This is a genomic window from Acinetobacter sp. YH12072 (assembly GCF_013419565.1).
GTDB lineage: Bacteria > Pseudomonadota > Gammaproteobacteria > Pseudomonadales > Moraxellaceae > Acinetobacter.
Genome location: NZ_VOZV01000016.1, coordinates 1 through 57,671, shown reverse-complemented (window position 1 = coordinate 57,671; position 57,671 = coordinate 1). Strand labels below are relative to the sequence as shown.

At 41.4% G+C, this 57,671-nt stretch carries 54 protein-coding genes, 1 rRNA gene, 1 pseudogene and 1 riboswitch; of the genes and pseudogenes, 28 read left to right on the top strand and 28 right to left on the bottom strand.

Annotation, left to right across the window (positions count from 1 at the left end):
• The first annotated feature begins 3 nt into the window (after positions 1-3).
• The 3 genes from sstT to FTU19_RS08630 are packed head-to-tail and all read left to right on the top strand — an operon-like array spanning position 4 to position 2,469.
• Positions 4-1,200, top strand: a complete 1,197-nt coding sequence (gene sstT / locus FTU19_RS08640) for a serine/threonine transporter SstT (RefSeq protein ID WP_004785593.1) — start codon at positions 4-6, stop codon at positions 1,198-1,200.
• 42 nt (positions 1,201-1,242) lie between these two features.
• Positions 1,243-1,917 carry a YoaK family protein gene (locus tag FTU19_RS08635; protein ID WP_104426089.1) on the top strand — a complete coding sequence of 225 codons (675 nt, stop codon included), beginning with the start codon at positions 1,243-1,245 and terminating at the stop codon, positions 1,915-1,917.
• A 15-nt stretch (positions 1,918-1,932) separates the two neighbouring features.
• The gene (locus FTU19_RS08630) at positions 1,933-2,469 is read left to right on the top strand and encodes a DUF2058 domain-containing protein (RefSeq protein ID WP_104426088.1); all 537 of its coding nucleotides are present in this window, start codon (positions 1,933-1,935) and stop codon (positions 2,467-2,469) included.
• Positions 2,470-2,665: 196 nt separating this feature from the next.
• On the opposite strand, the pseudogene FTU19_RS16420 reads toward FTU19_RS08630, so the two are convergent.
• A pseudogene (locus FTU19_RS16420) lies at positions 2,666-2,994 on the bottom strand (hypothetical protein).
• 407 nt (positions 2,995-3,401) lie between these two features.
• On the opposite strand from FTU19_RS16420, the gene FTU19_RS08625 reads away from it, so the two are divergent.
• The 5 genes from FTU19_RS08625 (at position 3,402) to FTU19_RS08605 (ending at position 10,051) form a co-directional block, all read left to right on the top strand.
• The gene (locus FTU19_RS08625; protein ID WP_125278616.1) at positions 3,402-4,661 is read left to right on the top strand and encodes a mechanosensitive ion channel family protein; all 1,260 of its coding nucleotides are present in this window, start codon (positions 3,402-3,404) and stop codon (positions 4,659-4,661) included.
• Positions 4,662-4,906: 245 nt separating this feature from the next.
• Complete coding sequence (locus tag FTU19_RS08620; RefSeq protein WP_179992608.1) at positions 4,907-6,763, top strand: ABC transporter ATP-binding protein; 1,857 nt, start codon at positions 4,907-4,909, stop codon at positions 6,761-6,763.
• Positions 6,764-7,137: 374 nt separating this feature from the next.
• Complete coding sequence (locus tag FTU19_RS08615) at positions 7,138-8,166, top strand: AraC family transcriptional regulator (protein WP_180130799.1); 1,029 nt, start codon at positions 7,138-7,140, stop codon at positions 8,164-8,166.
• Between the two features lie 82 nt (positions 8,167-8,248).
• Entirely contained in the window at positions 8,249-8,623 is a 375-nt protein-coding gene (gcvH, locus tag FTU19_RS08610; protein ID WP_104426083.1) for a glycine cleavage system protein GcvH, read from the top strand.
• A 252-nt stretch (positions 8,624-8,875) separates the two neighbouring features.
• A complete protein-coding gene (locus tag FTU19_RS08605) occupies positions 8,876-10,051 on the top strand; it encodes an MFS transporter (protein ID WP_180130796.1) in 1,176 nt (391 codons plus the stop codon).
• 75 nt (positions 10,052-10,126) lie between these two features.
• On the opposite strand, the gene FTU19_RS08600 is transcribed toward FTU19_RS08605, so the two are convergent.
• The 5 genes from FTU19_RS08600 to FTU19_RS08580 form a co-directional block, all read right to left on the bottom strand.
• The gene (locus FTU19_RS08600) at positions 10,127-11,323 is read right to left on the bottom strand and encodes a PilT/PilU family type 4a pilus ATPase (protein ID WP_180130793.1); all 1,197 of its coding nucleotides are present in this window, start codon (positions 11,321-11,323) and stop codon (positions 10,127-10,129) included.
• Positions 11,324-11,726: 403 nt separating this feature from the next.
• Positions 11,727-12,905, bottom strand: coding sequence for a PilT/PilU family type 4a pilus ATPase (locus FTU19_RS08595; RefSeq protein ID WP_180130790.1), 1,179 nt, complete (start codon positions 12,903-12,905; stop codon positions 11,727-11,729).
• Positions 12,906-13,160: 255 nt separating this feature from the next.
• Positions 13,161-14,210 carry a 3-deoxy-7-phosphoheptulonate synthase gene (locus tag FTU19_RS08590; protein ID WP_180002052.1) on the bottom strand — a complete coding sequence of 350 codons (1,050 nt, stop codon included), beginning with the start codon at positions 14,208-14,210 and terminating at the stop codon, positions 13,161-13,163.
• Between the two features lie 538 nt (positions 14,211-14,748).
• Entirely contained in the window at positions 14,749-15,273 is a 525-nt protein-coding gene (locus FTU19_RS08585) for a hypothetical protein (protein ID WP_159122907.1), read from the bottom strand.
• 230 nt (positions 15,274-15,503) lie between these two features.
• Positions 15,504-16,616, bottom strand: coding sequence for an S-(hydroxymethyl)glutathione dehydrogenase/class III alcohol dehydrogenase (locus tag FTU19_RS08580; protein WP_166138145.1), 1,113 nt, complete (start codon positions 16,614-16,616; stop codon positions 15,504-15,506).
• Between the two features lie 120 nt (positions 16,617-16,736).
• On the opposite strand from FTU19_RS08580, the gene FTU19_RS08575 reads away from it, so the two are divergent.
• The 3 genes from FTU19_RS08575 to FTU19_RS08565 all read left to right on the top strand — a co-directional run bounded on the left by FTU19_RS08575 (position 16,737) and on the right by FTU19_RS08565 (position 19,655).
• Positions 16,737-18,290, top strand: a complete 1,554-nt coding sequence (locus tag FTU19_RS08575) for a phospholipase D family protein (RefSeq protein WP_180130787.1) — start codon at positions 16,737-16,739, stop codon at positions 18,288-18,290.
• A 263-nt stretch (positions 18,291-18,553) separates the two neighbouring features.
• Positions 18,554-18,991, top strand: coding sequence for a hypothetical protein (locus tag FTU19_RS08570; RefSeq protein ID WP_180130784.1), 438 nt, complete (start codon positions 18,554-18,556; stop codon positions 18,989-18,991).
• Between the two features lie 172 nt (positions 18,992-19,163).
• The gene (locus tag FTU19_RS08565; protein ID WP_180053221.1) at positions 19,164-19,655 is read left to right on the top strand and encodes a pyridoxamine 5'-phosphate oxidase family protein; all 492 of its coding nucleotides are present in this window, start codon (positions 19,164-19,166) and stop codon (positions 19,653-19,655) included.
• Positions 19,656-19,715: 60 nt separating this feature from the next.
• Here the strand turns inward: FTU19_RS08565 and FTU19_RS08560 are convergent, their stop codons facing one another.
• The 7 genes from FTU19_RS08560 to FTU19_RS08530 form a co-directional block, all read right to left on the bottom strand.
• Positions 19,716-20,300, bottom strand: coding sequence for a uracil-DNA glycosylase family protein (locus FTU19_RS08560; RefSeq protein ID WP_034704166.1), 585 nt, complete (start codon positions 20,298-20,300; stop codon positions 19,716-19,718).
• A gap of 32 nt (positions 20,301-20,332) precedes the next feature.
• Positions 20,333-21,043: an SGNH/GDSL hydrolase family protein gene (locus tag FTU19_RS08555; protein WP_159122902.1), complete on the bottom strand. Its 711-nt coding sequence runs from the start codon at positions 21,041-21,043 to the stop codon at positions 20,333-20,335.
• A gap of 158 nt (positions 21,044-21,201) precedes the next feature.
• A complete protein-coding gene (locus tag FTU19_RS08550) occupies positions 21,202-22,260 on the bottom strand; it encodes a fatty acid desaturase (RefSeq protein ID WP_179993227.1) in 1,059 nt (352 codons plus the stop codon).
• Positions 22,261-22,671: 411 nt separating this feature from the next.
• Positions 22,672-23,415 (bottom strand): SDR family oxidoreductase, encoded by a 744-nt coding sequence (locus FTU19_RS08545; RefSeq protein ID WP_004785546.1) that lies wholly within the window; start codon positions 23,413-23,415, stop codon positions 22,672-22,674.
• 50 nt (positions 23,416-23,465) lie between these two features.
• Entirely contained in the window at positions 23,466-24,164 is a 699-nt protein-coding gene (locus tag FTU19_RS08540) for a histidine phosphatase family protein (protein WP_034702771.1), read from the bottom strand.
• Positions 24,161-25,282, bottom strand: coding sequence for a phosphotransferase family protein (locus FTU19_RS08535; RefSeq protein WP_180130782.1), 1,122 nt, complete (start codon positions 25,280-25,282; stop codon positions 24,161-24,163). The genes FTU19_RS08540 and FTU19_RS08535 overlap by 4 nt, the downstream gene beginning before the upstream one ends.
• 54 nt (positions 25,283-25,336) lie before the next feature.
• The gene (locus tag FTU19_RS08530; RefSeq protein WP_159122898.1) at positions 25,337-26,578 is read right to left on the bottom strand and encodes an acyl-CoA dehydrogenase family protein; all 1,242 of its coding nucleotides are present in this window, start codon (positions 26,576-26,578) and stop codon (positions 25,337-25,339) included.
• 94 nt (positions 26,579-26,672) lie between these two features.
• Between FTU19_RS08530 and FTU19_RS08525 the strand changes: the two genes are divergently transcribed.
• Together FTU19_RS08525 and FTU19_RS08520 are read left to right on the top strand one after the other, a co-directional pair.
• Positions 26,673-27,590 carry a LysR family transcriptional regulator gene (locus FTU19_RS08525; protein WP_180011020.1) on the top strand — a complete coding sequence of 306 codons (918 nt, stop codon included), beginning with the start codon at positions 26,673-26,675 and terminating at the stop codon, positions 27,588-27,590.
• Positions 27,591-27,751: 161 nt separating this feature from the next.
• Entirely contained in the window at positions 27,752-28,369 is a 618-nt protein-coding gene (locus tag FTU19_RS08520; RefSeq protein ID WP_159122897.1) for a thermonuclease family protein, read from the top strand.
• 78 nt (positions 28,370-28,447) lie between these two features.
• On the opposite strand, the gene FTU19_RS08515 is transcribed toward FTU19_RS08520, so the two are convergent.
• The 3 genes from FTU19_RS08515 to FTU19_RS08505 are packed head-to-tail and all read right to left on the bottom strand — an operon-like array spanning position 28,448 to position 31,011.
• Entirely contained in the window at positions 28,448-28,555 is a 108-nt protein-coding gene (locus tag FTU19_RS08515) for a DUF2474 domain-containing protein (protein ID WP_104426067.1), read from the bottom strand.
• A 9-nt stretch (positions 28,556-28,564) separates the two neighbouring features.
• A complete protein-coding gene (cydB, locus tag FTU19_RS08510) occupies positions 28,565-29,569 on the bottom strand; it encodes a cytochrome d ubiquinol oxidase subunit II (RefSeq protein WP_034702762.1) in 1,005 nt (334 codons plus the stop codon).
• Positions 29,566-31,011 carry a cytochrome ubiquinol oxidase subunit I gene (locus FTU19_RS08505; protein WP_180130779.1) on the bottom strand — a complete coding sequence of 482 codons (1,446 nt, stop codon included), beginning with the start codon at positions 31,009-31,011 and terminating at the stop codon, positions 29,566-29,568. Before FTU19_RS08505 ends, cydB begins: the two co-directional genes overlap by 4 nt.
• A gap of 260 nt (positions 31,012-31,271) precedes the next feature.
• Here FTU19_RS08505 and FTU19_RS08500 point away from each other — a divergent pair, with 260 nt between their 5' ends.
• The 3 genes from FTU19_RS08500 (at position 31,272) to FTU19_RS08490 (ending at position 33,269) form a co-directional block, all read left to right on the top strand.
• Complete coding sequence (locus tag FTU19_RS08500) at positions 31,272-31,715, top strand: MarR family winged helix-turn-helix transcriptional regulator (protein WP_180130775.1); 444 nt, start codon at positions 31,272-31,274, stop codon at positions 31,713-31,715.
• Entirely contained in the window at positions 31,712-32,911 is a 1,200-nt protein-coding gene (locus FTU19_RS08495) for an MFS transporter (RefSeq protein ID WP_180130772.1), read from the top strand. The genes FTU19_RS08500 and FTU19_RS08495 overlap by 4 nt, the downstream gene beginning before the upstream one ends.
• Before the next feature lie 151 nt (positions 32,912-33,062).
• Positions 33,063-33,269 (top strand): helix-turn-helix transcriptional regulator, encoded by a 207-nt coding sequence (locus FTU19_RS08490; protein WP_180014751.1) that lies wholly within the window; start codon positions 33,063-33,065, stop codon positions 33,267-33,269.
• 369 nt (positions 33,270-33,638) lie between these two features.
• Here the strand turns inward: FTU19_RS08490 and FTU19_RS08485 are convergent, their stop codons facing one another.
• Positions 33,639-34,619: a GlxA family transcriptional regulator gene (locus tag FTU19_RS08485; RefSeq protein WP_180130771.1), complete on the bottom strand. Its 981-nt coding sequence runs from the start codon at positions 34,617-34,619 to the stop codon at positions 33,639-33,641.
• A gap of 78 nt (positions 34,620-34,697) precedes the next feature.
• On the opposite strand from FTU19_RS08485, the gene FTU19_RS08480 reads away from it, so the two are divergent.
• Positions 34,698-36,521 carry an acyl-CoA dehydrogenase gene (locus FTU19_RS08480; RefSeq protein ID WP_180130808.1) on the top strand — a complete coding sequence of 608 codons (1,824 nt, stop codon included), beginning with the start codon at positions 34,698-34,700 and terminating at the stop codon, positions 36,519-36,521.
• 56 nt (positions 36,522-36,577) lie between these two features.
• On the opposite strand, the gene FTU19_RS08475 is transcribed toward FTU19_RS08480, so the two are convergent.
• On the bottom strand, positions 36,578-37,792 hold the full coding sequence (locus FTU19_RS08475; protein ID WP_180130768.1) for an alkane 1-monooxygenase: 1,215 nt from the start codon (positions 37,790-37,792) through the stop codon (positions 36,578-36,580).
• A 188-nt stretch (positions 37,793-37,980) separates the two neighbouring features.
• On the opposite strand from FTU19_RS08475, the gene FTU19_RS08470 reads away from it, so the two are divergent.
• Positions 37,981-38,931, top strand: coding sequence for an AraC family transcriptional regulator (locus FTU19_RS08470; protein ID WP_180130764.1), 951 nt, complete (start codon positions 37,981-37,983; stop codon positions 38,929-38,931).
• On the opposite strand, the gene lpxB is transcribed toward FTU19_RS08470, so the two are convergent.
• A complete protein-coding gene (gene lpxB, locus FTU19_RS08465) occupies positions 38,920-40,092 on the bottom strand; it encodes a lipid-A-disaccharide synthase (RefSeq protein ID WP_159122887.1) in 1,173 nt (390 codons plus the stop codon). The genes FTU19_RS08470 and lpxB overlap by 12 nt on opposite strands.
• 408 nt (positions 40,093-40,500) lie before the next feature.
• Here lpxB and FTU19_RS08460 point away from each other — a divergent pair, with 408 nt between their 5' ends.
• The 3 genes from FTU19_RS08460 (at position 40,501) to FTU19_RS08450 (ending at position 43,199) form a co-directional block, all read left to right on the top strand.
• The gene (locus FTU19_RS08460) at positions 40,501-41,391 is read left to right on the top strand and encodes a sulfite exporter TauE/SafE family protein (protein WP_125278642.1); all 891 of its coding nucleotides are present in this window, start codon (positions 40,501-40,503) and stop codon (positions 41,389-41,391) included.
• Between the two features lie 127 nt (positions 41,392-41,518).
• Positions 41,519-42,610, top strand: coding sequence for a 3-deoxy-7-phosphoheptulonate synthase (locus FTU19_RS08455; protein ID WP_125278643.1), 1,092 nt, complete (start codon positions 41,519-41,521; stop codon positions 42,608-42,610).
• A gap of 64 nt (positions 42,611-42,674) precedes the next feature.
• Positions 42,675-43,199: a protein tyrosine phosphatase family protein gene (locus tag FTU19_RS08450; protein ID WP_125278644.1), complete on the top strand. Its 525-nt coding sequence runs from the start codon at positions 42,675-42,677 to the stop codon at positions 43,197-43,199.
• 2 nt (positions 43,200-43,201) lie between these two features.
• Here FTU19_RS08450 and ispF read toward each other — a convergent pair whose 3' ends face one another.
• Positions 43,202-43,690 (bottom strand): 2-C-methyl-D-erythritol 2,4-cyclodiphosphate synthase, encoded by a 489-nt coding sequence (gene ispF, locus FTU19_RS08445; RefSeq protein ID WP_034171374.1) that lies wholly within the window; start codon positions 43,688-43,690, stop codon positions 43,202-43,204.
• A gap of 99 nt (positions 43,691-43,789) precedes the next feature.
• On the opposite strand from ispF, the gene FTU19_RS08440 reads away from it, so the two are divergent.
• Positions 43,790-44,443 carry a hypothetical protein gene (locus FTU19_RS08440; RefSeq protein WP_166138190.1) on the top strand — a complete coding sequence of 218 codons (654 nt, stop codon included), beginning with the start codon at positions 43,790-43,792 and terminating at the stop codon, positions 44,441-44,443.
• A gap of 193 nt (positions 44,444-44,636) precedes the next feature.
• Here FTU19_RS08440 and FTU19_RS08435 read toward each other — a convergent pair whose 3' ends face one another.
• From FTU19_RS08435 to FTU19_RS08405, 7 genes are all read right to left on the bottom strand, one after another.
• Positions 44,637-45,881: a D-amino acid dehydrogenase gene (locus tag FTU19_RS08435; protein ID WP_179993234.1), complete on the bottom strand. Its 1,245-nt coding sequence runs from the start codon at positions 45,879-45,881 to the stop codon at positions 44,637-44,639.
• A 134-nt stretch (positions 45,882-46,015) separates the two neighbouring features.
• Positions 46,016-46,103, bottom strand: a riboswitch (glycine riboswitch).
• Between the two features lie 291 nt (positions 46,104-46,394).
• The gene (locus tag FTU19_RS08430) at positions 46,395-47,303 is read right to left on the bottom strand and encodes an AEC family transporter (RefSeq protein ID WP_179993235.1); all 909 of its coding nucleotides are present in this window, start codon (positions 47,301-47,303) and stop codon (positions 46,395-46,397) included.
• 160 nt (positions 47,304-47,463) lie between these two features.
• Entirely contained in the window at positions 47,464-47,898 is a 435-nt protein-coding gene (locus FTU19_RS08425; RefSeq protein ID WP_159122881.1) for an Imm44 family immunity protein, read from the bottom strand.
• Between the two features lie 52 nt (positions 47,899-47,950).
• Entirely contained in the window at positions 47,951-48,481 is a 531-nt protein-coding gene (locus FTU19_RS08420; protein WP_180130762.1) for a GNAT family N-acetyltransferase, read from the bottom strand.
• A gap of 64 nt (positions 48,482-48,545) precedes the next feature.
• Entirely contained in the window at positions 48,546-49,640 is a 1,095-nt protein-coding gene (gene aroC, locus FTU19_RS08415; protein ID WP_180130738.1) for a chorismate synthase, read from the bottom strand.
• Positions 49,641-49,652: 12 nt separating this feature from the next.
• Entirely contained in the window at positions 49,653-50,663 is a 1,011-nt protein-coding gene (gene prmB, locus FTU19_RS08410; protein ID WP_104426049.1) for a 50S ribosomal protein L3 N(5)-glutamine methyltransferase, read from the bottom strand.
• A 197-nt stretch (positions 50,664-50,860) separates the two neighbouring features.
• Positions 50,861-51,247 carry a DUF1311 domain-containing protein gene (locus FTU19_RS08405; RefSeq protein WP_180070680.1) on the bottom strand — a complete coding sequence of 129 codons (387 nt, stop codon included), beginning with the start codon at positions 51,245-51,247 and terminating at the stop codon, positions 50,861-50,863.
• A gap of 201 nt (positions 51,248-51,448) precedes the next feature.
• On the opposite strand from FTU19_RS08405, the gene FTU19_RS08400 reads away from it, so the two are divergent.
• The 6 genes from FTU19_RS08400 (at position 51,449) to FTU19_RS08375 (ending at position 57,435) form a co-directional block, all read left to right on the top strand.
• Positions 51,449-51,757 (top strand): hypothetical protein, encoded by a 309-nt coding sequence (locus tag FTU19_RS08400; RefSeq protein WP_004785493.1) that lies wholly within the window; start codon positions 51,449-51,451, stop codon positions 51,755-51,757.
• A 156-nt stretch (positions 51,758-51,913) separates the two neighbouring features.
• Complete coding sequence (locus tag FTU19_RS08395; protein WP_005235905.1) at positions 51,914-53,287, top strand: AarF/ABC1/UbiB kinase family protein; 1,374 nt, start codon at positions 51,914-51,916, stop codon at positions 53,285-53,287.
• Between the two features lie 252 nt (positions 53,288-53,539).
• Positions 53,540-54,826, top strand: a complete 1,287-nt coding sequence (locus FTU19_RS08390) for an acyl-CoA dehydrogenase family protein (protein ID WP_180130805.1) — start codon at positions 53,540-53,542, stop codon at positions 54,824-54,826.
• A 23-nt stretch (positions 54,827-54,849) separates the two neighbouring features.
• Positions 54,850-56,049, top strand: a complete 1,200-nt coding sequence (locus FTU19_RS08385) for an acyl-CoA dehydrogenase family protein (RefSeq protein WP_180130736.1) — start codon at positions 54,850-54,852, stop codon at positions 56,047-56,049.
• 105 nt (positions 56,050-56,154) lie between these two features.
• Positions 56,155-56,643 carry a GNAT family N-acetyltransferase gene (locus FTU19_RS08380; RefSeq protein WP_166138223.1) on the top strand — a complete coding sequence of 163 codons (489 nt, stop codon included), beginning with the start codon at positions 56,155-56,157 and terminating at the stop codon, positions 56,641-56,643.
• A gap of 213 nt (positions 56,644-56,856) precedes the next feature.
• Complete coding sequence (locus tag FTU19_RS08375) at positions 56,857-57,435, top strand: lytic transglycosylase domain-containing protein (protein ID WP_166138226.1); 579 nt, start codon at positions 56,857-56,859, stop codon at positions 57,433-57,435.
• Positions 57,436-57,585: 150 nt separating this feature from the next.
• On the opposite strand, the gene rrf is transcribed toward FTU19_RS08375, so the two are convergent.
• Positions 57,586-57,671 (bottom strand): 5S ribosomal RNA (rrf, locus tag FTU19_RS08370); the annotation flags it as partial.

The following is a 57,671-nucleotide window of genomic DNA, read 5'->3' as shown; positions in this document are numbered from 1 at the left end:
CTTATGTTTTCTGCCCTATCGCGTCTGAGTTTAGTCTCCCGAATCATCATCGCCATTATTCTAGGCGTTGGTGTGGCTCTGTTATTTCCTGAAGCTGCACCTTCCTTAAGCCTGTTGGGTGATCTGTTTATTAAGGCACTAAAATCCGTCGCGCCAGTTCTGGTTTTCATTCTGGTTCTTGCATCAATTGCAAATTTCCAGGTTGGCCAGACCAATTCAACGATAAGACCTATTATGCTGATGTATGCTGTCGGCATGTTCCTGGCAGCATTAAGCGCTGTGATCGCCAGTATTTTATTTCCAAGCACATTGTTCCTGGATATTGCAGCGCAAGGTGATTTACAGCCGCCAGGCAGCCTAGGTGAAATTCTCAAAAATCTGGTGCTGAGCTTTGTAGCGAACCCGGTGGTTGCCATTGCTGAAGCGAATTTTATTGGAATTCTGGCATGGTCAATTGCGTTAGGAATTGCCTTCCGTCATGCATCACACACAACTAAAACCTGTTTAAATGACGCTGCCAATGCAATCAATTATGTAATTCGTCTGGTGATCAGCTTTGCGCCAGTGGGTATTTTTGGTCTGGTTGCCGTGACTTTTGCTGAAGCGGGCCTAGATACCTTGACCAGCTATGCGCATTTATTAGCTGTTCTGCTGGGTACCATGGTATTTGTAGCCTTGGTGATTAACCCGTTAATGGTCGGTTTCATTACCCGTCGTAATCCGTATCCACTGGTCTTTACCTGCTTACGTGAAAGTGGCATTACCGCGTTCTTTACCCGCAGTTCTGCTGCCAATATTCCGGTAAACCTGGACTTGGCAAAACGCTTAGGTGTGAAAGAGACTACTTCAAGCGTAGCAATTCCTTTAGGTGCAGCAATTAACATGGCCGGTGCATCAGTGACGATTACCGTGTTGTCTTTAGCTGCAGTAAATACTTTAGGTGTTAATGTTGACTTCACTACTATGCTAATTCTTTCTATCGTAGCGACTGTGTCTGCGTGTGGTGCTTCAGGTGTGGCTGGTGGTTCACTATTGCTAATTCCCGTGGCTTGTGGCCTGTTCGGGATTTCTTCAGATATCGCAATGCAAGTGGTGGCAATTGGTATGGTGATCAGTGTATTGCAGGACTCTACCGAGACTGCACTCAACTCATCTACCGATGTTTTATTTACAACAGCAGTAGACCGCGCTACAGATTGATTTTATATTGAAGAATCAAGATGTTTTGCTAATGATATTGCCATGCCATTACAGCGTTTACCATCGTGGGTTCAATTGGGTGCATTCTTCCTTGCGGTAAATGCCGGAATGATTAATGTATTAGGACTGGTGACCGTGTTGCATCAGTCCGTTTCACATATGACCGGTAACGTCAGTATGCTGGCGATGGCACTGCTGGACTGGCAGCCACGCCAGATTTTGTATCTGATTCTGGTTACCCTCTGTTATGTGATTGGCTCGATGTATAGCGGGCTGATTTTAGGAAATAGTCACTTTCGCTTGGGACGCCTGTATGGTTATCCTTTAAGCCTGGTGGCTTTTTTTATATTCATTTGCTGGCTATTATTGCCCTATTTCCCGCGTTATGCCTTGTTATGGGCATGTGTCGCGATGGGCGTACAAAATGCCATGGTCAGCCACTATAAAGGTGCCATTATCCGGACCACGCATCTGTCAGGTGTACTGACCGATTTAGGTCTGGCTATGGGCTATCGCCTGCGTGGTCTGGTAGTAGAATCCCGTAAAGTGATCCTGCATATGCTGATTCTGGCTGGCTTTTTGGTGGGCGGCATACTTGCCAGCTGGATTTATCCTTATTTAAAATTAAATGCATTCCTGGTCCCTACAGTGTTAAGCCTGCTGCTTAGCCTGACCTATTGGGTGATCTATTTACGTTATCGACATCAACACGACTAATTTCTGGAAATTCTCATGGTTAAAAATGCATTACAGGCACAATTGTTAAAGGCAGGCTTGGTCGATAATAAAAAAGCCAAAAAACTGTCTAAACAGGCTGTACATGAAAAACGCACAGGTGACAGTAAAGAAGCCGAAATCAAGGCCAAGATTGAGCAGGACAAACAGGAAAAGCTGGCTAAAGACCAAGCCATTGAACAGGCGAAAAAAGCCCAGTTGCAGGAAAAAGAACTCAAAGCTGCCATCATGCAGATGATTAACCAGCATAAAATCCGCGATACGGATGGTGAGATCAGTTATCAGTTTATTGATGATAGCAAGATCAAGAAAGTTTATATCAACCAGCAGATTTATAATGCACTGGTCGCTGGCAGTCTGGTGATTGCACGTGAAAATGAGAGTTATGCCTTCCTGCCTAAAGCTCTGGCAGATCGTATAAATTCAAAAATGGAAGGCTTTATCATCGTGAATAATTCAGAGAAAAATGAAGAAACTACTGATGAAGAAGATCCATATGCAGCTTATGTGATTCCTGATGATTTAATGTGGTAAACACATTTTCCTTAAAAGAAAAGCATAAATAAAAAAACCGGCATACTTTCCGGTTTTTTTAATCTGTTTCATTAAGTCTATGTCAGCTTGTCTTTTGCATATTCTTGTATTAATAGATAGCAAATTTCACTCAATTCAAATCCTATTTGGAAACTTCAGATTTCATATAACGAGCCTTAAATGAAAGCGCTAATAACTAAAATTTAGTCTGTAAATATGCAATAAATCCCTCAATTTTCTTAATCACGTATAAGCAGATATGCAAAGGACTCACGTTATTTTGCTGAACTTTTTCTACCCTATACTTTGCTCTTTCTAAGAGTGCTATTACATAATGTATAGAGCTTTTAAGAATTTTTTTCGGATCTTTCTTTGAATACAAGTAACAATCAATTTTTTCAAAAGATTCATCATTAACCACTATCTCTAATATAGTGTTATTAATTTCATGGCTTATTGATTGCTCAATATGTTCCAGTTCATAGGAATGTAAGCTTGTGCTATAACTATTTGAAGATTTTTCATTTTTAATGATTAAGATTATATGATTTTAATCCTAGCACTATCCCCTAAAAAAAGTAAGTATATAAAATGTAAAATAAACATTAAGTTATGTTGAACTAACATAATAAACGCTATACCAAATTCTTTAATTCACTCTGACCTTTTTTAATTTTTTAAAGTTTAAAAAGAAGCATAGGAATACCAAGTTAGGCTGTTCTATCGATTTTTCACATTTCCTAGCCATTAACCAATCAATTTTCATTGATCTATTTAATCTGAATTAACCTGAAGGAAAAAATAAATGCCTGAATAGTGATTAAGTTCGCCTCCTCTAAGAAAGATATGTTTTAAAAGGTTATCCAAGATTAAAAAATTGCGTTTAAACCTATAAACTCTAACAAATTTTTTGAGTTAAAGAGAAAGATCAGTTGGAACAGTTTAATTTTATTCAGAATATTCGAGATTGGGCCGATCAGTACCCATGGCTGGAAATGTTATCTTCACTGAGTATTGTGATTTTACTGGCCATCCTTGCCAATGTGTTTGCCAAACAGATTGTCGTACGCGGTATTCGTCAACTGATTTCCAAAATGCCCTTTGCCAATAATCAGATTTTTGCTGAACATAGTGTGATTCGCCGGATTTCCAATATTGTTCCGGCAATCGTGATCATGAACGGGATTACCACTGTCCCGCATTTATCCGATAAGGTGCAAACCTTTGTGCAAATGGGTGCTCAGGCGTTTATTTTCCTGACCATTGCTCTGGCACTCGGTGAGTTACTGAATATCTTTAACCTGATTTATCAGCGTAATCCCAAGTCACGCAACAAGCCGATTAAAGGTTATTTACAGCTGGTCAAGCTGATCATCTTCATTGTTTGTGGCTTGATGATTTTAGGCACTTTCCTGAAAAAAGATGTATTCACCTTGCTCGCTGGCTTTGGTGCGATGGCCGCTGTCCTGATGCTGGTCTTTCAAAATACGATTCTGTCACTGGTGGCTTCGGTTCAGATTTCATCTTATGACATGGTACGTATTGGTGACTGGATTGAAATGCCGACCCTAAATGCCGATGGTGATGTCATTGATATGTCATTACATACAGTGACTGTGCAGAACTTTGACAAGACTGTGACCACGATTCCGACCAATAAACTGGTGACTGATACCTTTAAAAACTGGCGCGGCATGCAGGAAGCGGGTGCCCGCCGGATCAAACGTTCAATTCATATTGATCAAACCAGCGTACATTTCATGACAGCTGAAGAACAGAACAAGCTGAAAAATTTTATCCTGCTGGATCAATATCTGAATACCAAATCAGAAGAACTAGAGAAGTTTAACCAGCAGCTCCAGCACCATTCACAATACAACCAGCGCCGTCTGACCAATTTAGGCACGTTCCGCGCTTATCTGGAATTTTATCTGCAACAGCATCCTGGTATTGCTAAAGATTTCTCATTGATGGTACGTCAATTACAACCGACTAGCGAAGGCTTGCCACTGGAAATTTATGCTTTCACCAATACGACGGTTTGGGCAGAGTATGAAAATATCCAGTCAGATATCATGGACCATATTCTGGCGATTATTCCGGAATTTGGATTGAAGGTGTATCAAGCTCCTTCTGGGAGTGATTTTAAGGAATCTTTTAACGCGAGTTCTTCATCTCCGATTATCACTTAAACTAACCTCTTAACTTAAGCCCGAAATAATCTCTTATTTCGGGCTTTTTATTCAGTATTTAAAATGAATTCAATCTCTTATTTTTGGTCTTCATATTATTTGGTATAAATCTGGCATGAGTTTTTGCTCTGCAACCTAAAGTTTGATTTAGTTAAACATTTGTGGCAATTTCACTCAAATTCAGACTTCAAAAAGCAGAATCCTTTATAATTTCCGCAAAGAAAATACATGATAAGAGTACGTTAATGTTTCGATGGCTTGAACGGCTGGTAGACCCCTATCCCACCAAAAACCTGAATCAACCTTTACCCACCAGGTTTTTCCCCTTTGTCTGGCAAGCAGCTTATGGGGTACGCCGTTATTTGCTGATTCTAGTATTGTGTACCGCAGGTGCAGCCAGTTTTGAGGCCTTACTGTATTCAAAAATTGGTGATCTGGTGAACTGGTTGAGTCAAAGTCAGCCAGAGACTTTTTTAGATCAACATGCCAGCAACCTGACCTTATTGAGTATTATCTTGCTGGCCAATATCCTGTTTGCCAGTGCCCAGTCCCTGATCAAGCATCAGATTTTATACAGTAATTTCCCGATGCGTCTGCGTTGGCGCTTCCATAATTTATTGCTCAAACAGAGTTTGGACTTCTTCCATAATGATTTTGCCGGACGTTTATCGGCCAAAGTCATGCAAACGGCGCTGGCGATCCGGGAATTCTGGGTCATTTTGGGCGATATGTTGGCTTATGTGCTGATTTATTTCGTCACAATTAATATTGTTTTGGGTGCCATTTCACCCTTACTTATCTTGCCGCTTATGGTCTGGCTATTCTTGTTTATTTGTGCTGCTTGCTATTTCATTCCAAGATTAAGCAAAATTTCATCCTTACAAGCGGATGCGCGTGCAGTCATGACCGGACGTGTGACTGATGCCTATACCAATATTCAGACCGTAAAATTGTTTGCGCATGCGGGTCGTGAAAGCCAGTATGCCAAATCCTCTATGCAGGAATTTATGGTTACGGTGTATAAGCAAATGCGTCTGGGCGCTCAATACGAAATCAGCATTCTGATGCTGAGTGTTGTGCTATATGCAGGTGTGCTGGGTACTGCAATCTGGCTCTGGATGCAAGGTCAAGCGCAGCTCGGGATTATTGCAGCCACTACAGCGATGGTATTAAAGCTGAATAGTATTGCCGAGTTCATGATGTGGCAGACCTCTGCCCTGTTTGAAAATGTCGGTACCATTCAGGACGGGATGAAAACTCTAGGTCGTCGGATCAATATTCAAGACAAAGAAGATGCGAAAGAACTGGAGCTAAAACACGGTGAGATTAAATTCGATAATGTCACTTTTGCCTATAATGAAAAACCGGTCATTGACCAGTTTAATCTGACCATTCGCCCAGGTGAAAAAATCGGGATCGTGGGGCGTTCTGGAGCTGGTAAATCGACCCTGATTCAATTGCTATTGCATTTCTATCATCTGAATCAGGGCCGTATTCTGATTGATGATCAGGATATTGCCGATGTCACTCAGGACAGTTTGCGTAAAAATATTGCGCTGGTCACTCAGGATACGTCTTTGCTGCATCGTACCGTAGCTGAAAATATCAAATACGGTCGTCCGGATGCAACTGATGAAGAGATGTTTGAAGCTGTACGCAAGGCCAAAGCAGAAGAATTTATTCCGAATCTGACTGATTTGCGTGGCCGTAGAGGCTATGACGCCTATGTAGGTGAACGTGGCGTGAAGCTTTCTGGTGGACAGCGCCAACGTATTGCCATTTCCCGGGTATTCTTGAAAGATGCGCCGATTCTGATTCTGGATGAAGCCACCAGTGCTCTGGATTCTGAGGTTGAAGCGGCTATTCAGAATAGTCTGGATGATTTGATGCAAGGTAAAACGGTTATTGCCATTGCGCATCGTCTTTCTACCATTGCGCAGATGGATCGTCTGATTGTGATGGATCAAGGTAAAATTGCCGAGCAAGGTACGCATGATGAACTGGTGGCCTTAAACGGAATCTATGCGCAGCTATGGCAGCGTCAAACCGGCGGGTTCTTGGTACAGCAACATGCCAAAACTGATAACTTACACGAAGCATAATCGCTCTATTCAGTAGTAGCTAAGCTCTACAACAGAAACCGAAGCATTCTATTTGAGTCACTTGAATAGCCATGCTTCGGTTTGCTTTTATGGGAATATCAACTATTCCACAAGCATTTTTAAATTCCAGATTATTCAAAAAACAGCCCTATTCTGAATTAATAGAAATCTGTAGGCTTAAAATTAAATCCCTAAAATATCTCTGGTTTACATTGATTTCCAACTTTAAGTTGAGCTACTCTGCTTTAAGTTGATTAAAATCTGCTTGTGGAAATTGCCACAGCTTTGTCCAACAATTTTTATCAAGAAAATGGCTTTTTCATGCCAATATGAAGTGAAAATAAAAAAATTTGAATGAGTGCAACGGATCGCGCATGAAAACAATAGCTCCACGCCAAGACCAAGGTATTCCAGGTGTATACGGTCTCTTGCTTCTCGATGTCATTTCCCGCTGGGGGTATAATAATGAGTCGCTTTTTAAGCCTTTTGGCCTGACCAGTGAACAGTTGGCAGATCCTGATTACCGTATTCCGACCCCTGTGGCCAATGAACTGGTCAAGCATGCCCTGAAGCTCACTGGTGAACCGACACTGGGTTATCACTTAGGTACCCAGATGCGGATTTCGATTCATGGCTTTATCGGTTATGCCATCATGACGGCGAATAATATTACCGAAGCTCTGGTGCTAGCGAACCGATTCATTCAGTTACGTTTACCCTTCCTGCAGCTATTTTTCTCGACCTTTGGCGCTAAGGCAACCGTACAGTTGCAAACTGATATTCAGCTGGAACCGCTTCGCACCGAAATTTCAATTGCCCTGATGATTGGCCTGATCAGTATGGCCAAAGCCATTACCGGGGTTAACGATGCAACCGGTGAAATCGACTTTGATTTCAAAAAACCGGAAGGTTTTGAGCGCTTCATGGCGAAATTTCCTATGCATCAGTTCCGTTTTGAACAGCCGCATTTAATTTTAAGTTTTGATAAAAGCTACCTGATGAACAAGCTGGTACATGCTGATCCAATTGCCAGCCAGATTGCGATTAACCAATGTGAAGCCGAATTATCTGCTTTAGGTGAACGGCATCGGATTGCCATGCGGGTGCGGGATATTCTGACTCATTCCGAACAGCATTATCTGAGTATTGAAAGCGTAGCTGAACGCCTGCATATGTCAGATCGAACCTTAAAGCGTCAGTTGGCCGCTGAAGGTACTTCTTTTTCGACGCTGGTGGATGAAGTGCGCTACCGGCATGCCACTTCCTTATTATCCCGTACAGACTTTACTCTGGAGCAGATCGCTGATGAACTTGGCTATAGTGATGTGGCGAATTTTAGTCGGGCGTTTAAGCGCTGGAGTGGTCGTAGCCCGAGCAACTGGCGTAAAGATCCTTATTTATAAGCACGGATAAACCTTTTGTTTTGACCAAAAAGAATGTATAAAACATATCAAAAATGATCTTAAGATTTTTAGGGAGTTATCAATGAATCATCCTTCAGAACTAAAGTACGCAAGTACACATGAATGGGTACGCATTGAGGGTGATCTTGTTGTGACCGGTATTTCCGACCATGCACAGGATGCATTAGGTGATCTGGTTTATGTAGAAGCACCAGATCTTGACTCACATATTACTGCTGGCGAACAGGCTGGCGTGGTTGAATCAGTGAAAACCGCTTCTGATATTCATGCACCTGTCTCTGGTACAGTCGTTGAAATCAATGCTGCGCTTGAAGATGATCCCGACTTCATTAATGATGACCCGTATGGCAAAGGCTGGATCTATAAAATCAAACCGGACAATATGGCAGATGTAGAAAAGCTATTGTCTAATACAGAATATGAAGCTGGCCTATAAGCTACTTTGATTTAGTATGGAAAAATAAGAATCAGCCTGCGGGCTGATTTTTTTACGCATTGAAAACTTCGTATTTAAAGCTCACCATCAAATACAATGTATTTATATCGGAATTTTATTGTATTTTTCACACATTTTTCTTAAAGTCTTTGCTGTACCTGCTATCACTCGCATCAGATAGCTCAGGCTGCTTTATAAAAATAATATTCATGCTCATCGCAGCATTTCCCTATAGATCAATTTAGGAAAATTATGAAATCCAATCTATTGCCTTTATGGACCAAGCCTTTTGTGCTGTGTCTGGCCAATAACCTGTTTTTATTTATTTTCTATTTTGCACAAACCACGATTTTACCGATTTATATCCTGAAAGAATTAGGTGGAAACTTAGCCCAAGCTGGTCTGGCCATGACCTTGTTCATGATTTCAGCGATTGCTGTACGACCATTTAGCGGCCTGATTATTGAGAAATTGGGTATCCGTAAAACCCTGATTGTTTCTGGAATCTTTTTCAGTCTATTTTCCCTAGCCTACCTGCTTGCCGATCAGTTGACGACCTTATTTATCATCCGTTTTTTGCATGGGATCTGGTTTAGTATTTTGACTACCGTCTGTGTTCCTGTGGTGAATCAGTTTATTCCAGAGCAGCGTAAAGGCGAAGGCATGGGCTATTACGTTATGTCAGTCAATCTGGGTATTGTTCTAGGACCATTGATTGGCTTAAGTCTGATTGAATACTGGTCTTATTTTCAGATCACAACGCTGCTTATTGCATTAGTTTTTATCGGATTTGCTTTCTGCTTAATGATTCCGGTCAAAGAGCCTGAGCACATCATTCAAACTATTCCTGAGAAAAAAGGACTGGTGTTGTCTGATGTTGTAGAAAAGAAAGCATTGCCTGTTGCTGTTCTGGCAGCTCTGATTTCTTTCTCTTATGCCAGCATCATGTCTTTTATTGCACCTTTTGCTGCCAGTAAAAATCTGATGGCTTATGCCAGTTTATTCTTTGTCGTATTCGCCATTTCCATGATGAGTTTACGTCCGATTACCGGAAAAATTTACGATCGCAAAGGTCCACAATATGTGATTTATCCTGCGCTACTCATCTTTAGCTTAGGACTCTTTTTACTCAGTCAGATTCAGACTTTGTGGGGATTCTTACTGGCTGCGGTATTGATTGGTATCGGTTTTGGCAGCGCACAACCTTGCATTCAAACACTGGCCATTCAACGTGCACCGAAACACCGGATTGGTTATGCTACTTCGACCTTTTATACCTTCTATGATGTAGGAATTGCGGTCGGTTCGCTACTGATTGGGGCGCTTATTGCGACTTATAGTTATCAGTTCGCCTTTATTCTCTGTAGTTTACTCACCTTATGCAGTATTGTTTACTTTAAACTGGTCGTTCAAGTTAAGACTGCCTAATACAAGTTAATATCTAAATATAATAAAAAAACAGGCAGATGAACTGCCTGTTTTAATTCTGACACGAAGATGTATTTATTCAGATGCTGAAGTATTTTCCTGTTCTTTTTCTTCAGCTTTCGGTTCTTGCATCATCGTGAATTGTGTTGCTTCTCCAGCAGCAGGATTATCCTGGCGGTTGCTTTTCAGCTTGATCTGTAAACGTAATTCATTAGTCGAATCAGCATTACGCAATGCTTCCTCATAAGAAATCGCACCCTCGTTATACAGGTCAAATAAGGCCTGATCGAAAGTCTGCATGCCCAGTTCACGAGATTTGCCCATAATGGCTTTCAGCTCATGAAACTCACCTTTTAGAATCAGATCAGAAATCAAAGGTGTATTTAACATGATTTCAATTGCAGCCCGACGCCCTTTTCCATCCTGAGTACGAATCAGACGCTGGGAAATAATCGCCTTCATATTCGAAGATAAATCCATTAATAACTGATTACGGCGTTCTTCCGGGAAGAAGTTAATAATCCGATCCAAAGTCTGGTTAGCATTATTGGAATGCAGTGTGCCCAGACATAAATGTCCGGTTTCAGCAAAGGCAATTGCGTGTTCCATGGTTTCGGTATCCCGAATCTCACCGATCAGAATCACATCAGGAGCCTGACGTAAGGTATTTTTCAGCGCATTGTGCCAGGAATGACAATCGACCCCAACTTCACGGTGAGTAATCATAGATTTCTTGTGCTTATGCACATATTCCACCGGGTCTTCCACGGTAATGATATGTCCTGCCGAATTTTCATTGCGGTAGTCGATCATCGCTGCCAGAGAGGTCGATTTACCTGAACCCGTTCCTCCCACAACCAGTACCAGACCGCGTTTTTCCATAATCACGTGTTTCAATGATTCTGGTAATTTCAGTTTCTGAAAATTTGGAATTTCTGCCGTAATGGTCCGGATCACCATCCCGACCTGAAGCTGTTGTACGAAAACATTTACCCGGAAGCGCGATACGCCCGGCACGGTAATCGCGAAGTTACATTCCAGTTCAGCTTCAAACTCTTGACGCTGCTTGTCATTCATCAAGCTATAAGCGAACAGTTTGGTTTTTTCAGCAGTTAAGGTCTGTTGTCCAAAGGGCTTCATTAAGCCCTGATGTTTGATACTCGGTGGAAAATCTGCGGTAATAAATAAGTCTGAGCCCCCATATTCTACTACTTTGGTCAGCATGTGATGCATGAATTTTTTTGCTTCGTCCAACAGTTCTACCGTGAACATTCTCTTCCCCTGGAAATACACACTTACATGAATTTTAAATGCTTGATTCATGCCAATATCATTTGATTTTTATTGTGCAGCGTTTTTTTAAAGCCTCAAATAGATTTAATTTATAAAGAAAATATTTTTTAAAATTTATGTGATGTAGTTCAATTAAATATCAATTAAGTAGACATATATTACCTTTTAAAACCTATTTCATTTTAAAAGAATATTACAATGAAAAAGATCATATTCAGGATAAATGCAAGACGGTGAAACTGAATTCACCAGGCAAGTAAGGATAAAATTAAAAAATTAGATAGGTGGCCTAAAACTGCCTTGCTTAAAAGCCACCATTAAAGAAGATTTATGACTCAGTTCTATTGAACTGAATAGTAGTCTGTTTATTAAAAAGCCAAGATTAATCAGGAGAAAGTGCACGCGATCTGGACTGTTCCAGAAGTGAAATCTGTGCATTTTCTGCCTGTAAAACAGGATTAATACGACTGCTCTTCAGCTTGATTTGCAAACGTAATTCATTGCTGGAGTCTGCATTACGCAAGGCTTCTTCATAAGAAATAATGCCTTGGTTATATAAATCAAATAATGCCTGATCAAAGGTTTGCATGCCCAGTTCCCGCGAACGAGCCATAATCGTTTTAAGTTCATGGAATTCACCTTTACGAATCAGGTCAGAAACTAAAGGAGTATTTTGCAGAATTTCTACCGCAGCCCGACGACCTTTACCATCTTCAGTGCGAATTAGCCGCTGAGAAATCACGGCTTTGATATTAGCTGATAAATCTAGCAGTAACTGATTACGGCGTTCTTCTGGAAAGAAGTTAATAATCCGGTCCAGTGCCTGATAGGCATTATTAGAATGGAGTGTTGCAAGACATAAATGGCCAGATTCAGCAAAGGCAATTGCATGCTCCATACTGTCTGTATCCCTGATTTCGCCAATCACGATAACGTCAGGTGCCTGCCGCATGGTATTAATCAGTGCATTGTGCCAGGAAACGCAATCTACACCAATTTCACGTTGGGTGATCATCGAGTTTTTATGCTGATAGACATATTCCACCGGGTCTTCGATCGTAATAATATGCCCTTCAGTATGCGTATTACGATAATCAATCATGGCTGCCAATGTAGTCGATTTCCCGACACCCGTTGCACCAACTACCAGCACCAAACCACGTTTCTGCATGATGACCTGTTGCAATGAAGCTGGTAAGCCTAACTGCTCAAAGCTTGGAATATCTGTCGTAATGATTCGAATCACCATGCCTACATTGTGCTGTTGCTGAAAGACATTAACCCGGAAGCGCGACACGCCCGGGATGCTAATACTAAAATTGCATTCCATCACCGATTCAAATTCCTGAATCTGTCGCTCATTCATCAAGGCATAAGCAAACAAACGGGTCTTATCGGCTGTGAGTTTCTGCTGACCAAATGGTTTCATCAACCCCTGCTGTTTGATACTGGGCGGGAAATCAGCTGTAATAAAAAGGTCGGAACTACCATATTCCACGACTTTGGTCAGCATATGGTGCATAAATTTACGTGCTTCATCGAGTAATTCAGTTGTATACATAGCAAGCTTCCCGGGATCATTACTCATCCGCTGTTTAAAAACAGTATCAGGCTGACCTCTAATAAATTATTGTTATTGTTTATTTTTTTAAATTAATTATTTTTTATGAATTTTTTAAAATCGTTTTAATACTCATTGTTTTAATTTTCAAAATATCGAATTGTTGCTTTCAGCATTTAGAAAAATACTTCTGAACAACCATATCCGATCATAATATCTTTCCTCAACGAATTGAGGAAAGATAAGATCGTGAGTTTAAGCGCTACGCTTTAAACTTTCGCATCGCAGTGAATCAGCCATATTTAACAATAATTGCTCGGTTTTTGTCCAGCCCAGACATCCATCAGTCACTGACTGGCCGTAAACCATATCTTCAGAGATTTTCTGATTGCCATCAACCAAATGACTTTCGAGCATTACACCCCGCACATTGCTGTGCAAACGTTCAGCGACGATCTGCTCCAGCACTTCAGGTTGTAGCATTGGGTTTTTTGAACTATTGCCATGACTGCAATCAATAACCAGGGCCGGCAAATCGGTTGAGTGTTTCGCTTTAATTTTTTCAATTTCAGACAACTGGTAGTTCGGACCACTATTTGAACCACGCAGGATCAAATGTGCTTTTGGATTCCCTTTTGAGCTCAGGATACACGGCAGACCCGATTGGCTCATGCCCATGAACTGATGTGGATTGGAAGCTGACTGAATAGCATCAAGAGCAATTTGAATCGAACCATCTGTCCCATTTTTGAAACCGATGCTGTACGGCATATGGCTGGAAATTTCACGGTGAATTTGTGATTCACTGGTACGCGCGCCAATCGCACCCCAGGCCAATAGATCATCGAAATACGCTGTCGCCATTGGACTTAAGATCTCTGAGGCAATCGGCAGGCCCATGCCAATCAGTTTTAGGTACAGTGCACGAGATTTTTCCAGACCCAATTGAATATTGGATGAGCCATCGAGTTCTGGGTCATACAGGAAGCCTTTCCAGCCTACAGTAGTACGTGGTTTTTCAATATAAGCCCGCATAACCAGGAAAATTTGATCAGAAACCTGTTCCTGAAGCTGTTTTAATTTTTCTGCATATTCCAGTGCGGAAGCTTCATCATGAATGGAACATGGTCCGGTAATCACCATTAAACGGTGATCTTTACCCTCTAAAATATTTTGAATAATTTGACGCTGTTCAGCGATTTGTGCAGCCAATTGCGGAGACAGTGGCAATTGCTGCTTAAGCTGCTGTGGTAAAGCTAAAATGGTTTCTGTTTGATGTTGTTGTGATGTATGTGCAATATTCATGACTTTAAATCCTGGGACTGGCAATCAGTCCAAACTTTTATTTGAGCGTTATGGGTCTAATCGAAGATGTCGAAAGCGTCATTAGCTGGCTAAAGTAAGACCAATAAAAGTTGCTAAAGTATGAATAGTTAAAGTTTGTCATGGCTGTCTCCAAAAAATTGTTAAATCACATGCATAAAAAAACCTGATCAGGGTTGCCGATCAGGTATTAACTGGTGGGCAACCTTTTCATTGCCCAAACGCATTCAGGCAATTATCTAAACTGCCAGAAATAAAAATAAGCGTTTGAAATGATAGGTTGCTTTAACATGTTTATGTCTTTCATAAAAATGTGAATCTGAAATTAAAATACGCGCTCTATCCAGTTTTGACAAGTAGTAAATATAAAAAAATATTTATCAGTATTTATACTTTTACTTATTGCCCTAGAATTCTAACCTTTCAGATATTAATAATGGACAAAGTCGTGACGGTCAGCAGACTTTGCCCATTTCCTTAAAACCAAGAGCATATTAGATCTTGGTTTTGGCATTTGCAATTAACGGGTTACGCGATTCCATGCATCACGTACTGCAAATTTTGCCTGTTCCCAGTTCAGACGTGACTGGCCTTTTGCCTGTTCCCATTTTACTTTCAGATCGCTTTCTACATCTTCAAAACGGGTATTGGCATCATATGCTCCACGGTTTTCATAACCGACACGATAGGCCGCATCATAGTCACGATCGTAATCTAAATCGCTATACGTGGTACGGGCATCTGAATAATAAGGGGTTTCAACGGCATTATCTCGCCAGAATGCTGCTTCTTCAGTCGGGTTCACAGCTTCGCCTACGCCTTTACCTGCGAGACCACCGACCACTGCCCCAACAACACCGCCTACTGCTGCACCGACCGGACCGCCTGCTGCACCGACCGCTGCACCTGCAGCTGCGCCACCGGCGGCACCTACGCCTGTGCCAATAGGATGTGCACCTGGCTCGCCGCTAATTGGATCGGCATTTAAATCATCACGGACATCTTTAGGAGAATTTTTAATACGATCAAATCTATCATTCGACATAGAGCTTATCCTTATTCTTTAAAATGATTCTTAAACATGGTTTTAATCGCGTCTCTCAATACGCTTCTATTCACTATAAGCATCTGGCATGTAATGACCTTAGAAGCCTTGTGTTTTTTAGGTAAAGCTCTGTGGTGCTTTGATAGGCAAATGTATCTGATATATTTTAATTATTAAAATAAAAGGCCGGTGTTTACCGGCCTTTATGAAGTTTAAATCGCTAAATCATTTTAATCAAAATGAATCACGCTACGGATCGATTTGCCTTCATGCATCAGATCAAAGGCTTCATTGATCTGTTCTAATGGCATCGTATGTGTCACAAATGGTTCTAACTGAATTTCACCTTTCATGGCCTGTTCAACCATGCCCGGTAATTGAGAACGACCTTTAACACCACCAAATGCCGTACCCATCCATTTACGGCCTGTGACTAGCTGGAATGGACGAGTTGAGATTTCTTTACCTGCACCTGCTACGCCAATAATCACAGACTGACCCCAGCCACGGTGTGCACATTCTAGTGCTGAACGCATTACGTCGACATTACCAATACATTCAAAAGAGTGGTCTACGCCCCAACCGGTCATTTCCACAATCACTTGCTGAATTGGCTTGTCATAGTCTTTTGGATTCACAAAATCAGTAGCGCCAAACTGTTTAGCCAGTTCGAATTTATCTGGATTGGTATCCACGGCAATAATACGGCCGGCTTTGGCCTGACGAGCGCCTTGTACAACTGCAAGACCAATACCGCCTAAACCAAATACAGCGACGCTATCGCCTTCCTGTACTTTAGCAGTGTTATGTACTGCACCAATACCGGTAGTCACGCCACAGCCCAATAAACACACTTGCTCATGGTTAGCTTCAGGGTTAATTTTCGCCAGAGAAACTTCTGCAACGACTGTATATTCAGAGAACGTTGAACAGCCCATATAATGATAAATCGGTTGGCCATTATAAGAAAAACGGGTAGTTCCATCTGGCATTACACCTTTACCCTGAGTCGCACGAACCGCTACACACAGGTTGGTCTTACCCGATTTACAGAACAGACATTCACCACATTCTGCCGTGTAAAGTGGAATCACATGATCACCCGGTTTCAGACTCGTCACGCCTTCACCTACCTCAACGACCACACCCGCGCCTTCATGGCCTAAAATTGCTGGAAATACGCCTTCCGGATCATCACCAGACAAGGTAAATGCATCGGTATGACATACGCCAGTATGGCTAATTTTTACCAGTACTTCACCTGCTTTTGGTGGAGCAACATCTACTTCCACAATTTCTAATGGCTGACCTGGGCCAAATGCAACCGCTGCACGTGATTTCATGTAAAACGATCCTTTTATTACTGATTTACAGATGGTTAACAGTAACCTCTTTCTATTCGGAGATTCAACCATTAACATCACAAGTTGAGGAATAAAACCCCTATAACTAATGGAACATCAATGACTAAGCCCTCGTCAATTACATGTTTAAGTATTTTTGTTTTTAGCCTGACTATTTCTGGCTGTGAATTAGCTCCCAATACAGCAAAAGAAGAAGCTATTACTCCAGTACAATCGACCCACTGGATCAGAGAGGAACAACTGCCACAGATTCAGGAAGGGAAAACGGCTTATCTGCCTTTATATGACGGTTTTATGAGTATGGCAGCACGGTTATATCTGATTAATCAAGCCAAATACCATCTCGACCTGCAATATTACATCTGGAAAGATGACTATATTGGCAACATGATCCTCTCTCAATTATTAAAAGCCGCAGACCGTGGCGTGAAGGTTCGGGTTCAGATTGATGACCAGAACGGAACTCAACTGGATGATAAGCTGCTGGCCTTAGCCCAGCATCCCAATTTCGAAGTCCGACTATTTAATCCTTATAAATTCCGTCAATTGCGTGCCCTAGATTACGGATTTCGTATGAAATATGTTAATCCGCGCATGCATAACAAACTGATTATTGCGGATGGTACGGCAGCGGTCACGGGTGGTCGGAATATCAGTAGTGAATATTTTGATGCTAGTGAGGATTTTCAGTTTAGCGATGTCGATATTTTCTTTGCCGGGAAACCAGCCCACGATGCGAATCAGACCTTTATCAAATTCTGGAACGATGATCTGAGCTATGATATCCGACAAGTTCTAAATGATTCGGGTAATCCACAACTTTTAAAACGACTAAGAACTGAATTTAAAGAAGATGAAGTCGATAAAAATGAATTGAAACGCCGAGTCGGTATTGCTGAACAGCAGATTGATGAGCAGTTGAGAAAGCGCCCAATCAAATGGGGAAATGCCTATTTTGTTGCCGATGCCCCTTCCAAGGTCCGTCGTAGCGCCCAGAATGGCGATTATATTTATACCCATATGCTGGAACTTATGGGTGAACCCAAAGATCATCTGGAACTGGTTTCTTCTTATTTCATTCCTACTCAGGAAGGTGCGGATTATTTAAGTAAACGTGCCCAACAGGGTGTCAAAATCAGAATTTTAACCAATTCGTTCCAGGCAAATGATGTCGCTTTGGTTCATGCCTATTATCAGCAATACCGTAAACAGCTGCTCAAGAATGGGATCGAGCTCTGGGAATTCAAACCTTATATTGAACGACCAAAACGGACCTGGTATGAAATTATGACCGGTAATATTATTCCGGCCAAAAATAAGAACAGCTCCAGTCTACATGCCAAATTCTTTGATCTGGATGGCATGGTATTTATCGGTTCCTTTAACTTTGATCCACGCTCTGCCTATTTAAACACTGAAGTCGGTCTGGTGATTGAATCCGATCAGCTCCAAGATGAAATTACCAACTCCTTAAACCAGTATTTACCCAGAATGGCTTATCAACTGAAGTTAGATAAAGAGGGTGAGATCATTTGGCTGGAACACCCAAAAAATGGTTCAGTGATTCAGCATAATCATGACCCTGAAACGACACAGTTCCAGCGTTATATGATGAATCTGGCAACAAAATTCCCGGGAGAATGGTTAATGTAATGACAGATACATTGCAATCAAATTACATTTAATGTGATTTTTCCTTAATTGATAGTTGGCTTTGGATATTTTAAATCTTTATTGGTGATAAGCTGAACAATATAAAATTGACTAAATCTCTAAATCGGGTTTTTATACTTATATTTTTCAGCTTATTTCTTATATATTAATCAGATCAATACCTACAAAGGTTTTACCTATTCCGTTGATTGCTCTAAAATTACACTTTTCCAGTATTTTGCGAATTTTCGCTTTCCACTCCCATGCAATTTTTTGATTTAAGTCGTCAGTTTAAACTCAGTGATATTCTCACCCCTGTTAAGACCTTGCAGGATCTGTCTCAACAAGAATGGTTTTTAGCCAAAATACGGGTTGAACATGACTGCCTGTCTGATTCGGACTTGGTCGAAGGTCAGGTCCTACTTAAATCTAATCAGAATATCCAGGTCGAACTGGAATGGCTGATTCAGGATACCGGTTATGAATTACAGGTGCTATTCAAAGGTGTTGAAACCGAAGCTTCTGAAGAAACACTGGTGATGGTTAAAGGCGCGCAACTGGTCGATGAACAACAGCAACTGATTTCTGCACAAGCTTTAAGTTTATGGATTGACGGGACATTACTCCCGATGTTGCCGAATATCCGCAAAGAAATTAAAGCGCGCTTAAACCTGTGGGATTATGTGGAATATGATGGTTAATTCATTTTTCCATTTCTAAAATTTGAAAGAGCCATATCGGCTCTTTTTCGTTTACAGGGAATTTACCTAATATATTTAATTGGTTAAATTGCCCTTGCCTGAATATTTTTATGGCAATGCCTATTTTAGACATACAGATTAAGCTTGATTAAAATAATAAAGAGAAAACATCATGATTTCCCCTTCTGAATGGCAAAATATCCGTCAAGTTGTTGCAGATGCGCAGCGTGCAGCAATGCATTGTTCGATCGCAACCGTCAATCCCCAAGGCTTTCCTAGTATTACTCCGATCGGAACTGTCTTTCTGGATCAGCAGTCTAGTACAGGTTTCTTTTTTGATACTTACTCCACCACCTTCTCCGAAAATTTACAGCATCAGCCACTTGCCTGCATTCAGGCTGTGAATAGCAGCAAACTGTTCTGGTTAAGTTCCATGTTCAAGGGAAAATTTAAGCATTATCCCGGTGTACGTTTATATGCAGAGATTGGCTCTTTACGTCCTGCAACAGCGGAAGAGATTGAGAAAGTTGAATCTCGTATCTCTACATTAAAATGGAGTAAAGGTAGCAAACTGATCTGGTCCAGCTTTCATCATGTTCGGGATATTAAAGTTAAGGATTCTCGCTGGGTCGAATATCCCAATATGCAGGTAGAAAATACTTAAATACTTTCTAAAAATAAGCTTATTTCATAAATATACTTAATATTTATATTTATTCATAACTCAAATTAGACCGACATGCTCGAACATCATCCGGTAACTATCTGCTTTCTTATCCAGAGCCAAAGGATAAGCCCGGGATGAAGATGGCATCCGGTATAGATACAGGTCACGGCCAAGAAAATGTGCCTGTGTTGGCTCACCTATACCGGGTTTCAACGTACCTTCAGGCATAGAGAGCATCAAAGTATCTGTGGCCTTGTCGCCTGTAGTCATGATGTGGTTGCAGTCCGGCATTTTCCCTAATAGATCCTGCAAATTGGTTGGCACTACAATTTCTAGAAATTTATCGGAAGCATTTCCCTTCAGGCGTCGGATCTGATAAGCACTGTCAAAAATCGCAATCCCCGTTTCAGTTAGAAACTCACGGATTAGATGTTCCTGAAATTTTTTATTAGGTAAGTCCAAAAAGTAATCTTTATTTTTAAAGAAAATTAATCCAAATATCCGCCACATATCATTTTGGTAATTCGGATAATAAAAATTCATTTTCCAGCGCGTTGCGGGTGGCGGAAAACTGCCCAACATCAATAATTTGGCATTCGGCGGTAAAAATGGCGGTAATGGATGGGTTTCAATATCCGACATAAACTGTTCCAGATTCAGGTATTTCAGTTATTTTAGAATGCCTGACGGATCTTGCTAGCGACTTCTTGTCCCCAAAGTGTATAAACTTCCTTACTTGGATGAAAACCATCTTTGGCCATTTGTAAATTCATGGCACGATATTTTTCAATATCGTATTCAATCCATTGCATGTTGATCTGCTTGTTCACAAATTTTTCCAGTTGTTGGTTCATGTGTTTGGCATATTGACCAAATAACCAGGCCAAAGGATTCGGTAAAGCTGGGAACATGTTCATTGGAGGGACACCGGCTGCAATGACCAGTTTTGGATTAAACTTTTGCTGGATTTTGCCATAGAACTGTTCCTGCTTCTTGATCCAGACATCGGCAGGCATGAGCTTAGTCACATCATTCACGCCGACTGAAGTCACGACCACATCATAGGATTTAGCTTCAATCTGGTCTAAAGTACGAATGACCTTTGAGGTGGTATCGCCCGTTTTTGCCTGTAACTTCCATTCAATTTCAAAGTCATTTTTTAGCTCATTCAGAATCGCGCCAAGTAAGGCATCATTCTGATGATCTACCCCGACCCCTGCTGCTGCTGAATCACCCACAATCAGTAATGAAAGTTTTTTGCCTGTTCCTGTTTGGCCTTCACGTGCACCCTCTGGTTCTGGAAGTTTTATCGTATTTTTTTTGACACGGTTACCCTGAATTACGAGCGCGGGAATTAAGGCGATAGTGGCAGCTTTGAGCAACATAATGGACTAATTTATATAAAGATATGATTAATTTTACTGCAATTTATGGATTACGAGTAATACCTCAGCAGTCATTTTTAATGAATATTCACGTAACTTTAACTAGCAAAATAAAAAAATCCCGGCGTTTAACGGGATTTTTTAATGTGGCTGATATATCAAACTTTATGATCATTCCAGCGGTTCATGCGCTTGAACGTCCCAATATCATTAAAGCGTACACCCACTTCTTTCATGACTTTATGCGCCGTTTTAGAGGTCAACTGACGTATATAAAAGGGTTCTTTGACCACAAAATGATGGATCGCATGAGTTGAACCGAAATTACAGCAAAATAACTGGAATGGCACCATCCACCATGGATTCAGTACCTGAGTCTGCTTGATGACATCGCGTGGATCAATATCACCATAATAATGCATATTGGAGCTAACGAATTGCAGGCTAAAAGAACGGATAAAATTCGGAATGATCCAAATTACTGCCAAGAAATTCACGAGCGGCATAGCTTCGATGATACTTTCCGACCAAAGCATTTCATAACCAAAGATTGGTGCAACGGCATTGCCTACATGAAAGACTACAAATAAATAGCACAGACCATAATAAATCAAGCTTAATGGCAAGAAGCCTAATAGCTGAGAAATCATGGCAACTTTACGTTCTTTTTCAGGCTGTTTTTCCATAAAAAGATGAATCATTTTAAACATCTGAAAAGGACGTAAATACACTGACATCAACTGGTCACTGATCACTAGAATGCGGCGAACCCCCCATGGCATACCATTACTGATGCCACGTTCTTCAAGATCATATTCAGTGCCTGAATATTTATGATGATGCAAATGCATGCGTCGGCGAGCCCATGGACTAATCGTATTTGGACGAGCCAGCCACACTAAAGCCAACATTAAATGATGTGCCCAAGGTGTTTTTTTGAAATACATATAATGAATCAGATCATGTTCCAATTCATGTGTCAGTGAAGCAAAAATTGCAATCAATGGAATGGTGAACCACGCAGAAAGATAACCATATCCATATGCCAATGCACATGCAATCATCCCCGTCCAGGCAAAACCTAAAATACTCGCACCAATGAAATTCTGATGTTTGAGTATAGGATAACGGGTACGTATTTCTTCCCCGGCCTGTGTAACGATATTTCTGACCTTAGAGATTCGCTGTTGGTCAGTCATATCCGAAGATGTAGACATATGGACAACCTTTAATTTCTGAACAGTTGTACATTAAAGGAATTTATAAAAAAGAGAAGTTATCTTTCTACTTTCGTAGCGAGTATGTCCAAGTTTTGGGCAGTTTTAGTAATTTTTTTAAGACCAAGAATAAAGCAGAAAAATAAGGAGGTATTTTCGATAAAATTTATCGTCTAAAAATTATCTTCTTAAAAATTTAATTATTTCTATTCTGATAGAATTTTAATTTTATATAGAAATAAAATTTATTCATCATCAAAGTGTTAATGACTTTTAGAGATTTAACTAATTATCTTAGTAATTTATAACGTTTTTAAATCCGATACCAGAATTATCCTACCTACTTTTATCCAAAATTTTGAATACTAAAAAGTAAAAAAGCCCCGAATGGAGCTTTTTTAAATTGAAGTTTTAACCTAATTTATTGACTAATTTTAGCGGCAATACTTTCATTGCCAGACCGAGTGGCAACCAAGGCCATTTCGGCACATAAGCTTTGACTGGCGCTTTCTCAATTTCTTCTGCCAATAAACGTGAACCCGTTTTCTCATCCACTTCAAACGGTAATTTTTTCGCGCCTTCATTGATTTCAGTACGAATATAGCCTGGGAAAATGGTCGTGACTTTAATTGGTGTATCAATTAGCTCAGCACGAATGCCTTCAGCCAGATGTGCAACCCCAGCCTTACTTGCGCCATAAGCAGTCAAGTGTTTTGGCATACCACGCATTGCGCTCATCGATGAAATCATCACCAGATGACCGGAGTTTTGTGCGCGGAAAATTTCCACTGCAGCTTCACATTGTGCCAATGCAGAAATAAAGTTGGTTTCAACAGTAGCTTTATTGATCGCAAAATTACCTTTACCAATCCGGCGGCCTTCACCTACACCGGCATTGACAATAATCCGGTCAATGGTGCCAAAGTCTTCTTTAAAGGCACGGAAAACTTCAAAAACCTGATCATAATTGGTCACATCCAGTGTTTTGGCAATGACTTTAATATCATATTGGCTCTCGAGTTCCTGCTTCAAAGTTTCCAGACGTTCCAGACGACGTGCACAAATCGCCAGGTTATACCCTTTTTTTGCAAATTCACGTGCCATACCGGCACCAATCCCTGAACTTGCACCAGTAATTAAAATCGTTTTAGCCATATTTTTACCCTATCCCTTTATTTTATAAGGTGTTTTATCTTCAATAATTTTTAAATCCAGGTTAGCAGGTCTGGACGCTGTGCTTTAATAAAATGATGTTCATTCAAACTGAGTAGCTGGGGTTCATTTCCGACCAGACGCAATGTAGTAATGCTGGTATTGGTAATTGCCCAGTTTAAAGCGAAAGTTTTCTCTGGACTCAGACCCAGGATTTTGCCTACCGCCACAGAGATGACGCCACCCGAGGTATACACGATTGCATAGCGCGGTTTAGTTTGCGCAAGCTGGTCACATAAATTTTGCAAACCGGTTTCTACACGGCTTTTAAAATTGGGCCAGGATTCATCATATTCGTGGTGATAATCATCACAGGTCCATCGAGCAATCGCTCCACTAAAGATTTTGCTCAAATAATCTCGCGGATTGGCATGTTCTGAGACATCCTGCTTAAGCAGTTCAGGCTGATTAAAACGCGGTTCATAACGGGCAAAGACCTGCTGATGATTAAACTCATTCCAGGCACTATCGGTCAAAATCTCGCTTTCAGGAAAACATTCATCTAGAGATAACTGTGCCGTCTGTTGATGACGTTGCATAGAACCAGCCACTACATACGGTGCTTCTTTCAGAATTTCATCAAAATAACGACCGAGCAATTTTGCCTGTAGTTCCCCATTTGGCGAAAGCTGATCATAACTGGCTGCCCCGAAAGATGCCTGTCCATGCCGGATCAAGTAAATGGTGGTCATTTTGGCATTAACTCTTTAAATTTCAGGATATATTTTTGTGCAATGTCATTGGCTTCAAGCTTTTGTAGACCAATCAGTTTTAAGGCACGAATATGCAAGGCATGAATGACTACCCAAAAATCCTTAAAGGCTGGATTGTTGGTTTGTTTGTGGTAATAACGATAATAGATCTGCTGAGCAATTACCGAGAGACGGAAAATCCCAAACACTTCATAGAATGTCCAGTTTTCCGGTTGCAGACCGGTTTTCTCCAAATAGTAATCGACCACTTCTTTACGGGTAAACATACCTTTTAAATTGGTCGGCTGGCGACGTGTTGCTTTAAAAATGGCATTGTCCGTATCTTCTACCCAATAAGCCAAGGCAGAACCCAAGTCCATCAGCGGATCACCCAGGGTGGCCATTTCCCAGTCCAGCACCCCAATAACTTCAGTTGGATTTTCTGGATCCAAAATGACATTATCAAAACGCCAGTCATTGTGAATGACACAGGTTTTAGAATCAGATGGAATATTATCTTTCAGCCAGTTACGCACGTATTTAAAAGATGGAACATTTAATGTTTTGGCTTTTTCGTAACGTGCATCCCAGCCTTCTACCTGACGACGGCAATAGCCTTCACCTTTGCCTAACTTTTCCAGTTCTGTACCAGTGTAAGGAACTTGGTGTAGTTCGATCAGCTTATCAATCACATTAATACATAGAGTCTGGATATCTGATTCAGTCAGTTGTAATTCAGGCGGCAGCTTGGCACGCGGAATAATACCTTCAATGCGTTTCATCACATAAAAATCACAGCCAATGACTGATTCGTCCTGACAAAGTGCCACCATTTCAGGTACGACTGGATAATGGTCAGCCAAGGCTTTTTGTACATGATATTCACGTGCCATGTCATGCGCAGATTTGGCTTTAGTCCCTTGAGGCGGACGACGTAAAATTAAATCGGCATTGGCATATTGCAAACGATAAGTCCAGTTTGAAGCTCCACCGGAATATTGAGTAAGCTCTAAAGGACCTTCTACATTTACTCCTTGTTGATTTAACCAATCTGTGATGGCCTGTACATCCAGTTCCTCACCTTCACGAACTGATCCACCTACATCAATGACCGCCATAATTTTTCCTTAAAATCTTCTAATACGTTTCAATGTTCTGTATATAAAGCCAGCTTATTTTTTACGACGTGTGCTATAACCACGTTTTGCCAGTTCCAGCTTGGCAATCATACCTTTATGCACTTCATCCGGACCATCAGCCAGACGTAAGGCACGGGCTTGGGCAAAGAATCCGGTCAGCGGTGTATCACGAGAAACACCCGCACCACCGTGGATCTGAATCGCCATATCCACAACTTTTTCCAGTACACTTGGCGCAACGACTTTAATTGCAGAAATTTCAGTCAGTGCTGCCATATTCCCTAAAGTATCCATTTTATAGGCAGCATACAAGGTTAATAATCGAGCCTGATCAATGGCAACGCGAGCTTCAGCCACACGTTCCAGGTTACCACCCAGTTTTAAAATCTCTTTACCAAATGCGGTACGGCTCATACCCCGGTCAATCATAAGTTCTAATGATTTTTCAGCAGCACCGATGCAACGCATACAATGGTGAATACGGCCTGGCCCTAAACGCCCTTGGGCAATTTCAAAGCCTTGACCTGCACCCCCAATAAAATTCGAAACTGGAACACGAACATTATCGAAGCTGACTTCGCCGTGGCCATGTGGTGCATCATAATCACCAAAGACTGGAAGCATCCGTTCGATTTTTACGCCTGCAGTATCGACTGGAACTAAAACCATGGAATGCTGATGATGACGGTCTTTGGATTCATCCGGTGTATGTGCCATAAAGATGATGATTTTGGCATTTGGATCACCCAAACCTGAAGACCACCATTTACGACCATTCAAAACAATTTCATCACCTTCAACTACCGCCGTCGCCTGCATATTGGTAGCATCACTAGAAGCCACTGCAGGTTCAGTCATACAGAACACTGAACGGATTTTCCCTTCCAGAAGTGGCATTAACCATTGCTGTTTTTGTTCTTCAGAACCATAGCGCCACAGTACTTCCATATTGCCGCTATCTGGTGCATTACAGTTAAAGACAGTAGGTGCAATTAGGCTTCGTCCAGAAAGTTCAGCGATATGCGCATATTCCTGAACGGATAATCCCTGACCTAATTCTGGACAAGGCAAAAACATATTCCAGAGACCTGCCGCTTTGGCTTTATCTTTCAATGTTTCAAGTTCTGCCGGCCATTGCCATTTGGTCCAGTCACCGCCTTGATTCAGTTCATGCACCTGATGCCAGAAATCAGCCTCGACAGGTTCAATTTCATCAGTAATAAACTTTTTTGTTCTATTTAAATAATCCTGTGCACGTGCTGACAGCTCAAACATTGCTTTATCCCTCTGAATATTCTAATTCATACGCTTTACAACACCTTAACCCAAAACTTATTATGAATAAAATGATTTAATTCCATATAGTAGTATGCATAGTATTCATTCAAAAACCGTGATGGATCTACGAAATTTTCATCGTATTGATATTAATCTTTATCCACTTTTTATTGCCATTTACGAACAAAACAGTATTTCTAAAGCTGCGCAAATTCTATCGATAAGCCAGTCAGCGGCCAGTCATGCTTTACAACGTTTAAGACAGCATTTACAAGATGATTTATTTGTGCGAACTGGTAGCAAGATGCAACCTACGCCGTTTGCGGATCAGATCTATCCTGAAATTAAAAATGCACTTTTTACGATTCAGAATATTTCGATGCAGCATCAGCAATTCAGACCGGAATCGATTCATAGCTTAAAAATTGCTGTACATGACGAAATTGAACCCATGATCTTTCCTAAACTGGTTCAACATTTCCAAAAAATTAACCTGGATCTTCAACTGAGTAGCATGAAACTCGACCGTAAAAATATTGCTGCAGATCTCGCCTCTCAACAGGTCGATTTTGTTATTGATCTGGAGCAAAGTATTAGTGAAAAAATTCAGTTTGAACGACTGGTACAGGATGAATTCGTGGTCTGTACACAACGAACAGAAATGAATGAACAGATTTATCTGGCCTCACCTCATATTGGCGTTTCCTCACGCCGTACGGGAGTTTTAGTTGAAGATATATATTTAAGTCGAAAACATTATTCCCGACAGATTTTTTTACGTTGTCAGCACTATTCCACAGCCCTGCAAATTCTGGAACAGCAAAAGACTGCCATGCTGACAATTCCTAAAAATGTTTTGACTCATCTACAGTTAGCAAACTGTCTGAATATTTTTGACGTTCCTGTACAACTTCCGAAAATTAATATGGGGATGTATTGGCATAGAGATTTGCAGGAGAATAAAAGACATCAATTTTTGAGAAATGAAATTTATAAAATTTTTGCTTAGGCTATTTATGAGATAATTTAAACTTGCTTAGGCTATTTTTATTATCAGGTTTTAGGATTGAGATTGGCCTAATTTGATAGTGCTTAGGCTATTTTATCGGTACAAAACTAAACACTGATTGATGGCTTTTTAAGCCCTATGCGGAGTGGCTTTGATCTAAAATGGCTCAACTTTTAGCTGTGTTTATGCGGCTGTTTTTGCTGATTTGGATCTTGCCCTTGTTACATCTCTCCACCACCTGGCAAATTGTGCTGGGCTTCGCACTTCTGTGTTTTTCTTATTATTTGCTGCATAAAATTACGGTGTATTTAAAGGACCTATTTCGCCCCTTTAAGAAAGGTAAGAAATATTGGTGCCGGGTAAGTGCGGTCAGTGATGGTGACACCCTCACCTGCTACCGTTTTAATATCCGTCGCTCTGAGACCAAATTACGTTTTGCCTATGTCGATGCACCTGAATCTTCACAGGCCTATGGTAAGGAATCACTACGCCTAGTTCAAAGTATGGTTAAAAATAAAATGATTCGGGTACAAATTACGGATATTGACCGTTATGGTCGCTGTGTCGGTGTGGTCTATCGTTATCGCAAGAATATCAATGAAGAGATTGTGAAACGTGGTGCGGCATGGGTTTATGAGGAATATATCCGGGATAAAAACCATTTACGCTATATGATGGAACTACAGAATAAAGCCAAAAAGCAGAAAAAAGGGTTATGGAAAAACAGCCGCCCTGTCCGTCCAAGTGTTTATCGTAAACAGATCAAAGCCTCATCTTGATATTTTAAAAATCAAAAATTTAGCCTATAAAAAGGGATTTGTACTAACAAATCCCTTTTCTTTGTTCATTTAATATACCTAATAGGCCAAATGCACCAGAAAGCGGAATGCCCCTGCAATAAGTGCTAGTGTCAAAAAACCTGCAAGCCATAAGCCGACAAACCATACTATCTGTTTGCGTGTCATAACTGCTCCTTAATGATAACCATCATCTCCAACACGTACCTTGTGTCGGAATACCCAATAGGACATACAGGTATAAATCACGATAATCGGAATCAGAATCAAGGCACCAATCAAGGCAAATAACTGACTATTTTCATGTGCCGCTGCCTGCCAGATCGTGACTGATGGCGGAATAATATATGGCCACAGACTAATCAGAAAACCGGTATATGCCAGGAATACCAGCACCAGCATATAGGAAAATGGACCTAGTTCACTGCGTCTTTTACAGGCGCGTAAGGCCAGCCAGGTAAACAATATGACCAAGATCGGTACGGGCATAAAGTAGGTAAATTGTGGCTGGCTGAACCAACGCTCCGCAATTTGCGGATGGGTCAACGGCGTATAAACACTAACAGCGCCTAAAATAATCAGTAAGGCTATAATCAGCTTCGGCATCAGTTTAAACATACGATCCTGTAAATCATCACCGGTTTTATAAATGAGCCATCCACAGCCTAATGCTGCATATAGCACCACGACACTGACTCCGGTAAAGATACTGAAGGGGCTAAGCCAGTCCAGACCACCGCCCACATAGACACCATTTCGTGTTTCAATTCCCTGAATATATGCACCCAGGATCATCCCTTGCAAGAAACTGGTAACGATCGATCCCCCAATAAAGGCTTTATCCCACCAGTGTTTGCTTTTATTCGCCTTAAAACGGAACTCAAAAGCGACACCACGAAAAATCAAGGCGATCACCATCAGGATAATGGGCATATATAGCGCTGAGAGTACCGTCGAATAAGCCAATGGAAAGGCAGCAAATAATCCGGCGCCCCCTAGAACCATCCAGGTTTCATTACCATCCCAGACCGGAGCGACCGTATTCATCATGACATCGCGTTCATCCTGATGCGGGAAGAATGGAAATAGGATGCCAATGCCCAGATCGAAACCATCGAGAATGGTATAGACCAGTACACCTAGGCCAATAATCGCAATCCAAATTAATGATAAATCAATCATTTTTTATCCTCCTGATCCGGATGTTCAGGAACCTCTTCAATACGTTCGCGAATACTGCTCAATGGTCGACGGGAAGCCTGAACCACATCGCTATCCGATTCATGGTGTGGTCTGGAATGAATAAATTCTGGTCCTCTATGCATAAGGCGCATCATGTAGAAAATTCCCACGCCAAAAACAACGCAGTACACCACCACAAAGATAATCAAGGTCAAACCGACCTGTTCAGCGGACACTGGTGATAATGCATCTTTGGTCCGCATAATGCCGTAGACAACCCAAGGCTGACGGCCGACTTCTGTGGTAAACCATCCTGCCAGCATGGCAAGAAATCCGGATGGACCCATGATGAGTGCAAAACGATGCAGTCCACGTGACTCATAAAAACGTCCTCGAGTACGTGACCATAATCCCCAGAGTGCAAGCAAGAGCATTAACATACCCAGCCCGACCATAATCCGGAAACTCCAGAACACGACCAGTGAATTGGGTCGATCTTCAGGCGCAAATTCTTTAAGCCCCGTAACTTTTCCATCCATAGAATGCGTCAGAATCAGGCTACCCAACTTAGGAATACCAATTGCATATTTAGTTTCTTCAGCTTGCATGTCTGGAATCCCAAACAGGTATAAAGGCATTCCTTCATCATGATTGGTTTCCCAATGGCCTTCCATCGCGGCCAGTTTGGCTGGCTGATGTTCAAGTGTATTCAGACCATGCATATCCCCCACAAAAATTTGTAAAGGTGCAAGTGCCAGAATCAGCCACATGGCCATGGAAAATGAAGTTTTAACTAAAGGATCGCGACGACCCTTGATCAGATGCCATGCCGCTGTTGAGGCTACAAGTAAGGCCGAGACCAGAAAGGCGGCCATCGCCATATGGGCCAGACGATAAGGAAAAGACGGGTTAAATACGATCGCTACCCAGTCTTGCGGGACGATCAGGCCATTTTCAATCGCAAAACCTTGAGGGGTCTGCATCCAGCTATTGGAAGATAAAATCCAGAACATGGAAATACAGGTGCCGATTGCGACCATTAAAGTGGAGAAAAAGTGCGCTCGTGGGCCAACCCGATCCCAGCCAAAGAGCATGATACCCAGAAATCCGGCTTCTAAAAAGAACGCAGTTAAAACTTCATAAGCCAGCAAGGGTCCGGTCACACTTCCAGCGACCCGGGAAAACTCACTCCAGTTGGTTCCGAACTGATAGCTCATTACCACACCGGATACGACGCCCATACCAAATGCGACGGCGAAAATTTTGACCCAAAACTTGAACAGATCCTGAAAAATCGGATTTTTAGTCTTTAACCAGCGCCATTCCAGAATAGCCAAAAAACTTGCTAATCCGATTGAAATTGCAGGAAAGATAATATGAAAAGATACAGTAAAGGCGAACTGTATTCGTGCTAACTCTAATGCAGTTAAACCCAGAGTCATAAACTTCACCTATGCAGTGTTATTTGGCATATCTGCCCTTCAGTTATTAAGTGATGGATTTTTCTAGTGCTTAGGTAGCTTAGGCTGAATCATTCTTAAAAGTATGTAGTCTTTTGTTGATTGTTTTTTAATCAGGTTAAAGACTTGTAATAACTTAGTCAAAAAGACGTTAACCATGCAAAAATTTTCAAAATTTCCCTCTTGTTTAATTGAATAAAGAGGCGTAGATTAGGCACAATTTAGTTAGCCAGGTTAACTATATGTTTCAACCCTCTTCCAGATTTCGTTCACTGTTGCTGCGTTGCGCACGACTCATGAGTGATGAAATCAATACTATTTTATTATCCTCTCAACTTAATTATTCCTTATGGCAAGTGCTCTATACCATTCAATCCCAACAGCAATGCACGCTGGTTGATATTTCAAGCTATTTAAATGTTTCAAAACCAAGCATAACCAAACGTATCCAGCATTTAAGTGAACTCGACTTAATCTGCCAGATCGAAACCGAAGATAAACGTCAAAAAGTATTTAAACTCAGCGAGCAAGGGGTTAAAACCTTTAACCTGTGTTCTAAACAGATTGATGCTTTTGAAGATCACTTACTGCAACAGATTGATGCAGATGATCTGCAAAGCAGTAAAAACACTTTGGTACAGCTGATTCAGCAATTACATCCTTCATCTCAGGAAACACCACAATGAGCCAAGATCAAGCCCGCTTATGGACCTCTAATTTCGTCCTGGTCAGTCTGGTTAATTTCCAGCTCGTTCTGGTGTTTTACCTGCTGGTGATTGTGATTGTCGGTTTCTCGGTCGCTGAACTGGGAGCATCGACTGCACAAGCCGGTCTGGTATCCGGTCTGTTTATTGTCGGAACGCTAATTGGACGCTTATTTATTGGGAAATTGCTGAATCGTCTAGGACTGAAAAATACCCTGGTGATTGGCCTGACTGGCTTTTTGCTATTTTCCGGACTTTATATGATTCCGGCCAAACTAGAAGTGTTATTGGGTATTCGTCTGATCCACGGCTTTATGATGGGTATGGCCTCTACCGTACTCGGCACAGTGATTGCGCAAACCATTCCGGCAACACGACGTGGTGAAGGTATTGGTTATTTCAGTATGAGCAGTACGCTTGGTACAGCGATTGGTCCTTTTGTCGGGATCTGGCTGATGACGAATTTTAATTATCAGGTGATTTTTATCTTCACCACTATCGTTGCGCTCAGCTGCCTGATCTGCGGTCTGTTTATCCAGCCGCCGCGTCTTAAAGCAAGTGGTACATCGACTTCATCTGTTCCACAATCTGCCAGTAAACTCGCTCAATATGTAGAGCCGAATGCCTTGCCGATTGCTGTCATTGTCCTGCTAGTGGCTACCTGTTATTCAGGCGTACTGTCCTTTATTCACTTCTATGCCAAGGACATCAATCTGGTCGAAGCAGCCTCATTCTTCTTCCTGATGTATGCCTTTGCCATTCTGCTGTCACGTCCTTTTACTGGCCCATTAATGGATCGTAAAGGTGAAAACATCATTATCTATCCTGCAATCGTGATTATGGCAGTAGGTATTCTAATGCTGAGTCAGGCACAAAACTCTGTGATGTTACTGGCGAGTGCCGCGTTATTAGGTTTTGGTTTCGGTAATATTCAGTCAGTGTGTCAAACCATTGCTGTAAAAAGTACCACCTTGCAACGGATGGGTCTGGCGACCTCGACTTTCTTTATTGCACTAGATGCCGGTCTTGGTTTCGGACCTTATTTCCTCGGCATGCTGCTGGATCAGGTGGGTTATCGTCAGCTTTATCTGTTCTCTGCATTGCTTACTTTTAGCTGTCTGATCTGGTATTACCTGCTGCATGGCCGCAAGGTTAAGCCGACCTCAGTCAAAGCTTAAACCAATTGATTCAATACTTTTTTAAACGGGCATTTAGCCCGTTTTTTATATCTCCACCTTTTTAAATGACGCTTATTTTTATCATTATGAAATATATAGTTTACACAATGCTAAATATATATTACATTTTGAATGATGTTGGAGTAAAGACATGTTAAAGAATGACATCATCGTGTTTCGTGCTAAAAAACGTTGGACACAACAACAGCTTGCTGATGCAGTGGCAGTCAGCCGCCAAACGATTGCCGCATTAGAAAAAGAGAAGTACAACCCTTCCTTGATTCTGGCATTCAAGTTAGCAAATGCACTTGAAACCACGATTGAGGAACTGTTTAGTTATGCTGAGGAAGAAACATGACACTATTGGTTATTGATGGCTAGTATTTTAAGTATTGTGGTGGCTGTGATCTGCTGTGAAATATATAAAATACGCTTTGAATGCTCACAAGAAGACAAAGACGAAAGAGGAACAATGATTTTATTAAAGCAGAAGTCATTATCCTATAACATTTTATTTTTGGGGATTAGTTCAGCCTTCTTGATCATCATCGGATTTGAAGGTTTCGGACTAAAATAGTTAGAACGTGAAATTTTCATTTACTGGATTATGTTCACCGGCTTCCTGCAAAGCATCGCATCAACCATTTATACGCATTATTTACGTAAAGATATCTTTAGCTAATATGTATGCCAAGAGAGATTTTCGAATCTTTCTTTTTATCAAAATTTAGAAACGTCGGCTAAAACGACGGCGATATTCTAAAGGTGTTAACCCTGTTTTTTTATAAAATAAACGCCGAAATGAACTTGGATCCTGATAGCCGACATTTTGCATAATCAGATCTATGGCCTGATCGGTTTCCTCAAGACGTTTGCGTGCCGCTTCAATACGAATGGCTTGCAGATACTGGTTCGGTGCAATATTTAGCACCTGCTTAAAATGCCGGATTAAAGTACGAGTCGTGACATTAAAACGTTCTGCCAGCGCATTTAAAGTAAATTCTTCATGAAAATGCTGCTCTAACCAGTCCTGAACCTTTTGCACAAGTTCATCATGATGAGGTTGACCAATCTTCATTAATGAATAAGACAATTGGCTATCGCGTCGATAATCAATTACAAAGGATTTGGCAGATTGCATGGCAACTTCAAAACCATAGAAACGTTCAATCAGATGCAAGCCTAAGTCAAACCAGGCCAAACCTCCACCTGCACAGTAAATATTTTGATCCCGGCTAATCATTAGATCGGCATTCAATCTCACTTGAGGATAACGTGCACGAAACATGTCCTGAAAGCCCCAATGCGTTGTCGCCACACGATCATCTAAAATACCAGCTTCTGCCAGAAAGAAATTTCCGGTGCAGTTTCCAGCGATTAAGGTGGATTGTGCATGAGCAGAAGTTAGAAACTGAATCAGGCCTGAATTTTCATCCAGTACCTCTTGTATAGGCGCGGCGATGGTCGGCACTACCAGAATATTTGCTGTTTGAATTTCTTGATATGAACAATGAGCTGGTAATTCCAGGCCGTTAATACAACGAATTGGTTGTCCATCTGGACTGGCGATCCTGACTTTAAACAGGCGTTGCACATCCTGCTGCTGAATCCGGTTCCAGCTGACGCCCGCCATAGCAAATAAATCGACGACACCCGTAATTGCTGAAGCTAAAGCACCATCAAAACCTAAAATCACTACCTGTTGCATATTGTTCTATTTGTCGCTTTTCACCCGTTTCATGTCATTATTGACAATCCTCCTTGATAAATGCAACTGTTAGTCTTGATGCTATCTCAAGGATTGCACATTCAGGACTATACTGTGACTCAGCTGATTAATGATAAAGACCTCAATTTTCTGCTTTATGATGTTTTCAAACTCGAAGCCTTAACTGAACTGGAACGCTATCAGGATCATGACAAAAATACCTTTGATAGTATTCTGGAAACGGCAAAAGGCATCGCGACCGATTATTTTGCGCCGCATAATGCCAAGGCTGATCACCACGAACCGAGCTTTGATGGCAAACAGGTGAAGACCATTGATGAAGTAAAAATAGCATGGCAACAATTTGCTGATGCTGGTCTACTCTGCGCCCAGCATGATTACGCAGACGGCGGCATGCAATTGCCGACTTTGGTGAATATGGCCTGCAATGCCTATTTCATGTCGGCCAATCCTTCGACTGTTGCCTACTCTTTTCTGACAGCCGCTGCAGCAAATCTGATTCAAGCCTTTGCCTCTCCAGAACAAAAACAAATGTTCTTGCCGCATATGCTAAGTGGCCGCTTTGCTGGAACTATGGCGATGACCGAGCCGAATGTGGGTTCCTCTTTGGGAGATCTGACCACTAAAGCGATTCCTCAGTCAGATGGAAGCTACAAAATTAAAGGCCAGAAAATGTTTATTTCTGGTGGTGATCAGGACATTACTGAAAATATTGTGCATCTAGTTCTGGCTCGTATCCAAGACGCTCCGCAAGGGGTAAAAGGTATTTCCCTATTCATCGTGCCGAAATTCAAAACCAATACAGATGGAACTGTAAGTGAATCCAATGATGTCCATCTGGCTGGCCTGCTACACAAAATGGGCTATCGCGGCACCACTTCAACAGTTCTAAGCTTTGGGGAAAACGATCGTTGCTTAGGCTATTTAATTGGTGAAGTGGGACAAGGTTTAAAATATATGTTCAAGATGATGAATGAAGCGCGCGTCGGTGTCGGTCTAGGGGCAGCCATGATTGGTTATCGCGGCTATCTGGAATCTATGGACTATGCTAAAAACCGTCCTCAAGGCCGTCCGGTTCATGAAAAAACACCTGACGCTAAACCTGTGAATATCATTGAGCATACGGATGTCAAACGTATGCTACTGGCACAAAAATCTTATGTTGAAGGTGCTTTGGCGCTGTGCTTATTTGCAGCTCGTTTAATTGATGAACATCAGGCTGCACAAGATGAAGAGAGTGCCATTTTACTCGATCTCATTATACCAGTGGTCAAGTCCTTCCCTTCTGCCTATGGTCCTAAAGCCAATGATCTAGCGATTCAGGTCTTGGGTGGTGCGGGCTATACGCGTGAATATCCGGTTGAGCAATGCTATCGGGATAACCGTCTTAATCCGATTCATGAAGGCACTTATGGGATTCAGTCTCTGGATCTATTAGGCCGTAAACTCTGGCAGCACAATGGCAAAGGCCTGACCCTGCTCATGCAACGCATCCAGAAAACCTTGTCTGAAATTCAGGATGGCAAGTTAACAGAACTGGCAGATGTCTATAAACAGCATCTTGTTACTGTGCAAAAGACCACTCAGGTTTTAGGTCAGGCGCTGCATCAAGGCAAAGTTAGTGAAACTTTGGCCAATTCTGGCCTATATCTGGATATGATGGGCAAAACTATTATTGCGTGGCTGTGGCTGGAAATGGCCAATCAGGCTCAACTTAAATTTGGCACATCTTCTCAACAGGAAGATCAAGCCTTTCTGGCGGGTAAAATTCAGGCAGCTCAATATTTTATTCATTGGGAACTGCCTGAAATTGAACATCAGGCTAAGTTACTGATGAACTTCGATAACACCTGTCTAAATATGCAAAGTGACTGGTTCTAAATAAAAATCAATAAAAAATGCGCCTCGAATGGCGCATTTTTTATTTGTTTACATCATCAAGCCGCAGTGTCTTTTAGACCAAATTTCTTAAGCAGCTTGGCACGTTTCGAAGGCAGAATATTCGCTTTAGCCAGATCGCCTTGATAATGTTGATACACACGTTGATCCATCATCTTGTACCACAATGGTGGAATCAGTGCCGGTATCAGCATGGTGGCATAACCACTTGGTAATTCTGGTGCTTCATCAAAATGTCGCAATGCCTGAAATGGTCGGCTTGGATAGGCATGATGATCCGAATGGCGTTGTAACTGGTACAGGAACAGGTTGGTCACGATGTTGTTATTGTTCCAGCTATGTTCGGGCAAGGTTCGCTCATAGGTACCATCTGCTTTTTGCCCGCGTTTCAATCCATAGTGTTCGATATAATTCACGATTTCAAACAGGCTGATGCCGTAAAAGGCTTGGGTCAGCGTATAAGGAATAATTTTCTTGCCATACGTTTTCAGCATTAAGGCATGGTAACCTGCGCTCATCGCCCAGCCATGAAACAGCTCATTTTCCTGACTAAAGAATTTTAAGCCTTTACGTTCCAAACGTCTTTTTTCTATCTGAATTGCTGATTTCAAGCCACCCAATACAGTACGTGGCCAGAAACGGTAGAAGGATTCACCCATTTTCGAAGATGCCGGGTCTTCTGGCGTCGCCACCCGTTTATGATGTCCATAAGGATGCTCAATCCGGAAATGGTTATAAGCCAGCGGCATCAGGCTGGCATGTGACCAGTAGTGATCTTTTTTCTGAGGACGGTGGCTTAGCTCGTGCGCAGTATTCACGCCGATTCCATTGATCGCCCCCATAGAAACGCCAAGTAGAACCTGATCGACCAGAGAAACATTTGGACGGGATACGACATAGCCTGCAAAAGCATTGGCAGCCATTTGCAATGGGATAAACATCTTCACGATCCGGTCATAATAAGGATCTTTGACCAATGCCTGAATCTGCTCATCATTTGGATTATTGGCATCATCACCAATTAAAGCATCTAATGTTGGGATAATCACATGTAATAATAAAGGCCCACCCATCGCAAAGACTTTTTTAGTGGCTTTGGGGCCAAAATGATAGCCAGCCAGAATTCCCATACCGATCACAGGCAAACCGGGACTCAGCAGCCAGCCAAAACGTTTTTTATCCAGTTGGACACCTTTCAGCGCTGACGCATCCTGCGTGAACTGAGCTTTGCTAATTTGTGCAGGGGCATTCATTGCGACCCTCCTTTTTTATGTTACTCTGCACATATAGTTGAATATTTCAGCATTAGCGAACAGTATTGAACGTCCAGAAAAACTATGTCAGCGTCTTTGGCGCAATAGGCCAAATCTTGGCCTTAAATCACAAGACTGGGCTATTTAAATTTAATTAAATGAATTAAAACAAAAGAATAGAGTCAGGCATGGATGCTTTAAGTAAAATTTTTGATGATATTCATCTGGAAAAATCAGAATATCTCTACCTCAATGTGTTTCATCCAGGCGGATTTGATTATCAGTATGAACCTTCCATACTGGCTTATGTGTTATTGCAAGGTCAAGCGCAATTAATATTTAAAGATGGTGATCTGCTTGAGCTGCAACAAGGTGATCTGGTGTTATTGCCTGCTGGTTCTGCCCACCGGATTTCTAGTCCCGGCAATGCGGATTTTTCTGAACATCATTCGATCAACTCTTATTTTCAGACTCATGCACAGCAATGTGTGGATCTCAATATCACCCATTCAGCAGAACGCAGTTTTATCCTGGCGATTCGTTCCAATCTGGATATCCAGATGGCGAAACCGCTACTGAGTGCTTTACCTAAATTTCTGCACATCCAGCATATTCTGGGAGATACAGCACCAGAATGGTTACAAGTTGGTTTGCAATTTCTAGCATTGGAAACCCAGCAACTTCGTCCGGGACGGGACAAGATTCTGGATCATCTGGTCAGTATTTTACTGATTGAATGCGTGCGAGATTATATTTTGAATCTGGAAAATGCTTCGAGCTGGCTGAATGCTCTTTCGCATCCTGAACTATCTAATGCCTTGGCAGCAATTCATGGCAAACCAGAACAGCCTTGGACCGTAGAAAGCCTGGCTGAACAATGCCATATGTCGCGTTCCAAATTTGCCCAGCTGTTTACCCAGATTGTTGGTGAGCCACCATTGGCTTATCTGCAACAGCATCGACTTCGCCTGGCAGCACAATATCTCAGAAATAGCGGATTTAGCATTCAGCAGATCGCCTATCTGGTGGGCTATTCTTCGGAAACGGCGTTTAGTCAAAGCTTTAAAAAACAGTTTGAACAAACCCCGACCCGATACCGTATTGCCTGTCAAAAAAGCAAGACGCCTCTATTGGACTAAGGCTAGTACCGCTTTGACAGGATCTTCACTGTTGCCGGAAAGCAGCTGCTTGTGCATGGTGAGATGCTGCATCACCTGAATTTGAGCTGCTTCAATATCCATCAATTTTTCAATTTCAGCAGCCAGGTTTTCAGGCGTTGCTTCTGACTGGATTAATTCTTGAATGACTTTTTTACCAGCAATGATATTTGGCAATGAGAAATAAGGAATTTTGACCAGCAATTTGGCAATCTGATAAGTCAGCCAGTGCAATTTATAAAAGGTCACCATCGGACGATGCAATAACATGGCTTCCAGTGTCGCAGTGCCTGAAGCTAACGCAATGATATTAGATGCATTCATCACCTGACGGCCAATTTTTGACTCACTACTGGTATTTTCCATCAGGCGGATATGTGCTTTTAAACTGTCCGGATATTGTGCCAGCAAGTTTTCAATCTGCTGTTTACGCATCTCATTAATGGCGGGAATCAGAAACGTATAATCCGGATATTTCTGATGCAGAATTTTGGCTGCATCCAGTACCAATGGTCCTAAGCGTTCAATTTCACCACGGCGGCTACCTGGCAGCAGTGCAATATATTTTTGTGCAGGATCTAAGCCCAGTTCTGCCTGCGCTTCAGCCAGATTATTGTTGAGGGGTAACTGACTTGCCAATGGATGACCGACAAAAGCTGCCGGAACATCCCATTTTTTGAAAAATGCTTTTTCAAATGGAAACAGGCACAGTACCAGATTAATGCTGGCCTTGATGCCATGCACACGTCCCTGACGCCATGCCCAGACCGAAGGGCTGACATATTGCACGGTCTTAATCGGTAACTGTTTTTGCTTCAGGGTCTTGGAAAGTCGCAAATTAAAATCAGGCGCATCAATTCCAATGAAAACATCGACGGGATCTTTCGTCCAGGTCTCGACCAGACCATCACGAACCGCGAACAGTTTTTTAATATCTTTCAGGACTTCAACAATGCCCATGACCGAGAGAATATCCATTGGATAGTAGCTCTTGAAGCCTTCAGCCAGCATTTGCGGCCCACCAATCCCTTCAAATTCTGCATCAATACCCTGCTCTCGAAAACTACGGATGAGCTTCGCACCAAGCGTATCTCCCGATACCTCTCCCACCACGATTCCGATTTTAAGTTTCCGATTCTGCAAGTGTATTCCCTCAAATGAGACAAATTAATTCCGTTCAGATTCTATCATAAAGCATGATTTGAGCATGCCTAAGTGTTGAACTCACAAATCTTGGCTACCTCAAATAATTAAACTACTGGAATCTGGACAATGCGCGCGCCTTAGCCCAGCTTAAAAATTAAAATAAATTTAAAGCGGCTGATCTTTAAACAAATAAATAAAAAGGCATTTTGCAGAAGCTTTATCAATTTTCATACTTAGCAATAGAAAGGTATGCTAGATGATTCAAATTAAAATATAAATCAGGATGAATTACTTTAAATTTTATAGTCTTTATCTCTTTTTAGAATAAGCAAATCAATAATCAAGACAACGACTTATATTTAAAAGTCATAAGATATGCTCGTTTTTTGATTTTGGCATATATGCATGTTTGGTCCGATTGAATTTATTTTAGCAGGTGTATTGGTAGGTTTCTGTGTTGGGATTACCGGTGTCGGTGGCGGTTCGTTGATGACCCCAATCCTGATTACACTGCTTCGGGTTGAACCGCATATCGCGATTGGTACAGACCTTCTTTATGCCGCAATTTCTAAATTCTGTGGTTCACTGGTTCATGCTAAGAAAATGAATATTGTCTGGCCCATTGTGATCTGGCTGGCGATCGGCAGTATCCCTGCCTCATTTGTGACCCACTGGGTACTAGAGAATTATCTCAGTCAATCGACACATTATAAAGCAACGCTGACCATGGTATTGGGCTTTATGCTGACCCTTACTGGTGCATCTATTGTATTCCGCAATTCTATTGAAAAGTTCTTTAATAAATACCGCAAACAAGAACTACCTGACATGACTCAGGATTTAGACAAAGTTGACTTTAAATCTGGCAATAAACGTGTCTTGATCGTGATTATGGGGATTGTACTGGGCGTGTTTGTGACCCTGTCATCTGTCGGTGCCGGTGCTTTCGGTATTATGGCCTTGATCCTGATGTTCCCGAATCTACCCATGATCCGTATTATCGGTTCGGATGTAGTACATGCTGTACTTTTAACTTTAGTCGCAGGTCTGGGCCATATGAGTGCAGGTAATGTAGACTTTACTTTATTAGGCTGGTTACTTTGCGGTTCTATTCCAGCGATTGTGATTGGAACACTGATCAGTTCACGTATGCCAGAGAAAATTATCCGTAAAATTCTTGGGATTACCCTGTTCTGTCTTGGCGTGAATTTCATTGTGAATCCAGTCAAGTCAAAACCGGTGCAACCCGCCCAACCTGAATTGGTAACAGCAGTAGAAAAAACAGCTGCTGTTTAAACTAAATCATGGATTCATCACTTTTTTTTCAAAGAAGTATTCATCTTTTTTATAACAAAGTGACGCATCATTCATGTTATATTCAGGCTATTAAACAACCTTTTGTATGATCAAACCAGTGACGGCAATGAATACACTACAGTCAAAACCTATTTCAGCATCAGATATTGATGACGTGAATATCCAAAGCATGATTCCTTTGGTAACACCTGCTCAGTTGAAAGCAGAGTTACCTTTGACTGAAACTGCTTATCAAACCGTACTGCATGGTCGTGAAACGATTCGTAATATCCTGGATGGCAAGGATAAGCGTATTTTTGTAGTAATTGGTCCATGTTCAATTCATGATCCAGCGGCTGCGCATGAATATGCTGAACGTTTAAAAGCTTTAAGCGAAAAAGTAAAAGATAGCCTGTATATCGTAATGCGTGTTTATTTTGAAAAACCGCGTACAACTGTAGGCTGGAAAGGTCTGATCAATGACCCTGATATGAATGACTCTTTCAATATTGAGAAAGGTCTGCGTATCGGTCGTAAACTGTTACTGGAGCTGAATGAACTTGGCCTGCCATGTGCAACAGAAGCACTGGATCCAAACTCTCCACAGTACTATCAGGATTTAATTTCATGGTCAGCGATCGGTGCACGTACTACCGAGAGCCAAACTCACCGTGAAATGTCTTCTGGCCTGTCTTCACCAGTCGGCTTCAAAAATGGTACAGACGGCGGCTTAACTGTTGCGACCAATGCAATGCAATCTGTTAAACATGGTCACAGCTTCCTGGGTCTAAATGACCAAGGTCAGGTTGCGGTGATTCGTACTTCAGGGAATCCATATGCACACGTGGTTCTACGTGGCGGTAATGGCAAACCTAACTACGATGCAGGTTCAGTTGCAGATGCTGAGGCAGCGCTTGCGAAAGCCAAAGTCAGCGGCAAGATCATGATTGATGCCAGCCACGCAAACTCAAATAAAGACCCGTACTTACAACCGCTTGTCTTAAAAAATATTACTGAACAAATTCTTGATGGAAACAAGTCAATTGTTGGTATTATGGTAGAAAGTCACCTGAAAGGTGGCCGTCAGGATATTCCTGCCAATCTTTGTGATCTGGAATATGGAAAATCAGTGACTGATGGCTGTATCGATTGGGAGACCACAGAAAAAGTGTTGCTTGACATGCATGAGGCATTGAAGGACGTTTTACCTAATCGTTAAACGAACTGACAAACGCCATCGACAAGATGGCGTTTTCATTTCTGAACAAGGAAAATTTTATCTGATGAATGAAATTGAAACTGCATTAAGTCAAATTGAAAATTTTCAGTTCATCCATGACCATCTGTTCAGCTCTGGTCAGCCGACAACTGAACAACTGAGGTTGATTAAAGAATACGGCGTATCCACCGTAATCAATGTGGCATTAACAGATAGCGATCATCATCTGTTACATGAAGATAAAATTTGTCTTGATCTTGGCCTGAACTATATCCAGTTGCCGATCTCCTGGGAAACCCCTTCGGATAGCCAATGCCTGCTGGTACTGGATCTGATTGATCATCTGGTCAAAGAACAAATGGTCTGGGTACATTGTACGCAGAATTATCATGTCAGCTGCCTGATGTATTTATATCGACAATACTATATGGATATGGACATGCCGACTGCACAGGAATATCTGCATCAGCTCTGGGAACCGAATGAAACCTGGACCGGTTTAATTCATGCGGTTGCCCTACAGCTGCAAGGCCGTAAAGCAACACAGGAACTGGAATTATCCCTGATTCATCCTAATAACTTCGGTTGATGTTATTTGTAATGACTGATCAGAACAGTTGCCATAGACAGAATACCTTCCTGACGACCAGTAAATCCTAATTTTTCAGTGGTTGTGGCTTTAATACTGATTTGAGTCACATCCACATCCAGTACATCGGCAATGCTCTGACGCATTTCCAGGTTATGTTTAGCCAGCTTTGGACGTTCACAAGCTACAGTGATGTCAGCATTATTTAGGCGATAACCACGATCCAAAATTAGCTGATAGACATGCTTTAATAAAACCTTGCTGTCTGCACCTTTAAACTGCGGATCGGTATCTGGAAAATGCTGGCCAATATCGCCTAGCGCCAAGGCACCTAGCAAAGCATCACAAAGTGCATGTAAAACCACATCACCATCAGAGTGTGCTTTCAAGCCATGCGTATGTGGAATCTGAATACCTGCCAGAGTGACAAAATCACCTTCTTCAAATGCATGTACATCCAGTCCCTGACCAATACGAATTTGTGCAATCACTTTTATATCCTTTAGAAATAACTGATTGAAATCTTGTACACGACGTTTCTATTTCGCTATAGTTAGACCTAGCGTAACACAGTGAAAGTATAAGCGATCATGCTACTGAAAACTGATATAAATATGATGAAAATAATGGGACTTTTACTCGGGACAGGCCTTTTTGCTAGCAGCATTCATGCTGAATCGCTGGACTGTAACAGTCATCATAACAATAACGCAGCCATGAAAAAGATCTGCTCAGCCTCTCTTGATGAACCGCGTGAAAAACTGACAGATCAATATTTTACCGCTTTTCTGATTACAGATGCGCCTGTTCGCTTATTACAAGATACTCAGCAGCTATGGAGTACACGCTTACAGCAATGTAAGACGCTGGACTGCTTTAAACAGCAATTTGACCAGCGTCTGGATGACCTCAATATTTATATTTCCTTGAATCAGAGCCTAACTCAGCACTATCTCAAGTTTGAACAGGGCCAAATGGCCAAACAGCCAATTCATCTCAAGATTCATCAGCTGACGAAAGACCGCATCAAAATTGAAGGAATTGCTTACCGCAATCCGAATAATCGTGCAGAAACCCAGACCATTCCTTTTCTAGCTTATACCACGACCGAAACTAAAAGCCAGATTACGGATAATGAGCATGACTGCAAATATAACTTTAACTATAGCAAGGCAATTTTGACGGTCAGTACCGAACAAAAGGGTTGTGAACGTTTTAGTGGTATTTATCGTTTATATGATTAAACAGCTGACTTTTTTTATCTATTGATGTCCTGAATATATATTTAAAAATTTAAACTAGAAATTCCCTCTCCTTAAAGGAGAGGTTTTTATAAAGATTCCCTTTATCCTAACCTTCTTTCTCAGGTAGAAGAAGCTTAATGAATAAATAATTATTTTTTGATCTTTAAAAATAGCCCGTAAGCGGGCTATTTACTTAGGCCGGGTAATGCTGAGCTATTTCTTGGCTAATCATCGCTGCGGTTGCCGCTGATAATGTCCAGCCCAAGTGTCCATGACCGGTGTTGTAAAAGACACGTTCCTGTCTACCACGGCGCACCACTGGCATCATGTTCGGCATCATGGGACGCAGACCTGCCCACGGCACCACATGTTCAGTACACAGATCGAAATTGCGTTGTGTCCAGTCAATTAAAGGCTGAATTCGGTCAACACGAATATCCCGATTATAACCATTAAATTCCGCGGTTCCTGCAACACGTAAGCGGTCTTTACCTAAACGTGACAAGACGATCTTGGCGCTCTCATCTAGCAGACTGACCCAAGGAGCATTTTGCTGACTTTGCTCATCATTCAGCTGTACGGTAATTGAATAGCCTTTTACCGGATAGACATTCACTCGCTCACCCAACAGATCTGCCAACTGATAACTGCTTACGCCTGCACATACCACAATGGCATCCGCCTGAATCTCGAGCACATCTTCAGCATTGGCATGCACATTTTCAGGGCTTGGTCTGCATTTAACCGTAATATGCTGTGCTTGGTGATCGACCGCAAATACATCCTGACCAAATTCGAAGTTCACCCCTTTTTTCATACAGGCATTTGCCAGTCCAGTACTGAATTTATGAATATCTCCAGTCGCATCACTCTGGCAATAAAACCCGGCATAATAATCTCCAGTTAATGCAGGTTCAATCTGCTTGATTTCTTCATTGCTGATGGCATTACGTTCCAGACCACCACTACACAACAGATCATTGACCTTAATTGCGACATCATAATCAGCTTTATTATGGTAGAAATGTAGAATTCCGCGCTTTTCCAGATCAAAATCAATCTGCTCAATTTCGGCAATTTCAAACAGACGTTTTCTGGCCAGTAATGCGATTTTTACCGTTTCCCGGGTATTGGTTTCATAGTTTTTAATATGACCTAGAAATTCCATCAGCCAGCTATATTTATGCAGACTAAAAGAAGGATTAAGCAATAGCGGTGCGGTTTTTTGTGACATCCATTTGATGCCTTTCAACACAGTGGCTTTTTGATTCCAGACTTCTGCATTACAGGCAGAAAGTTGCCCGCCATTAGCAAAGGATGTTTCCATCGCGGGATAAAGATGACGGTCAACCACCGTGACCTGATAACCGAGTAAGGCGAGCTCATAAGCTGTTGTTACACCGGTAATGCCTGCCCCCACCACAATAACATGACGCATAGACACCTCTCCTCAATATGTGATGTCTTTCCCATCTGTCATGTGTACCTGAGAGCTTCGGTGACTGCATCATAGCTGTATGCAGCAACCTTCCCCCTTCGGTGAGTGATTCAACACTTCTCTCCAGAGTTTAATATATTATTGCAGTCCTTTTGCCTGAGAGTTTCCTGGGACCTTGCTCCTTCGGCGAATGCAGTAGCATTTCTCTCCTGCAATAATATTTTTATTATCCTGAGCAATTTATATACCATCTTATCGGAGACTACAGTTTTTTATTTATGTTAATTCACGTGATTTAAGTGGTAACGATACTTTCAATAAATTTAGAAGAAATAACACTATCTATTTCAAACGAATTTTAAGATTTTAATTTGGTTTTTTGCCTCATTTTCCTACGTCATGCTGCAATGCAAGGCATTTAAGAAAAGCAATAATGTTAATAATTGCTTAGGCTATTTATAGGATTGATTTAATATTAGACTTTAATATATGACCGACTTTCAGATCCTAAAATTAAATTAACCAGGAAAGAATCAACATGAGAGATCCAGCCGCGACTACCGTTTGCATACTGATAATACTGGCCATGAACTGGCTATCTCCGCCATAGACACGCGTCAGTACATAGGAAGCTGAAGCAGTAGGTAAAGCAAAAAACAACACCAGTACCTGGGTGGTTAAAGGATCAATATCAAATAATTGGCAGACAAAGAAAGCAGCAAGTGGCATTCCTAATAAACGTCCAAAAGTCGCCAGACCTAATGGGAAGATATCTCGCTGGAAGCCTTGGAACTGTAAGGCAGCCCCCACACACATCAAGCCAAGCGGCAAACTGCATAAGGCAATCTGTTTTAAGAATAATTCAAACCCAGCCCAGAGTGATAAGCCTGAAAGATTAAATAGGCCTCCAACAAGAGAACCTAGAATTAAAGGGTTCTTTAACAGATCAATCAGGATTTTGAAGATCTGCATATCTGAACTACGGGTAAATGCCAGTACAGATAAGATATTGACCAGTGGAATACATAACACCATCACTACGGCGAAAATGGTCATGCCCTGCTGATGAAATAAAGCATTCACTGCTGCAAGTCCGATATAGGTATTAAAACGCAGGAGTGCCTGCACATAGACCCCAAAACGTGCATAGCCAATCTGATAAATCTTGCGCATCACATATAGAGCAATACTGACCACTGCCATAAGGCTAAAGACCACCAGAACCACATCTTTAATGACTGCCATTTCAATCTTGGCTACGGCCAGATTTAAAAATAGCATGACTGGAAACAGGACAAAATAATTAAGTTTTTCTGCCCCACGCCAGAAACTATCTTCCAGCCATTTCCTTTGTTTTAATACATAGCCCAAAGTAATCAGGCCAATAAGCGGAAACAGTACAGTGAAGATAGTCTGAAACATTGAACAACTCATGATATGGGTTTTGCGGCAATCGCATCCAATTCAATTGCCTGTCAATGAGCAAGGATACAACAACCGGCTCGTTTCAAGATAAAAATAGTGGAAAATTCAATGGATAATAAATAAAAAACACTCTCGCTGGCTTTAATTAAAATACGCTTTAAATCCAACTTTCATCTTTTGCAACATTTAGTGCATCATTTTTTAGTCTTTCAAGCTCCTCATAAACCTTTGCATCAAGCTTCGGACGGACTTTTTCAAACTTAACTTTTAACAAATCCAGGCTTCTTAAGAGCATCCTAAAAATGAGTCTCTCACGGCCTAAATCATCTGTTGCCTTAAAAGTTGTTGGATCAATCCTTAAACGGAAATCCATATTTCTACGTTTAAATGAATAAAAAATACGTTCATCAAAACTATCATTTCCCATTATAATTTCAATGCACTTCCATTTATCTATAGGAATATCATACGACTTATTTTGTAGTTGAGCATTTAAGGCATTTTCTACTGCGTTACGTGCTTTATTTTCGAGATCAAGATGATCTTCTGTTAACACTTCCCTACTTAATTCAGCACTTAACCATACTTCCATTCATATATCCTGTCATTATTCTTATTAAACATACTTAGAATCAAACATAGATTCAAATAACTTCATCAATCTTTTCGAGACTCTTTTCTAAAATCACCAGATTTAAATCTACTAAAGGCTGTCCAACATCTGCATCCAGTGGGTAACTCTCTGTTTTGCCGGTTTTGTGATAACCACGACGCTCATAATACGCGATTAATTCAATGCGAACATTAAGAACAGACATTCTAAGTTTTTTGAAAGGTATTTTTTCTCTAGAGTATTGCTCAGCGAAATCTAACAATATTCGGCCATAACCTGAATTTTGCCGGACTGGGTCAATAGCAAAACTGCCGATTTCAAAACAATCTGGGAAGTGTGTCAAACCAATACAACCCACCAGTTGATCATTATTTTCCAAGACATAAAGTTCAACATCAGGCCGTGCTAAAAGCTCACTTAACTGAGCCTCATTAATTCGATTACCTGAAACAATGTCATGTTCATGCGTCCAACCCAAATTTGATCGATAAGCTGTATTGATCAACTTAACAATGCTTTGAATGTCCGTAGCTTGGGCTAAACGAATATTGTTATTTTTCATTTTATAAATATAAAAAAGCCAGACCGAAGCCTGACTTTAATTTCATTTGCTTCTATAAAGCAAATTATTTAGGTTCAATTGGCTCAAACGGCGCAATGACATCGGCATTTTGTGCACGATGACGCATGAAGTGATCCATCAAAACAATTGCTAGCATCGCTTCAGCAATTGGGGTTGCACGTACACCCACGCAAGGATCATGACGGCCTTTGGTCAGGACATCCGTATCTTCACGATTAATGGTAATGGTTTTACCCGGAGTTGTGATGGAAGCCGTTGGTTTCAACGCAATCGAAACACGAATATCCTGACCGCTAGAAATACCACCCAAGATACCGCCAGCATGGTTCGCCAGGAAGCCATCTGTTGTGAGTTCATCACGGGTTTCATGACCGAACTGCTCAGCGACACTAAACCCATCACCAATTTCCACGCCTTTCACGGCATTGATTGACATCATGGCATGGGCAATATCAGCATCTAAACGATCAAATACTGGTTCACCCCAACCCACTGGCACTTTAGAAGCAATGATCTCAAGGCGTGCGCCACAGCTTGTGCCTTGCTCACGTAATGAAGTTACCAATGCTTCAAAGCGCGGCACCGCATCAACATCACCACAGAAGAACGGGTTATTTGGAACTTCATTCCAGTCCAGTTTTTCTGCTTTTTCAGTACCGATCTGAGTCACATGACCACGGATTTCAATACCGAATTTTTCAAACAGGAATTTCTTGGCAATCGCGCCCGCTGCAACACGCATCGCAGTTTCTCGCGCACTTGAACGCCCACCACCACGATAATCACGGAAACCATACTTCTGGGTATAGGTATAATCTGCATGACCCGGGCGGAAAGTTTGCGCGATATTGCCATAATCTTTCGATTTCTGATCCGTATTGCGGATTAAAAGACCGATTGAAGTTCCGGTGGTTTTACCCTCAAACACACCTGAAATAATTTCAACTTCATCTGGTTCTTTACGCTGTGTTGCAAATTTCGATGTACCCGGCTTACGACGGTCCAGATCCTTTTGCAAATCGGCTTCAGACAGTTTAATCCCTGGTGGAACCCCATCAATAATGGCCATTAAGCCAACACCATGAGATTCACCACAAGTCGTTACACGGAAGAGTTGCCCTATACTATTACCTGCCATGCCAACGACTCCTTATGAATTAACAGATTGAATGAATAAATCACGATATTGACGGCATTGGGCTGCAGTCAGTGCAAAGATACCTGAACCACCACGTTGGAACTGCAACCAGTGAAAATCAACGGTATTGAAGTTTTGCTTCATCGCCCATTCAGAGTTACCCACTTCAATCACGATTAAACCGTCTTCAGTTAGGTAATCAGCTGCTTGAGCCAGCATCTTACGTACTAGATCCAGACCGTCTTGACCAGCAGCCAATGCCAGCTCTGGCTCATGATGGAATTCATCAGGAAGATCAGCCATATCCTCTGCATCGACATATGGAGGATTAGATACGATTAGATCATATTGGTTTTCAGCTGGAATTTTGGCAAATAGATCAGATTCAAGTAAAGCCACTTGATACTGTTTACTGTGATGTTCACAGTTAATCTGCGCCACTTCCAAAGCTTCTTTAGAAATATCGGTTGCATCCACTTCTGAATCCGGGAAAGCATAGGCCAATGCAATCGCGATACAGCCAGAACCGGTACACATATCCAGAATGCGTTGTGGAGTTTTTGGATTCGGATTTTCTGGCAGGTTATTTACTGCTGCACCCATTTCACCATTTTCAGTCAGGCAATAAGGAGCAAAGCGGTTTTCAATCAGCTCAACGATTGGCGAACGTGGAATCAGAACACGCTCATCCACATAGAATGGCTTGCCGAAGAAATAGGCCAGATTCAATAAATAAGAGGTAGGAACACGTTCATTAATACGGCGTTCCAGCAAGCTCAAGAACTCAGCCACTTCGCTTGGCAATAATTTAGAGTCCAGAATTTCAGGATCTGCATTCCAGTCCAGTGACAAGGTTTGCAGAACCAGCGCTGAACTTTCAGCAAAATAATCTTCTGTACCTTGACCTAAGTGCGCATCGTATTGACGTAATGCTGTAACCCCAAAACGAATAAAATCACGAATGGTAGTTAAATTTTCAGCGGCTTCCTGCAAATGTTCAGGGCTAATAGTCGGTCGATCCACTTAAGGCGTCTCCAAGGTCATTTTTTAAAACGCCTTATGATACCTTGTTTTGAGGTCTTTTATAATGCCAAAACCATGAAAAACCCGAATTCTCCATGGTTTATCAATGACAGATCTTCTGGATTTCAGACAGATTAGAATCCTGCTTTTTAAGATTTATCGGTATTTCCGGAAGGACTTATTAACTTAAAATCAGTTTAAGTACCGGCACGATAAGAACGCAATTGATACAAATTCGCCTGATCTTTTACCATCTCCAGCGCACATTGACCCTGTTTAATCTGGGCATATTGGGTATTCATGGTCAGCTTGCATTGCTGTGATAATTTACGTTGCCACACTGTATGCTGATCACGAATATTATTACGATAACCCGCATTCAATTTCAGATAAGTCTTATAGTTTTTCTTTAGACGTTTATTCTGAGCTTTTAATTCTTTTTTCACACATTTCTGCAGTTTAGCTGTATTGCCATAACTAAAGTTCATGCACTGGGTATATTCCTGAGAATAACCTGTAGCCGCCTGAACCTGTAATGCCATCGTCCCCAAACAACCTGCCATTAATAAACATGCAAAACGCATAATATCCCCTTCACCAAAACTGGCTTGTTTCCAATCAATATTGAATAATGAATCTTGTTTAAATTATTGCCTGATACTAACTGAGTCCTTGATAAAATCCTATATTTTTCTCGCTTAAAAAGATGTCACAGTTCTTTGGTTGAAACTTGATTTTATAGCCGCATATAATTCGGCAATGATGTCCAAACGAGCCCAGATCTTATGAGCTATAAGCACAACAATCTTATGGCCATGCGCCAGAACTACTGGAATGACCAGTTATCCAGTCAGGTGCAGCAGGAAAAGGTATTTTTACAAACCACATTAATGCAGCAAGGCGTATTTAGTAGCGCGACTTTGGAAGATGCCAAATACCTGTTTTTCAGTTTGCCAAGCATCATTATTGTGAAGGGTTATGCGCTGGGTTTTATGCATGAAACAGTCCAGAACCTAATTCATCAACATATTCAAACAAATAAACAACAGTTACAACAACGATCTGAATTAAAAATTCAATTTCAAATGTCATAATATTCACCCTACACTGGTCAAAACGGCAAGCGATATGCTCTTGCCGAGATTTTCACCGTGAATTCAGCGGCTTAAACTTTTTTAATACGTGCAGACACGGTAATATCCACTACAATGATTTATTCCGCTTTATGCTGATAAAAGGATTGAGTTTACATGTCAGATCAGAACGATAAGCTTAAACAATTGAAAACTTCCTCAATGGATCGACGCTTATCGATCGCAAAGGCATCTTTGCTGGCAGGTACGCGCTGGGCAGCATCCAGTGCGGGTTCTATGTTCTCGAGTGAAGAAGAAAAAGAAAGAAGACGCAAAAAAGCCATGAAAGAACAGGCCGATTATCTGGTTGCAGAAATTGGCAAGCTTAAAGGTTCAATTGTCAAAATTGGCCAGATGATGGCCCTGTATGGCGAACATTTTCTGCCAGAAGAGGTCACTCAAGCCTTAAATACGTTAAATAATAAAACAGTTGCTTTGGCGTGGCCGGCGATCAAAGCCCAATTACAACAGCAATTAGGTTCCAAGCTAGATGATCTGACGGTTGATCATGAGCCCCTAGGTACCGCCTCTTTGGCTCAGGTTCACCGTGCTGTACGCAAGTCAGATGGCATGGAACTGGTGCTTAAAATCCAGTACCCGGGTGTAGCTGAGGCTATTGATTCTGATATGAGCCTGTTTAAGAACATGCTCAAATTGACTCGTATGGTGCCGCAAACCCGTGAATTTGATCAATGGTTCGATGAAGTTCGTGAGATGATGCATCGTGAGGTCAATTATAAAATTGAGGCGGATACGACCCGTCGTTTCTGTAAACGTCTGCAAAATGATCCACGATATATCGTACCGACCATCATCGATAACTATTGTACTGACCGTGTTCTGTGTATGACCTTTGAACGTGGTGTACCCATCAATAGTCCAGTAATGTTGTCTCTACCACAGGAACGTCGTAATAAACTGGGTGAGGCTTCCCTTGAAATCGCAGTACGTGAGATTTTTGAATGGGGGGAGATGCAGACTGACCCGAATTTCGGCAATTATCTGGTACGTCTAGGTGATGGCGAAAATATTCAGGACAAGATTGTGCTTCTCGACTTCGGTGCAATCCGTCAATTTGACCAGCATCTACTCAATGTAGCGCGTAACCTGATCCAGGCCGGTTATCATCATGATTCAGACATGATGGTGAAAGCCATGACCGGTTATGAATTCTTTGATTCTATTCCGCCTAGCATCAAACCGGATATGGCGAAAGTCTTCCTGTTAGCCACAGAAGCCTTCAGCTCGCCAATGAACAATAAAGACCTGCCTCCAGGTGTGATGGATGAACATGACCGCTATAACTGGAAAAAAAGCCAGCTTCATAGCCGGGTAATGCAGCAAGCTTCTAAATCCATGGCTTCACGTTATTTCAGTGTACCGCCTAAAGAATTTATGTTTATCAGCCGTAAGTTCATTGGCGCTTATACCTTCATGACGGTGATTGATGCGAAAACTAATGTACGCGCAATGATTAAACGTCATCTCTAAACGACTAAGTTATTATTAGCCTTATATAAGACCCGGATGATTTTGTCATTCGGGTCAATTTTTGATAAAAACCTAATTTTTCTTATTTTATTTTTCTATTTAGTTTCAATATCTTAAATTTTTAAATCCCCTCTTTATTTTAATTATAAATTGACAATGATTCATGTCATTGATGACATGGTTTTTTCTAGAACTGCATGTCAACATCAGGCAAATAAGATAACACCCCGTAGGATAATTAGAATGAACAATATGGTGAACAAAGCACAAGGATTTGGCTTGTCCATCCTGACCAAAGTGGCTGGAAGTGATTTACTCGACCAATTAAAGCTGCGTAAATTTTTAGAAAAATCTCTTTATCAAAGCTCTAAAGCAGGTTTTAAAACACTCAGCCAGACTCATAAAATTCTGAAATCTGGTCAGAAAATTCAAAGACAACGTTTACCACATCAGTCTAAATCCCTGTTCGATCTGAATCTGACTGAAGAACAGCAAATGACCTGTGAGGCGATGCAGCAGTTTGCCAGTGAAGTCCTTTATCCTTTGGCACATGATGCAGATCATCATGAAATCTTTCCAGAGGAACTCTGGCAATATTCAACTGATCTGGGTCTTAATTTTTATGCGCTGCCTGAAACTCTAGGTGGCGTAGCTGCAGAACAGAATATCGTCAGTAATGTCCTGATGGCTCAACAGTTGGCTCAAGGTGATTTCAGTCTGACCGCCGGTCTGCTTTCTACCTTTAGTGTGATTAATGCCATTACCCGTTGGGGTTCAGAACAGGTTCAGACTGAGTATTTGACTGCATTCGCTGATGATCCTCATCTTAAAGCTACCTTCGCAGTACAGGAAGCAACAGCTGCCTTTAATCCTTATCAGTTAAAAACTCAAGCAACGTCGAATGGAGATCACTATTTAATTAATGGTGAAAAAACCTTGGTGATGCTCGGAGAAACTGCTGATATCTATCTGGTCAGTGCAGATCTGAATGGCAAAACCGAAGTATTTATTGTGCAACGCAATAATACCATTACTGCACAAAAATCTCCGGCTATGGGCTTGAAAGCCACTCAAACTGTGAATCTCAAATTTAATAACACACCGGCACAACGCTTGGGAGATGACGATTTTGATTACACCGCTTTTCTTGATCTAGGCAATTTAATGTGGTGTGCCATGGCGGTCGGTACCTGTGAAGCGGTTAAAAAATACTGTGTGCAATATACCAATGAACGCACAGCCTTTGGTGAACCAATTTCCCATCGGCAAAGTGTAGCTTTTATGATTGCAGATATGGCGATTGAAATTGATGCCATGCAAATGCTGATCCTGAATGCCGCCAGTCTGGCAGAATCCGGGCAGGATTTTCATCGAGAAGCTTATCTGGCCCGTCTGCTCTGTGCAGAAAAATCCATGAAAATTGGCACAGATGGCGTACAGATTCTCGGCGGACATGGCTTCACTAAGGAACATCCGGTAGAACGCTGGTATCGGGACTTAAGAGCAACAGCAATCGTACATTCTGGCCTTCATGCCTGAGCAAAGAATAAGGAAAAAAATAAATGAACTTGCAAAATCCTAAAAAATTCAACTTGCTGATTGATCAGGCACATGAAGTTGCCCTGAATGTACTCCGCCCTATTTCACGCAAGTATGACAAAGCTGAACATGCTTATCCGAAAGAGTTGGATATGCTTGCCTCTGTCGTCGATGGTATGAACCAAGGCAGCGAAGGCATGAATGCAGGAGCTGCGGTCAATAAACGCGGTGATAGCGATGAAAGCAATAAAAATGGCGTCAATATGTCGACAGCACTTAGTATTGTCGAAATGTGTTATGGTGATACCGGACTGCTTTTATCCATGCCGCGTCAAGGGTTAGGAAATTCAGCCATTGCTGCCGTTGCTAATGACGAACAGTTGCAACGCTTTCATGGTATATGGGCAGCGATGGCGATTACTGAACCAGGCTGTGGTTCGGATTCAGCTGCCATTCGTACCACTGCCATTAAAGATGGTGATGACTATATCCTCAATGGTGAAAAAATCTTTGTCACCTCTGGCGAACGTGCAGATGCGGTTGTCGTCTGGGCGACTTTAGATAAAAAACTTGGCCGTGCTGCAATTAAATCCTTTGTCGTACCCAAAGGCACACCCGGCATGAAAATCGAGCGTCTGGAACATAAGCTAGGCATTAAAGCCTCGGATACGGCTGCAATTAGTTTTATTGATTGTCGTATACCTGCTGCTAATTTGCTTGGACATGCTGAAATTGATGTGGCCAAGGGTTTTGCTGGGGTCATGGAAACTTTTGATAATACCCGCCCACTCGTTGCAGCGATGGCAATTGGTTGCTCTAAAGCTTCTTTAGAGAGAACCAAGGAAATTTTTAAGGATCAGCTAGATTCTGAGTACCATACACCTTACTTACAAACATCGAATATTGCAGCGCAGATTTATCGTATGGAAGCCGAATGGGAATCTGCCCGTTTATTAATGTTAAAAGCTGCGTGGATGGCGGATAATCGTAAGCCTAATTCCCGTGAAGCTTCTATTACCAAAGCCAAGGCGGGTCGTATCGCGAATGAAATCACTTTGAAGTGTGTCGAATTAGCAGCGTCTGTAGGCTATAACGAGGCAGAACTTTTAGAAAAATGGGCGCGGGACTCCAAGATTCTGGATATTTTTGAAGGAACTCAACAGATCCAGCAACTCATTATTGCCCGACGTGAACTAGGTAAATCTTCAAGCGAATTAAAATAATCAAAAACTGGAAATACTGCTTTATTAAAAATGAAGCAATAAAAAGGATGGATTTTTTACGGTATTCGGACTATAAAATTTCCATCCTTCTTTATATCATAATCTATGTATTCTATTCGTCCTCTACAACCTCAAGATAATGCTCAAATTGCCAAGATTATTCGTGAAGTTTCCGTAGAATTCGGGCTTGCAGCAGAGTCCGGCTTTGCTGTCGGTGATTCAATTTTGGATAACCTGTATGAAGTATATCAGCAGCCAAATGCAGCTTATTGGGTCATTATCGATGAGCAGGATCAAGTCTTTGGTGGCGGAGGTATTGCGCCATTACAGGGTGATCAGAGTATTCTAGAAATACAGAAAATGTATTTCTTACCCATTATTCGTCGTTATGGATTTGCAAAAAAGATTTTAAATCTGACCTTTGACTTTGCTCATGAGCAGAACTTTAAACGAATCTATCTTGAGACTACTGCAAGTCTTTGGCAGGCAGTGAAGCTTTACGAAAAATTAGGTTTTGAACATCTCGATCATCCCGAAGGCAATACAGGTCATAGTGCAGCTTGTGAAATCTGGATGCTAAAAACTTTAGACTAAGCTTTCTTGTGCATCTAAACACATACACTTTAAAGAAAAGCCTGAGATACAAATTCGACTGTTAATTGGCTTTTCTTTAAACAATTCTTCATAAAAAATTCATTATTCAATAAAATCTAATTTGTCTTTGTAAACAAATCATCTAATTTCTTGACGATTTTCATACATCTTCCTAAGATCAATCTAATTTTAAAAATACAGGGAAGCTGAAAGTTGTTGGGCAAATTTTCTGGCAAAAACTATTCATTATTAAAGGTCTTAAATCCTACTACTTTAAAAATTGGGATACTTGGTTTAAGTACAATATTAATAAGTGCTTGCTCCTCACTAGGAGGTAATTCCTTAGAAAAACGCTCTGCTAAACTGTCTCAAGGAATTCAGACTGCATATGCTGTGCCTGCGATAACTGCTACTCGCGTTTCACCTTTAATTATTCAAAATGCCGAAAGACATAGTCTAGATCCCTTGCTAGTAGCAGCCGTGATTCGACAGGAATCTACCTATCGCAGTCAGGTCGCTTCACCTGCAGGTGCTGTGGGTCTTATGCAAATTGTTCCGCGTTATTGGCAATCTACATGTGGACCTGATTTATTTAATGAAGCAATAAATATTGGATGTGGGAGTTATATTCTGTCACGTTATCAGGAATCTAGTGGCAGCCTAGAAAAAGCGCTGGGCTATTATAATGTAGGCCCTACTGCCTATGAGAAAGATCGGAAAATGCGTAAACAAGGCAAAAAATATGCAAAAGAAGTTTTAACGCACCAGAAGCAACTTAAAAAATCGATGTAATTAGAACGTACTAATGATTAATTAAATGCATTCCAGAAATATTAATCCATAAATATAAAGGCTTAAATTTATTTAAGCCTTTTTCTATTTCATCTTTATTTTTTCTATAAAAAAAGCCCCCTGCGTGAGCAGAGGGCTTTAGGAATAATGAGCTGGCGATGACTTACTCTCACATGGGAGACCCCACACTACCATCAGCGCTAAGAGGTTTCACTTCTGAGTTCGGGAAGGGATCA

What these genes read in the sequence shown, in the direction of transcription:
- sstT (WP_004785593.1), top strand. Translation starts at nt 4, where the DNA reads ATGTTTTCTGCCCTATCGCGTCTGAGTTTAGTCTCCCGAATCATCATC.
- FTU19_RS08635 (WP_104426089.1), top strand. Translation starts at nt 1,243, where the DNA reads ATGCCATTACAGCGTTTACCATCGTGGGTTCAATTGGGTGCATTCTTC.
- FTU19_RS08630 (WP_104426088.1), top strand. Translation starts at nt 1,933, where the DNA reads ATGGTTAAAAATGCATTACAGGCACAATTGTTAAAGGCAGGCTTGGTC.
- FTU19_RS08620 (WP_179992608.1), top strand. Translation starts at nt 4,907, where the DNA reads ATGTTTCGATGGCTTGAACGGCTGGTAGACCCCTATCCCACCAAAAAC.
- FTU19_RS08615 (WP_180130799.1), top strand. Translation starts at nt 7,138, where the DNA reads ATGAAAACAATAGCTCCACGCCAAGACCAAGGTATTCCAGGTGTATAC.
- gcvH (WP_104426083.1), top strand. Translation starts at nt 8,249, where the DNA reads ATGAATCATCCTTCAGAACTAAAGTACGCAAGTACACATGAATGGGTA.
- FTU19_RS08605 (WP_180130796.1), top strand. Translation starts at nt 8,876, where the DNA reads ATGAAATCCAATCTATTGCCTTTATGGACCAAGCCTTTTGTGCTGTGT.
- FTU19_RS08600 (WP_180130793.1), bottom strand. Translation starts at nt 11,323, where the DNA reads ATGTTCACGGTAGAACTGTTGGACGAAGCAAAAAAATTCATGCATCAC.
- FTU19_RS08595 (WP_180130790.1), bottom strand. Translation starts at nt 12,905, where the DNA reads ATGTATACAACTGAATTACTCGATGAAGCACGTAAATTTATGCACCAT.
- FTU19_RS08590 (WP_180002052.1), bottom strand. Translation starts at nt 14,210, where the DNA reads ATGAATATTGCACATACATCACAACAACATCAAACAGAAACCATTTTA.
- FTU19_RS08585 (WP_159122907.1), bottom strand. Translation starts at nt 15,273, where the DNA reads ATGTCGAATGATAGATTTGATCGTATTAAAAATTCTCCTAAAGATGTC.
- FTU19_RS08580 (WP_166138145.1), bottom strand. Translation starts at nt 16,616, where the DNA reads ATGAAATCACGTGCAGCGGTTGCATTTGGCCCAGGTCAGCCATTAGAA.
- FTU19_RS08575 (WP_180130787.1), top strand. Translation starts at nt 16,737, where the DNA reads ATGACTAAGCCCTCGTCAATTACATGTTTAAGTATTTTTGTTTTTAGC.
- FTU19_RS08570 (WP_180130784.1), top strand. Translation starts at nt 18,554, where the DNA reads ATGCAATTTTTTGATTTAAGTCGTCAGTTTAAACTCAGTGATATTCTC.
- FTU19_RS08565 (WP_180053221.1), top strand. Translation starts at nt 19,164, where the DNA reads ATGATTTCCCCTTCTGAATGGCAAAATATCCGTCAAGTTGTTGCAGAT.
- FTU19_RS08560 (WP_034704166.1), bottom strand. Translation starts at nt 20,300, where the DNA reads ATGTCGGATATTGAAACCCATCCATTACCGCCATTTTTACCGCCGAAT.
- FTU19_RS08555 (WP_159122902.1), bottom strand. Translation starts at nt 21,043, where the DNA reads ATGTTGCTCAAAGCTGCCACTATCGCCTTAATTCCCGCGCTCGTAATT.
- FTU19_RS08550 (WP_179993227.1), bottom strand. Translation starts at nt 22,260, where the DNA reads ATGTCTACATCTTCGGATATGACTGACCAACAGCGAATCTCTAAGGTC.
- FTU19_RS08545 (WP_004785546.1), bottom strand. Translation starts at nt 23,415, where the DNA reads ATGGCTAAAACGATTTTAATTACTGGTGCAAGTTCAGGGATTGGTGCC.
- FTU19_RS08540 (WP_034702771.1), bottom strand. Translation starts at nt 24,164, where the DNA reads ATGACCACCATTTACTTGATCCGGCATGGACAGGCATCTTTCGGGGCA.
- FTU19_RS08535 (WP_180130782.1), bottom strand. Translation starts at nt 25,282, where the DNA reads ATGGCGGTCATTGATGTAGGTGGATCAGTTCGTGAAGGTGAGGAACTG.
- FTU19_RS08530 (WP_159122898.1), bottom strand. Translation starts at nt 26,578, where the DNA reads ATGTTTGAGCTGTCAGCACGTGCACAGGATTATTTAAATAGAACAAAA.
- FTU19_RS08525 (WP_180011020.1), top strand. Translation starts at nt 26,673, where the DNA reads ATGCATAGTATTCATTCAAAAACCGTGATGGATCTACGAAATTTTCAT.
- FTU19_RS08520 (WP_159122897.1), top strand. Translation starts at nt 27,752, where the DNA reads ATGGCTCAACTTTTAGCTGTGTTTATGCGGCTGTTTTTGCTGATTTGG.
- FTU19_RS08515 (WP_104426067.1), bottom strand. Translation starts at nt 28,555, where the DNA reads ATGACACGCAAACAGATAGTATGGTTTGTCGGCTTATGGCTTGCAGGT.
- cydB (WP_034702762.1), bottom strand. Translation starts at nt 29,569, where the DNA reads ATGATTGATTTATCATTAATTTGGATTGCGATTATTGGCCTAGGTGTA.
- FTU19_RS08505 (WP_180130779.1), bottom strand. Translation starts at nt 31,011, where the DNA reads ATGACTCTGGGTTTAACTGCATTAGAGTTAGCACGAATACAGTTCGCC.
- FTU19_RS08500 (WP_180130775.1), top strand. Translation starts at nt 31,272, where the DNA reads ATGTTTCAACCCTCTTCCAGATTTCGTTCACTGTTGCTGCGTTGCGCA.
- FTU19_RS08495 (WP_180130772.1), top strand. Translation starts at nt 31,712, where the DNA reads ATGAGCCAAGATCAAGCCCGCTTATGGACCTCTAATTTCGTCCTGGTC.
- FTU19_RS08490 (WP_180014751.1), top strand. Translation starts at nt 33,063, where the DNA reads ATGTTAAAGAATGACATCATCGTGTTTCGTGCTAAAAAACGTTGGACA.
- FTU19_RS08485 (WP_180130771.1), bottom strand. Translation starts at nt 34,619, where the DNA reads ATGCAACAGGTAGTGATTTTAGGTTTTGATGGTGCTTTAGCTTCAGCA.
- FTU19_RS08480 (WP_180130808.1), top strand. Translation starts at nt 34,698, where the DNA reads ATGCTATCTCAAGGATTGCACATTCAGGACTATACTGTGACTCAGCTG.
- FTU19_RS08475 (WP_180130768.1), bottom strand. Translation starts at nt 37,792, where the DNA reads ATGAATGCCCCTGCACAAATTAGCAAAGCTCAGTTCACGCAGGATGCG.
- FTU19_RS08470 (WP_180130764.1), top strand. Translation starts at nt 37,981, where the DNA reads ATGGATGCTTTAAGTAAAATTTTTGATGATATTCATCTGGAAAAATCA.
- FTU19_RS08460 (WP_125278642.1), top strand. Translation starts at nt 40,501, where the DNA reads ATGTTTGGTCCGATTGAATTTATTTTAGCAGGTGTATTGGTAGGTTTC.
- FTU19_RS08455 (WP_125278643.1), top strand. Translation starts at nt 41,519, where the DNA reads ATGAATACACTACAGTCAAAACCTATTTCAGCATCAGATATTGATGAC.
- FTU19_RS08450 (WP_125278644.1), top strand. Translation starts at nt 42,675, where the DNA reads ATGAATGAAATTGAAACTGCATTAAGTCAAATTGAAAATTTTCAGTTC.
- FTU19_RS08440 (WP_166138190.1), top strand. Translation starts at nt 43,790, where the DNA reads ATGCTACTGAAAACTGATATAAATATGATGAAAATAATGGGACTTTTA.
- FTU19_RS08435 (WP_179993234.1), bottom strand. Translation starts at nt 45,881, where the DNA reads ATGCGTCATGTTATTGTGGTGGGGGCAGGCATTACCGGTGTAACAACA.
- FTU19_RS08430 (WP_179993235.1), bottom strand. Translation starts at nt 47,303, where the DNA reads ATGTTTCAGACTATCTTCACTGTACTGTTTCCGCTTATTGGCCTGATT.
- FTU19_RS08425 (WP_159122881.1), bottom strand. Translation starts at nt 47,898, where the DNA reads ATGGAAGTATGGTTAAGTGCTGAATTAAGTAGGGAAGTGTTAACAGAA.
- FTU19_RS08420 (WP_180130762.1), bottom strand. Translation starts at nt 48,481, where the DNA reads ATGAAAAATAACAATATTCGTTTAGCCCAAGCTACGGACATTCAAAGC.
- aroC (WP_180130738.1), bottom strand. Translation starts at nt 49,640, where the DNA reads ATGGCAGGTAATAGTATAGGGCAACTCTTCCGTGTAACGACTTGTGGT.
- FTU19_RS08405 (WP_180070680.1), bottom strand. Translation starts at nt 51,247, where the DNA reads ATGCGTTTTGCATGTTTATTAATGGCAGGTTGTTTGGGGACGATGGCA.
- FTU19_RS08400 (WP_004785493.1), top strand. Translation starts at nt 51,449, where the DNA reads ATGAGCTATAAGCACAACAATCTTATGGCCATGCGCCAGAACTACTGG.
- FTU19_RS08395 (WP_005235905.1), top strand. Translation starts at nt 51,914, where the DNA reads ATGTCAGATCAGAACGATAAGCTTAAACAATTGAAAACTTCCTCAATG.
- FTU19_RS08390 (WP_180130805.1), top strand. Translation starts at nt 53,540, where the DNA reads ATGGTGAACAAAGCACAAGGATTTGGCTTGTCCATCCTGACCAAAGTG.
- FTU19_RS08385 (WP_180130736.1), top strand. Translation starts at nt 54,850, where the DNA reads ATGAACTTGCAAAATCCTAAAAAATTCAACTTGCTGATTGATCAGGCA.
- FTU19_RS08380 (WP_166138223.1), top strand. Translation starts at nt 56,155, where the DNA reads ATGTATTCTATTCGTCCTCTACAACCTCAAGATAATGCTCAAATTGCC.